Annotated in this window: 46 protein-coding genes and 2 riboswitches (2 of these 48 only partly in view); of the genes, 40 read left to right on the top strand and 6 right to left on the bottom strand. The window is 48.7% G+C overall.

Going from position 1 to position 57671, the window contains the following annotated elements; genetic code table 11:
• Positions 1-60: riboswitch (cyclic di-GMP riboswitch) on the bottom strand (it extends 28 nt beyond the left edge of the window).
• A gap of 103 nt (positions 61-163) precedes the next feature.
• A riboswitch (cyclic di-GMP riboswitch) is annotated at positions 164-250 on the bottom strand.
• Between the two features lie 340 nt (positions 251-590).
• The 5 genes from KJS65_RS18305 (at position 591) to vanT (ending at position 7173) form a co-directional block, all read left to right on the top strand.
• On the top strand, positions 591-3521 hold the full coding sequence (locus KJS65_RS18305) for a family 78 glycoside hydrolase catalytic domain (protein ID WP_244864618.1): 2931 nt from the start codon (positions 591-593) through the stop codon (positions 3519-3521).
• Between the two features lie 5 nt (positions 3522-3526).
• Positions 3527-3736, top strand: a complete 210-nt coding sequence (locus KJS65_RS18300) for a hypothetical protein (protein WP_213651295.1) — start codon at positions 3527-3529, stop codon at positions 3734-3736.
• Positions 3737-4049: 313 nt separating this feature from the next.
• Entirely contained in the window at positions 4050-5111 is a 1062-nt protein-coding gene (gene vanG, locus KJS65_RS18295; protein ID WP_213651385.1) for a D-alanine--D-serine ligase VanG, read from the top strand.
• Complete coding sequence (locus tag KJS65_RS18290) at positions 5108-5923, top strand: D-alanyl-D-alanine carboxypeptidase family protein (RefSeq protein ID WP_213651294.1); 816 nt, start codon at positions 5108-5110, stop codon at positions 5921-5923. Before vanG ends, KJS65_RS18290 begins: the two co-directional genes overlap by 4 nt.
• Complete coding sequence (gene vanT / locus KJS65_RS18285; protein ID WP_244864617.1) at positions 5920-7173, top strand: serine racemase VanT catalytic subunit; 1254 nt, start codon at positions 5920-5922, stop codon at positions 7171-7173. Before KJS65_RS18290 ends, vanT begins: the two co-directional genes overlap by 4 nt.
• Before the next feature lie 113 nt (positions 7174-7286).
• Here the strand turns inward: vanT and KJS65_RS18280 are convergent, their stop codons facing one another.
• Positions 7287-8048: a DeoR/GlpR family DNA-binding transcription regulator gene (locus KJS65_RS18280; protein ID WP_213651293.1), complete on the bottom strand. Its 762-nt coding sequence runs from the start codon at positions 8046-8048 to the stop codon at positions 7287-7289.
• Positions 8049-8299: 251 nt separating this feature from the next.
• Between KJS65_RS18280 and KJS65_RS18275 the strand changes: the two genes are divergently transcribed.
• From KJS65_RS18275 to phnX, 5 genes are all read left to right on the top strand, one after another.
• On the top strand, positions 8300-9052 hold the full coding sequence (locus KJS65_RS18275) for an ABC transporter ATP-binding protein (RefSeq protein WP_213651292.1): 753 nt from the start codon (positions 8300-8302) through the stop codon (positions 9050-9052).
• Positions 9045-10664, top strand: coding sequence for an ABC transporter permease subunit (locus KJS65_RS18270; protein WP_213651291.1), 1620 nt, complete (start codon positions 9045-9047; stop codon positions 10662-10664). The genes KJS65_RS18275 and KJS65_RS18270 overlap by 8 nt, the downstream gene beginning before the upstream one ends.
• A gap of 312 nt (positions 10665-10976) precedes the next feature.
• Positions 10977-11969 (top strand): extracellular solute-binding protein, encoded by a 993-nt coding sequence (locus tag KJS65_RS18265; RefSeq protein ID WP_213651290.1) that lies wholly within the window; start codon positions 10977-10979, stop codon positions 11967-11969.
• 22 nt (positions 11970-11991) lie between these two features.
• On the top strand, positions 11992-13086 hold the full coding sequence (gene phnW / locus KJS65_RS18260; RefSeq protein WP_213651289.1) for a 2-aminoethylphosphonate--pyruvate transaminase: 1095 nt from the start codon (positions 11992-11994) through the stop codon (positions 13084-13086).
• Positions 13083-13901, top strand: a complete 819-nt coding sequence (phnX, locus tag KJS65_RS18255; protein WP_213651288.1) for a phosphonoacetaldehyde hydrolase — start codon at positions 13083-13085, stop codon at positions 13899-13901. The genes phnW and phnX overlap by 4 nt, the downstream gene beginning before the upstream one ends.
• A gap of 85 nt (positions 13902-13986) precedes the next feature.
• On the opposite strand, the gene KJS65_RS18250 is transcribed toward phnX, so the two are convergent.
• On the bottom strand, positions 13987-15054 hold the full coding sequence (locus KJS65_RS18250; RefSeq protein ID WP_213651287.1) for an LCP family protein: 1068 nt from the start codon (positions 15052-15054) through the stop codon (positions 13987-13989).
• A gap of 302 nt (positions 15055-15356) precedes the next feature.
• On the opposite strand from KJS65_RS18250, the gene KJS65_RS18245 reads away from it, so the two are divergent.
• From KJS65_RS18245 to KJS65_RS18235, 3 genes are read left to right on the top strand one after another with little or no spacing between them, the layout of a single operon-like run.
• Entirely contained in the window at positions 15357-16781 is a 1425-nt protein-coding gene (locus tag KJS65_RS18245; RefSeq protein WP_244864616.1) for an MFS transporter, read from the top strand.
• Positions 16774-17628, top strand: a complete 855-nt coding sequence (locus KJS65_RS18240) for a MerR family DNA-binding transcriptional regulator (protein ID WP_213651285.1) — start codon at positions 16774-16776, stop codon at positions 17626-17628. The genes KJS65_RS18245 and KJS65_RS18240 overlap by 8 nt, the downstream gene beginning before the upstream one ends.
• Positions 17625-19106: a cellulase family glycosylhydrolase gene (locus KJS65_RS18235; protein WP_213651284.1), complete on the top strand. Its 1482-nt coding sequence runs from the start codon at positions 17625-17627 to the stop codon at positions 19104-19106. The genes KJS65_RS18240 and KJS65_RS18235 overlap by 4 nt, the downstream gene beginning before the upstream one ends.
• A gap of 154 nt (positions 19107-19260) precedes the next feature.
• Here KJS65_RS18235 and KJS65_RS18230 read toward each other — a convergent pair whose 3' ends face one another.
• Positions 19261-19659, bottom strand: a complete 399-nt coding sequence (locus KJS65_RS18230) for a VOC family protein (protein WP_213651283.1) — start codon at positions 19657-19659, stop codon at positions 19261-19263.
• A 393-nt stretch (positions 19660-20052) separates the two neighbouring features.
• On the opposite strand from KJS65_RS18230, the gene KJS65_RS18225 reads away from it, so the two are divergent.
• The 10 genes from KJS65_RS18225 (at position 20053) to KJS65_RS18180 (ending at position 30817) form a co-directional block, all read left to right on the top strand.
• Entirely contained in the window at positions 20053-20364 is a 312-nt protein-coding gene (locus tag KJS65_RS18225; RefSeq protein ID WP_213651282.1) for a PadR family transcriptional regulator, read from the top strand.
• A 24-nt stretch (positions 20365-20388) separates the two neighbouring features.
• A complete protein-coding gene (locus KJS65_RS18220) occupies positions 20389-21006 on the top strand; it encodes a DUF2812 domain-containing protein (RefSeq protein WP_213651281.1) in 618 nt (205 codons plus the stop codon).
• A gap of 249 nt (positions 21007-21255) precedes the next feature.
• Positions 21256-21771: a sigma-70 family RNA polymerase sigma factor gene (locus KJS65_RS18215; RefSeq protein ID WP_374706197.1), complete on the top strand. Its 516-nt coding sequence runs from the start codon at positions 21256-21258 to the stop codon at positions 21769-21771.
• A complete protein-coding gene (locus KJS65_RS18210) occupies positions 21768-22631 on the top strand; it encodes an SPOR domain-containing protein (protein ID WP_213651279.1) in 864 nt (287 codons plus the stop codon). Before KJS65_RS18215 ends, KJS65_RS18210 begins: the two co-directional genes overlap by 4 nt.
• Before the next feature lie 211 nt (positions 22632-22842).
• Positions 22843-23778: a carbohydrate ABC transporter permease gene (locus KJS65_RS18205; RefSeq protein ID WP_213651278.1), complete on the top strand. Its 936-nt coding sequence runs from the start codon at positions 22843-22845 to the stop codon at positions 23776-23778.
• Between the two features lie 14 nt (positions 23779-23792).
• Positions 23793-24626 (top strand): carbohydrate ABC transporter permease, encoded by an 834-nt coding sequence (locus KJS65_RS18200; protein ID WP_213651277.1) that lies wholly within the window; start codon positions 23793-23795, stop codon positions 24624-24626.
• 109 nt (positions 24627-24735) lie between these two features.
• Positions 24736-26091 carry an ABC transporter substrate-binding protein gene (locus tag KJS65_RS18195; protein ID WP_213651276.1) on the top strand — a complete coding sequence of 452 codons (1356 nt, stop codon included), beginning with the start codon at positions 24736-24738 and terminating at the stop codon, positions 26089-26091.
• A gap of 76 nt (positions 26092-26167) precedes the next feature.
• Positions 26168-27940, top strand: a complete 1773-nt coding sequence (locus KJS65_RS18190; RefSeq protein ID WP_213651275.1) for a cache domain-containing sensor histidine kinase — start codon at positions 26168-26170, stop codon at positions 27938-27940.
• A complete protein-coding gene (locus KJS65_RS18185; protein ID WP_213651274.1) occupies positions 27915-29501 on the top strand; it encodes a helix-turn-helix domain-containing protein in 1587 nt (528 codons plus the stop codon). The genes KJS65_RS18190 and KJS65_RS18185 overlap by 26 nt, the downstream gene beginning before the upstream one ends.
• A gap of 197 nt (positions 29502-29698) precedes the next feature.
• A complete protein-coding gene (locus tag KJS65_RS18180) occupies positions 29699-30817 on the top strand; it encodes a mechanosensitive ion channel family protein (RefSeq protein WP_213651273.1) in 1119 nt (372 codons plus the stop codon).
• A 102-nt stretch (positions 30818-30919) separates the two neighbouring features.
• On the opposite strand, the gene udk is transcribed toward KJS65_RS18180, so the two are convergent.
• Positions 30920-31555 carry a uridine kinase gene (gene udk / locus KJS65_RS18175; RefSeq protein ID WP_136607735.1) on the bottom strand — a complete coding sequence of 212 codons (636 nt, stop codon included), beginning with the start codon at positions 31553-31555 and terminating at the stop codon, positions 30920-30922.
• 432 nt (positions 31556-31987) lie between these two features.
• Here udk and KJS65_RS18170 point away from each other — a divergent pair, with 432 nt between their 5' ends.
• The 4 genes from KJS65_RS18170 to KJS65_RS18155 all read left to right on the top strand — a co-directional run bounded on the left by KJS65_RS18170 (position 31988) and on the right by KJS65_RS18155 (position 36736).
• Positions 31988-34960 (top strand): S-layer homology domain-containing protein, encoded by a 2973-nt coding sequence (locus tag KJS65_RS18170; protein ID WP_213651272.1) that lies wholly within the window; start codon positions 31988-31990, stop codon positions 34958-34960.
• A gap of 283 nt (positions 34961-35243) precedes the next feature.
• A complete protein-coding gene (locus KJS65_RS18165) occupies positions 35244-35570 on the top strand; it encodes a DMT family transporter (protein WP_213651271.1) in 327 nt (108 codons plus the stop codon).
• 282 nt (positions 35571-35852) lie between these two features.
• The gene (locus KJS65_RS18160) at positions 35853-36272 is read left to right on the top strand and encodes a hypothetical protein (RefSeq protein WP_136607738.1); all 420 of its coding nucleotides are present in this window, start codon (positions 35853-35855) and stop codon (positions 36270-36272) included.
• 125 nt (positions 36273-36397) lie between these two features.
• Positions 36398-36736, top strand: a complete 339-nt coding sequence (locus KJS65_RS18155; protein WP_136607739.1) for a transcriptional regulator — start codon at positions 36398-36400, stop codon at positions 36734-36736.
• 194 nt (positions 36737-36930) lie between these two features.
• On the opposite strand, the gene KJS65_RS18150 is transcribed toward KJS65_RS18155, so the two are convergent.
• The gene (locus KJS65_RS18150) at positions 36931-37251 is read right to left on the bottom strand and encodes a winged helix-turn-helix transcriptional regulator (RefSeq protein ID WP_213651270.1); all 321 of its coding nucleotides are present in this window, start codon (positions 37249-37251) and stop codon (positions 36931-36933) included.
• 290 nt (positions 37252-37541) lie between these two features.
• On the opposite strand from KJS65_RS18150, the gene zwf reads away from it, so the two are divergent.
• From zwf to KJS65_RS18085, 13 genes are all read left to right on the top strand, one after another.
• Complete coding sequence (gene zwf / locus KJS65_RS18145; RefSeq protein ID WP_213651269.1) at positions 37542-39044, top strand: glucose-6-phosphate dehydrogenase; 1503 nt, start codon at positions 37542-37544, stop codon at positions 39042-39044.
• Between the two features lie 69 nt (positions 39045-39113).
• Positions 39114-40007 carry a phosphogluconate dehydrogenase (NAD(+)-dependent, decarboxylating) gene (gene gnd / locus KJS65_RS18140; RefSeq protein WP_213651268.1) on the top strand — a complete coding sequence of 298 codons (894 nt, stop codon included), beginning with the start codon at positions 39114-39116 and terminating at the stop codon, positions 40005-40007.
• Between the two features lie 32 nt (positions 40008-40039).
• Entirely contained in the window at positions 40040-40705 is a 666-nt protein-coding gene (gene fsa, locus KJS65_RS18135) for a fructose-6-phosphate aldolase (protein ID WP_213651267.1), read from the top strand.
• Between the two features lie 197 nt (positions 40706-40902).
• On the top strand, positions 40903-41916 hold the full coding sequence (locus KJS65_RS18130) for a peptidylprolyl isomerase (RefSeq protein ID WP_213651266.1): 1014 nt from the start codon (positions 40903-40905) through the stop codon (positions 41914-41916).
• A gap of 32 nt (positions 41917-41948) precedes the next feature.
• The gene (locus KJS65_RS18125; RefSeq protein ID WP_213651265.1) at positions 41949-43886 is read left to right on the top strand and encodes a carbohydrate binding domain-containing protein; all 1938 of its coding nucleotides are present in this window, start codon (positions 41949-41951) and stop codon (positions 43884-43886) included.
• Between the two features lie 245 nt (positions 43887-44131).
• Positions 44132-45097 (top strand): ABC transporter permease, encoded by a 966-nt coding sequence (locus KJS65_RS18120; RefSeq protein WP_213651264.1) that lies wholly within the window; start codon positions 44132-44134, stop codon positions 45095-45097.
• Positions 45098-45973: a carbohydrate ABC transporter permease gene (locus KJS65_RS18115; protein WP_213651263.1), complete on the top strand. Its 876-nt coding sequence runs from the start codon at positions 45098-45100 to the stop codon at positions 45971-45973.
• Positions 45974-46026: 53 nt separating this feature from the next.
• The gene (locus KJS65_RS18110; RefSeq protein WP_213651262.1) at positions 46027-47682 is read left to right on the top strand and encodes an extracellular solute-binding protein; all 1656 of its coding nucleotides are present in this window, start codon (positions 46027-46029) and stop codon (positions 47680-47682) included.
• A 149-nt stretch (positions 47683-47831) separates the two neighbouring features.
• Positions 47832-49646 carry a sensor histidine kinase gene (locus KJS65_RS18105; protein ID WP_213651261.1) on the top strand — a complete coding sequence of 605 codons (1815 nt, stop codon included), beginning with the start codon at positions 47832-47834 and terminating at the stop codon, positions 49644-49646.
• Positions 49643-51073, top strand: coding sequence for a response regulator transcription factor (locus tag KJS65_RS18100; RefSeq protein WP_213651260.1), 1431 nt, complete (start codon positions 49643-49645; stop codon positions 51071-51073). Before KJS65_RS18105 ends, KJS65_RS18100 begins: the two co-directional genes overlap by 4 nt.
• Positions 51070-52728 carry a DUF4091 domain-containing protein gene (locus KJS65_RS18095; RefSeq protein WP_213651259.1) on the top strand — a complete coding sequence of 553 codons (1659 nt, stop codon included), beginning with the start codon at positions 51070-51072 and terminating at the stop codon, positions 52726-52728. The genes KJS65_RS18100 and KJS65_RS18095 overlap by 4 nt, the downstream gene beginning before the upstream one ends.
• Before the next feature lie 467 nt (positions 52729-53195).
• On the top strand, positions 53196-55352 hold the full coding sequence (locus KJS65_RS18090; RefSeq protein ID WP_213651258.1) for an ATP-dependent Clp protease ATP-binding subunit: 2157 nt from the start codon (positions 53196-53198) through the stop codon (positions 55350-55352).
• A gap of 379 nt (positions 55353-55731) precedes the next feature.
• Positions 55732-57093 (top strand): FAD-dependent oxidoreductase, encoded by a 1362-nt coding sequence (locus KJS65_RS18085; RefSeq protein WP_213651257.1) that lies wholly within the window; start codon positions 55732-55734, stop codon positions 57091-57093.
• A gap of 119 nt (positions 57094-57212) precedes the next feature.
• Here KJS65_RS18085 and KJS65_RS18080 read toward each other — a convergent pair whose 3' ends face one another.
• Positions 57213-57671: the 3' portion of a hypothetical protein gene (locus KJS65_RS18080; protein WP_213651256.1), read on the bottom strand. The gene runs 411 nt beyond the window's last position; only the last 459 of its 870 coding nucleotides appear in the window; its start codon lies off the right edge, out of view — the gene reads right to left on this strand; its stop codon occupies positions 57213-57215.

The raw sequence follows: 57671 nt of genomic DNA, 5'->3' as shown, positions 1-57671 counted from the left end.
ATCGCGGTAGCTCCTATAGCTTTGCGCCCCCATCTTTCAATGGGTTTGCCTTTGTCAATACGGAGTTGACATATGTAATTGTCGAACAATGATAAAAAGCACGAAAAACCCTTCTCACCGAAATAAGAAGGGTTGAATAACAACGAATAACGTTGCACCTTATGTCGGTAACTGGCTGGCATAGCGAAGACTCGCGTTAGCCCCTGTAGTTTTGCGTCCCCAATTTTCAATGGGTTTGCCTTTATCATTTTTTTGGGTTTTGGTAAATAAATCTATTATCTACCATTATATTAAATCTGCTAGATTTAATAGTCAAGAAAAAAATCATTACGTTAGAACTATGGATTGCTGCAGCGGAATAGCCCTTTTTTCCCATCTTAAACTTGACGGAAACTGTCATCACCGGGATCTGCAGAACATGGCATTTTTTCCGGGATGAATGAATATATAATTCTCGAAAAAAAGTTGAATTTTCTATTTTGAAAAATTCAGCATTATGGCAGGAAAGGTACGTGCGGCTGGTGAAACGTAACAGCAGAACAATCATGTATGCGATTACAATTATGCTTAAAAGGGAGCTGAAAAGCAGGATGAATGCGAGATCATGGACCGCGCAGTGGATTTGGGGAGGCACGGAGGAAAGCCCGCGCAATGAATGGCGCTGCTTTCGTAAGGTTTTTGAATTACCTGAGGAAGTACTTGGGGAGGCTCTGCTTCATATTGCTGCGGACTCCCGTTATGTTCTGTATGTGAATGGGGAGCAGGTGGGCCGCGGGCCGGTACGTTCATGGAAAGAGGAGCAGTTTTACGATTCCTATGAAGTAGGACATCTGCTGCATGCAGGAGAACGTAATGTGATTGCTGTCCATGTACTGCATTTTGGCGTAACGAACTTCTACTATATTCGCGGACGCGGCGGACTGTTGGCAGAGCTGGAATACGGAGTGAAATCAGCGGGAGGCACAGCTGCAGAATCGAATCGAATAATGCTGGTGTGCAGTGACGATACTTGGACGACCTCAAGGCTGCAGGCGCAGAAACCTAACTCTCCGCGTATGTCCTGCCAGCAGGGCTTTGCCGATATATACGATGCCCGGCAGTGGGATGAGCGCTGGGTAACGGTTAAATACCGGGAAGACGGACCGGATTCTATGTGGGAACCGTCGAAGGTGATCGGACCGACGGGTGTGGACCCTTGGAAGCGGCTTGTACCAAGAGACATTCCTTTTTTGACGGAAGAAAAGATCTATCCATCCCGCCTGATGTCACTGCGCCGGGTTCAGGCACCGGCATGGTCTGCCGTTCTGGATTTAAGGGCAGCGATGATGCCGGATAGTGTATTTCATGCCAATCCTGTGAGCTTTGTTGGTTATTTAGCGGGGGAGCTGGTATTGAAAGAAGCCGGTCAAGTCACCTTCGGATTCCCGGCTGGCTGGCGGACAGAGAACATGTGGGTGGATGGCAGGCTTTGTTCTGACTGGTACGGAGAATCACCGGAACGGTACTGCACCATGGAGCTTACGGCTGGAGAGCATTTTGTGCTGATAGACGTTACATCATGGGATCATGGGGGAGGCTTTCATCTGGCGGCGCATGCCGAGGTTCCATTGGAATGGAGATCGCCTGCTGGAGAAGGGACGCAGCCGGATGGGCCACCGCTTGTGATCATCGGCCCGTTTGATGCGACGGTTCATATCGACCACCAGGAACCACAACCGATGAAGCTGGACCATCCAGAATATTTGAAGGCTGCGGGTGCAGCAAATTTCAAGGAGCTTCGGGATCTGGCAGGCTGGATTCGTCCGCTGCCAGCTTCTCTTTACAGCGAGGAGGATGTGTTCGGTGCTAACGTTTGGACGGTAGAAGCGGATCCGTACAGCATACCTTCGCAGCTGGAGCATGCGATTTTGCCGACACCTGAGCCGGGAGTGCTGCCATTATTCGATAATGGCGCCAGCGATTGTGAAATTGTGGTCGACGTGGGCAGGGAAACATCCGGATTTATTGGTTTCGAGTTGGAAGCAGAAGCTGGTACGGTCATCGATGTCTATGGATTTGAATATATGCGTGATGATTACAGGCAGCATACCTACGGTTTGGACAATACAATCCGGTACGTGTGCAGACAGGGGCGGCAGCGGTATTTGTCCCCGGTTCGCCGGGGATTCCGGTATATGGTGCTGACGGTTCGAAAAGCGGCCGCACCTGTAAAGCTGCATGAGGTGTACGTTAACCAAAGCACATATCCGGTGACGAATACAGGCGCATTCCAATGCTCCGACCCGCTGTTAAATGAAATATGGAATATCAGCCGGCATACGACGAGGCTGTGCATGGAGGATACGTTTGTAGACTGCCCGTCGTATGAGCAGGTATTTTGGGTAGGGGACAGCCGGAACGAGGCTTTGGTTAATTATTATGTTTTTGGCTCCCTCGATATCGTCAAAAGATGCCTGAATCTCGTCCCCGGCTCAAAAGACATGTCGCCGCTGTATATCGATCAGGTACCGAGCGGCTGGAGCAGCGTGATTCCAAACTGGACGTTTTTCTGGTCCATCGCCTGCCTGGAGTACGTGGAGCATACGAACGATAAAGATTTTGCCGTGAAAATTTGGCCGGCGGTGCAATATACACTGGAGCATTACCTCCAGAAGTTGAATGGGGATGGCCTGCTGGATATGCGGGGGTGGAATCTGCTGGACTGGGCACCGATCGATCAGCCCAACGAAGGCATCGTTACACATCAGAATTTGCTGCTCGTGCTTGCGCTGAACAAGGCTGCGGAGCTTGCCCGAATCGCAGGCGAAGAAACTGAAGCTATCGAACGAATGCTTCGTGCAGGGGAAAACCTGTCATTGGCGATCAATGCCCACCTGTGGGAAGAACGGCAGCAGGCGTATCTGGACTGCATTCATGCGGATGGAAGACGGTCGGATATTTTCAGCATGCAGACACAGGTATTGGCTTACCTTACAGCGGTGGCAACTGGTGAACGCAAAGAAATCATTGGTGAATACCTGTTGAAGCCCAAAACAACCTTTGTCCAGATAGGCAGTCCGTTTATGTCGTTTTTCTATTATGAAGCTTTGGTGGATGCTGGGCGGTATGATCAAATGTTAAACGATATCCGCCACAATTACGGACAGATGGTGCGTTATGACGCCACCACCTGCTGGGAGATGTATCCGAATTTCTCGGAGAACAGGGCTAATCCTGACCAACTGACGCGCAGCCACTGCCACGCCTGGTCGGCCGCACCGGGTTACTTTCTGGGCCAAGGCATTCTTGGCGTGAAACGTGCCGATCCTGGCTGGACTCGAGTCTTCATCGAGCCGCAGCCTTGTGATCTGGCCTGGGCAAGAGGTAGCGTGCCATTGCCGCAAGGCGGCCGGATTGATGTGAGCTGGAGCGTGGAGGGCGATACCATGAATGTACGCGTGGCTGCGCCAAGCAGCATAGAAGTAGAGGTTCGAGTTCCGGATGGGATGCAGGAGCAGGTGACTTTGGTGGAAAACGGATAAAGGATTTGAAACGTAGGAATCAGGATCAATATGATCCCAATACCGTCAACACTTTGACGGTATTTTTTTATGAACCAAAGCGTCTATCACAACGTTCGGAAGCGGGCAATTCCGGGGCTCTGCACCTCATTTTCGATAATGGTTTGATTGCTTTTCTCATGATAGGTGATAACGGTATCGAAGCTGGCTCTAGAGCCTTGTTCGGTTATATCTAAACAGGGAATTTAGATGGAGTGAGCTACTTTGAAAAGGCGATTCGGGGCGATTATCGTCATTGTGTTATTGACCATCTGTTTAGAAGGATGCATATCACGTACAGAGAAAAAAGAGATGGTTGAGACACAGATATATTCTCCTCTGAGATGTATCCCCGTCTTTATCTTTTCTTTAACTTTCCTTTACCAACTTTTATTTTTAGTTTCAATTTGTTTAATTTTCCCTCTCTATAATGAAGTCATCTTGGTGCTGGTCTAAGCGTGAAACATACGGTCCAGCCCGCATGAACTGGGGAGATTATCGATGCAAAATATACAAAAGAAAACGGTCGCTGTACTGTTCGGCGGCTGCTCGACGGAATATGAAGTATCGCTGAAGTCTGCGGCTTCGGTGATTGATCATTTGGACATGTCAAAATACGATCTGGTTCTGATTGGCATTACGAGGGAAGGCATCTGGTTCAGATATGGCGGTAGTACGGAGGAAATCCGTGAAGACCGCTGGCAGACGCATCCCAGCTGCATTCCTGCATTCATTTCTCCGAGCCGGGAGCTGGCAGGAATTGTAGAGCTGGCGGGTACGGAATATCGTGTGACTCCGGTGGATGTCGTATTTCCGGTGCTGCATGGCAAGAACGGCGAGGATGGAACGATGCAGGGACTGCTGGAGCTGGCGGGAATTCCTTTTGTCGGCTGCGATACACTGTCTTCGGCGGTGTGTATGGACAAGGGGATCGCAAGCCAGCTCGTGAGGGCTGCAGGGATCGATGCAGCAAAGTCAATGACCGTATATGCCGGAGATGATCTGTATACAGCGGTAAAAGAGGCCGAACCGCTCGGGTTTCCCCTATTTATTAAGCCAGCTCGTTCCGGATCTTCATTTGGCATTACCAAAGCATATGACATGCTGGAGCTGATGGATGGCATCCGTTCTGCCTTCAAGCACGACAAAAAGGTTATTATTGAGCAAAATATTCCTGGTTTTGAGGTGGGCTGCGCCGTACTTGGCGATGCAGATCCGATGATCGCGGAAATCGATGAGATTGAGCTGAAAAGCGAGTTTTTTGATTATGATGAGAAATATTCCTTAATCTCTTCGAAAATCCACCTACCGGCCAGAATTTCCGAAGAAGTGGCTGCAAGGGTCAAGGAAACGGCGCTTTTGATATACCGCTCGCTAGGCTGTACAGGCCTGGCCAGAGTGGACATGTTCATCAGCGAGGATGGTCACATTGTGTTTAACGAGGTCAATACGATGCCGGGATTTACGGCGGCAAGCCGCTACCCGAATATGATGCGTGCAAGCCATATTTCATACCCTGGGCTGATGGATCAACTGATCCAACTAGCCATGGCAAGGGGGACGAACTCATGATGGGTACAACAACAGACCGCGTGATCCGTATCGATCCGAAAATGGTTCACCGCGGACATTTGATCCTGGTCAATTCGGAGCATCCACTGCAATATGTGATCCACCCCAAAAATTTAATGCAAGTCACAGACATTACGCATGCAAGCATGGAAGAAAAAAATATGCGCCTCGAGCGGACATGCTTGCAGCAGCTGGATGCATGGTTCACGGCATGTCAGGCCAAAAAGCATACGGGCATCGTAAGCGGCTACCGTACGCGTATGGAGCAGCAGCGTATTTACGACCAGTCTTACGCGGAAAATGGCCCGATCTTCACCGCGAGCTATGTGGCGCAGCCTGATGAAAGTGAGCATCAGACGGGTCTGGCTGTAGATATCGGCGAACTGAAAGCTGGAGTGGATTACCTCTGTCCGTCCTTCCCTGAACATGGCGTATATGCAGAATTTCGCCAGCAGGCAGCTGAGTACGGATTCATCCAGCGCTATCAGCAGGGGAAGGAGCATCTGACCCATATCGCCTGCGAGCCCTGGCATTTCCGTTATGTAGGTGTCCCGCATGCCATCATCATGGAGCAATACGGCATGTGCCTTGAAGAATATACGGAGTATATGAAGCAGTTCACGTTAAACGGTCCGCATTTATTCAAAAAATATAAGAATCATTTGTTCGAGATGTATGTTGTGGAAATGGGAGAAGAAGAGAAGGAAATCATCATCGGCATGAATCCGGGTACCCGGGTGGAGGTCTCCGGCAATAACATGAACGGTTGTATGATTACGATCTTTCATGAACAGGGGGAGACAAACCGATGATGCTAACGCATGGGTTGCTTTCCAGATATCATTCACTTCCAACGGTTGTGATGGCCCCAATCCGCTCAAATAATAAAAAGAAACAATACGTACCCGTCATGCCTTCAAACAGCAGCCAAAAGGAAGCTTCACGTGACAGGGCTTGGGCGGAAATAAATCTGGAGCATGTAAGACATAATGCAGCAGAGCTTCAGTGGCTTTTGCCCTCGAAATCCAAAATCATGGCAGTCGTCAAAGCCAATGCCTATGGGCATGGAAGCATTGAGGTAGCTAGATGTCTAAACCAGCAAGGAACCAACCATTTTGCCGTTGCGGAAATCGGGGAAGGGATCCGCTTGCGGAAGCAGGGGATCCTTGGAGAGATTTTAATATTGGGATATACCTCCCCTGAGCTTGCATCCGAGCTGGCAAAATACCGGCTGACGCAAACCCTGGTGAGCAGGGAATACGGCGAGGCGCTGGAGGCTTGCAACGTTCGTCTCAACGTTCATATCAAAATCGACACCGGCATGAACCGTCTGGGAGAGCCTTATCAGGAGCTGGAATCGATTATGAAGTGTTATCAATTTCCGCATCTGCATGTCACCGGTACATTCAGTCACTTATCCATGTCCGACAGCCTGTCACAGGCAGAAAGTGATTTTACACAGCTGCAGCTTCAGCATTTTGACGAGGTGATCAGCCACCTAAAAGCAGCAAAGTTCGATCCTGGGCAGGTTCATATCCAGAGCAGCTATGGCATTCTGAATTACCCTGAGGTTTGCTACGATCTGGTCCGCCCCGGTATTGCGCTGTACGGACTGCTGAGTCATGAGGGGAATGAAGTGCGATCCCATGCCGATCTGCGGCCAGTCCTCTCTCTAAAAGCAACCGTAACCCAGGTAAAAGAGGTAGGAGCACACCATCCGGTCGGATATGGCTACAACTTTCTACCTTCCCATGATATCCGGATCGCCACAGTTTCCATTGGCTACGCCGACGGTATTCCGAGATCGCTTTCCGATCATGGCGGGTATGTTCTTATCCGCGGGCAGCGGGCGAGCATTATTGGCAGTATTTGTATGGATCAATTAACAGTAGACGTTACCTCCATCGATGGCGTCCAGCAGGGTGACACGGTCACGATGATTGGGCAAGACGGTGGGGAAACCATTACTGCCAGCCAAATTGCAGGACGCTGCGGAACGGTGACCAATGAGATTTTGAGCCGCCTGGGCAGCCGGGTTGAGAGGGTTTATACGGGGCAATGATAGACAATGACAGCCGAACAAGCCGCAATAAAAGAATCTGCTTGTATATTAAAAAAAGGACCTTTTCCTAGAGCGCTTACCCTAGTGAAAGGTCCTTTTCGTTATTTCCAAAGTTAAGTGTCGGCAATAACTAAGCATGAGTTGGTTTTTTTGAACCTGGGAAGGAAGCTCTTGTCCACGTTGTTATCCGTCACAATCGTATCAATGCGATCCAGCGGCGCAATGGAGATCGTGACGTCCTTTCCGAATTTGGTGCTGTCGGCGGCGATGAACACCTCTTTGGAGAGTTCAATCATTTTTTTGCGCGTAATGGCTTCTTCCAGGTTGTAGTCAGAGATTCCTCTTTCGATCGTGATGCCGCTGCAGCAGATGAAGGCTTTCCGGACGTTCAGCTCGTGAAAATTGAAAATATAATCAAACGCCACGACGGACTGCTCATCCTGTCTGATTTTCCCCCCGATAATGATCAGCTCGACCTCACAGTGCATGAGCTCATTAATGACAGGGATGGAATTGGTGATGACGGTGAGCTTCTTTTTATGCTTAATATATTTGGCAATCTGATAGGTTGTCGATCCGCTGTCTATATAGATACAATCACCATCGCTGATATATTCGCTGCATTTGCGGGCGATCTGTTCCTTTTCCACTAAATGATTGACCATCCGCTCATCCATGGAGGACTCTCCGAACCTGTCCACAAGCTTGACCCCGCCATAAATTTTCTCGATTTTCCCTTGGCTTGTCAGCAGATTTAAATCCCTCCGGAGGGTATCGATAGATATATCCAGCTCTTCTGTCAGTTCTGTTATTTTGAGTACTTTTTTGACTGTTAATAGATCGAGAATTTTCTTTTGCCTCTCTAATGGCAGCATCGCTCTCACCCGCTAATATATGACGTTTAACTGCAATTTTTTTCAACATTGAAACAATTTCAGTGTACTGGTAACACCTGTGTTATTCAATAGGTTTACATAGATCATCATGTTTAACAGTCCAATTCATTATAAAGTTAGTCATGAGTTATGAAAGAGTTATGCATAATTTACGTAAAATTTACATAGAGAAGGATTTCGGATGACATATGATTTTTATACTGAGGTTGTGTTTAAGGGAGGTGAGCGGTTTGCTGAAGCTGCAACATATTAGCAAACAATTTGACGATAAAGTGGTTCTTGATGACATCAACCTCGAAATTGGCACGGGCGAGATTGTGTCGCTCCTCGGTCCAAGCGGCAGCGGGAAGACGACACTGCTCAACATTATTCTAGGCCTGACGGAAATGGATCTTGGAAGCATTGTATTTAATGAGGCGGACATAACCCATGTACCGATGAAAAGGCGCGGCTTTAACATTGTTTTTCAGGACTATGCCTTGTTCCCGAATCTAAACGCCTATGACAACATCGTCTATGGCTTGCGTAATAAAAAAGGCTCGGTGAGCGAGAAGGAGGTTCAGGAATATATCGATTTTCTGGAGTTAACACCGCATCTGAAAAAGAGAATCGGCGAGCTATCCGGCGGGCAGAAGCAGCGAGTGGCACTTGCAAGAACGCTGGTAACGAAACCGAAGATCCTTCTGCTCGACGAGCCGCTTAGTGCGCTGGACGGGGTGATCAAGGAGTCGATCAAGCAGCGGATTCAATCGATAGCGAGAGAATTCAAGCTGACGACGATCATTGTCACGCATGATCCCGAGGAGGCTCTGACGCTGTCTGACAAAATACTGATTATCAACCAGGGCAAAATCTCTCAATTCGGCACGCCTAAAGAGATTATTAACCAACCGGACAATGAATTCGTAGAGCAATTTATTATCAAGCAATTACAGATTAAACGGCAGAATATTTATAACTTGTTTGGTGAGATGTATGCATAGAGTCAAGCCTGAAATGCGTATTGTGTTCACCTTGCTTCTGCTGCTGTTCGCCGGATTTCTATTCCTGCCGCTTATTGTTCTGCTCAATCGTTCGTTCGAGACAGACCACGGCTTCGCGCTTGAGAACTATGTGTCGATCTGGAAGGATCGGGATTTGATCGGGGCTACACTGAACAGTGTAAAGGTATCCGCGGTTACCGCGGTCATCACAACGGTGTTCGGGTTTATCCTGGCCTACTCCATTCATTGCACGAAAATATACCGCCCGATCAAGGGCGTGCTGAAAACTGTCATTATCGTTCCGATGCTGCTGCCAACGATTACTTACGGCTTCGCCATCATGTATTCATTCGGTAATCAGGGATTGATCACGAAGATTATTGGACGGAACCTGTTCGAAATTTACGGATTTAACGGTCTGTTGATGGGATATGTTATTTACACGCTGCCGCCGGCATTTCTGCTGATCCATAATGCCTTCGGCTTTATCGATAAAAAATTCATCATTGTATCCAAGCTTATGGGCGACGGAACGGTACGGAGCTTCTCGAATACCATCCTGCGTCCGTTAGCGGGTGCTCTCGGCGGAGCGTTCGTCTTGTCCTTTATCTTGAGCTTCACGGACTTCGGGATTCCTGCCTCGGTGGGAGGCACGTATTCTGTGATTGCGGCTCAGCTGTATCAGGTGATGCTCGGCTCCATTCCGGACTTTAATCAAGGCGCAGTCATCGCGGTGCTGATGCTGGTTCCGGCGGTATTCGGAATCTGGCTGCTGCAGTATCTGGAGAAGCTTAATTTTCACTACGACAAGGTGACCGACACCGAGCTTCCAAGACATCGGGTGCGTGATACGGGCTTCGGAATGGTCTCTTCCGTAATCGTTCTAGGTATGCTGTCCGTCTTTGCGGTTATGTTCATTGCACCTCTTCTGAACAGTTTTCCATACGATCTTACCTTTACGTTCAAGCATGTCATTAACGTATTTCAATCCAGTGATTTGACGGGAGTCTATAAAAATTCACTGTGGGTAGCGCTATTAACCTCCCTATTCGGCACACTGATCGCGTATGGATCGGCGCTGCTGAATGTGCGAACATCGCTCAGGGCGAGATCAACGACGGATATCATCTCGATGATGACCAACACCGTGCCAGGCATGGTGCTGGGGATATCGTACCTGCTCCTGTTTAACGCTAGCAGCTTGAAAAGTACGTTTACCATCATTATCCTGTGCAACATCGTGCATCTGTTTACGACACCGTATCTCATGGCCAAAAATTCCCTCTCCAAGATGAATCCATCCTGGGAGACCACGGGAGAGCTGCTCGGTGATAGTTGGTTTAAGACGATCTGCCGGGTGATCCTGCCGAACTCAGCGTCCACGGTGATCGAGATGTTTAGCTATTATTTCATCAATTCCATGGTGACGATCAGCGGGATCATTTTCCTGGTATCGGCGCAGACATCCGTCGTGGCCAGCAAAATCAAAGAGCTCCAGCATTTCGCCAAATTTAACGAGATCTTTGTGCTGTCCCTGCTGATTTTCTTCACCAATTTACTGATAAAGGCAGTATGCGATTTTCTTCAGAGAAGAAGAGCGGTGCGGCGTTGAGGCAAGCAAGATCTCAATATTTGTATCACTTTGAGAGCGAATGATTCTTACGATGGATCGCCCGTAGGTCAAGAGTAAGCCGACGCTGCTGAAACTGATGTCGATTTCATTTACTCGATATGAAGCGAAGTAGCGGAAAGGACGGAATCGTGCTGAAGAAGCGATAGCGTTCGCCTAAAAGCTTTCCAAAGGAAAGCTACTTCGGAAGCATAGGTTGTCATCGGAAGCACGATCCGTACTCGTAGCGGCCTTCCGCGCACCCCAACTTATTTTTCACAAACCATAAAAATATAAAGTGAGGGATTTACGATCATGTCCAAAACGATTAAAGGAATGCTGCTCACATTATTCGCGATCAGTCTGGTTATTGCAATGACAGGATGCAGCAGCAGCAAGGCGGAGGAAGCGAAGAAGGTTGTCATTTACACGAATGGCGATGAAGAAGCAGTCGCTTCCATGGAGACAGCACTGAAAAACGCCGGCTATGATGGCAAATACGTGCTTCAATCACAGGGTACCTCCGAGCTGGGCGGCAAGCTCATGGCAGAGGGCGGCAAAATCGAAGCGGAACTGATCACCATGAGCTCCTATTTTATCGAAAGCTCGCAAAGCAAGTACCCCATGTATAAAGACCTTACGTTTACAACAGATGCACTGGATTCTTATCCATCCTACTATACGCCGATTTTGGCCAATACAGGTTCGATCTTCGTCAATACGGAAGTGCTGAAGCAAAAAGGACTACCTATGCCGACATCGATCAAAGACCTGACGAAACCGGAATTTAAAGGCCTGGTATCGATTCCGAACATTATGGACTCTTCTACAGGCTGGCTGCTCGTACAAGCAATTATCAGTCATTACGGCAAAGAAGAAGGAAAAACCGTTCTACATGACCTGATTGCTAACGTCGGTCCGCATCTGGAGAGCTCCGGTTCCGGTCCAATCAAGAAAGTAGAGGCGGGAGAAGTCGCTGCCGGTTTCGGATTGCGTCACCAGGCGGTTAAGGCAAAAGCTTCCGGAGCACCAATTGACTATGTCGACCCAGCCGAAGGGAACTTTTCGCTGACGGAATCCGTGGCTGTGGTGGACAAAAAGAATGCCACGACCGATCTTGCGATGAAAATGGCAGAGACCATCATCAAGGATGCGAGAAAAGATTTGATTACCAACTATCCGGTTGCCCTGTATAAAGGCGAGACCGTCGAAGATGTCAACAAGCCGGCTAAATCCATGAAATTTGCAGAGCCATTGACCGTTGAGCTGCTCAAAGAACATCAGGATTTCTTCAATGCGGCTAAATAATTCAGCAGGGAGCGAAGCAAAGATGAAAACATACAAGCTATTAACACCAGGACCGCTGACCACGACAAGCACCGTGAAGGAAGTTATGCTGTTTGACCGCTGCACATGGGATGATGAATATAAATCCGTTACGCAAAAGATCAGATCCGAGCTGCTGACGTTTGCAGGTGCCAACCCGGATGAGTATACGGCCGTGCTGATGCAGGGCAGTGGAACGTTCGCGGTGGAATCGGTCATGACCTCTGCCATCTCTGACAATGATAAGGTATTGATTATCACCAATGGCGCATACGGTGAGCGGATCATCCAGATGGCGGAATATATCGGCCTGAACTATACGGAATACCGTGTAAACTATGACGAACATCCGGAGGAAGCGAAACTTAGAGCCCTGCTGGCAGCAGATCCGGAGCTTACGCATATTGCGATGGTTCATTGCGAGACGACGACAGGCATTTTGAATCCGCTGGATATGGTTGCGAGACTGTCCAAGGAATATGGAAAAACACTGATTATTGATGCAATGAGCAGCTTTGGCGGCATCGAGATTGATGTGGCGGGACTTGGAATCGACTATCTGATCAGCAGTGCGAATAAATGCATTCAAGGCGTTCCAGGATTCGGATTTGTAATTGCCAAGCTCGACAAGCTAACCGCCTGCCAAGGGATCTCACGCAGCCTGTCCCTGGATTTGTACGACCAGTGGAAGGGCATGGACAAGGACGGAAAATGGCGTTTTACCTCTCCGACCCATGTCGTCGCCGCATTTGCCAAGGCGATTGATGAGCTGGTGGAGGAAGGCGGCGTTCCCGCAAGATTTGCCCGCTATCAGCAGAACAATCGGCTGCTCCGGGAGAAGCTGGCGAGTATCGGCATTCATGCCTATATTTCAGAAGAAAAGCAGTCTCCGATCATTACAACCTTCCTGTTCCCGAGTGAAAGCTTCAGCTTCGGAGATTTCTACGCTTACGTGAAGGAAAGGGGCTACGTGATCTATCCGGGTAAACTGACGGACGTGGATACCTTCCGCATCGGCAATATCGGGGAAATCTATGTGGAAGACATCGAGCAATTATGTGATATCATCGGAGAATACTTGGGGGGAATTGGACAATGAACAAAATCGAAGGCGTTATTCTGGACTGGGCTGGCACAGCGGTAGATTTTGGATGTTTTGCACCGGTCAATGTATTCGTGGATATATTCAACCATGCCGGCATTGAAGTGACTATGGAAGAAGCAAGAGGTCCGATGGGCATGCTGAAGATCGACCATATCCGTGCGATGCTGTCCATGCCGAGAGTGTCCGCGCTATGGGAAGACAAGTACGGCAGATCCTTCAATGAACAAGATGTTGAACGGCTGTATGCCGAATTCGAGCCTGCGCTGATGGCATCCTTATCCGAATATACAGATCCGATTCCTGGCGTGATCCAGACGGTTGAAGCACTCCGGGCGAAGGGTCTGAAGTTTGGCTCAACGACGGGCTATACCAGCTCCATGATGGAGGTGGTTGTATCGAACGCCCGGGAAAAGGGCTACAGTCCGGATTATTTGGTAACACCGGATGATACGCACTCACTTGGCAGACCCTATCCTTATATGATCTACCGCAATATGGAGCAGCTGAAGCTGTCCGCATCCTGGAAGGTCGTCAAGGTTGGCGATACCACTTCGGATGTAAAAGAGGGCGTGCAGGCAGGCGTATGGTCGGTTGGCGTCGTGATCGGGAGCTCGGAAATGGGGCTGAGCCAAGAGGGGTACGATAGCCTATCCGATTCCGAAAAAGAAGCGGCAATCACGAAAACAAAACAGACTTTTATGCAGCACGGGGCTGATTTTACGATCAATACCATGAACGAGCTTCCACAGTTAATTGAGAGCATTAACGGGATGCTGGCTGAAGGCAAGAGACCTGGCTGTGTGAAATAAGCTGCTTCAGCGCATTTCCTATGCTGTATAATTAGATAGAACGCGAAAATCCACAACCAGGAACGGCTGTGGATTTTTTTGCGCGTCATCGCTTATTTTGACCGGAGTTTGTATAAAGCCCCAAGTGTTCGCCATAGTCGATCTTGCCGTTTGGCTTCAGCTCCACATTCGAATACAGGGTTTCCATCGCCTTCGTCAAATCATCCTTGTTCCAATAAACAAACGGGCTTTTCCAATCCCCCTCTACTGTTAGCAGGTTGGTGGTGTCAGGCTTCATCTTTTTGAAGTTCAACAGCCACCGCGTCAGACTTTTCTCGGGGATATCTGTTTTTACGTTATCGCCGATAATGTCCAGAATGCTGCCCCATTGACTAATGCCGTTCAGGGAGGTCAGCTTGTCCAGCATCTGGCTCAGCACTTGCTGTTGGCGTTTGTTACGGTCGAAATCCGAGGAAGGCGAGGTTCCGTCATTGGACTTACGATATCTGACAAAATCCAGTGTTTCTTTCCCGTCGAGATGCTGCAAGCCTTTGGTCAGATTGATATTCGTCCCATCGGCGGTATCCATATAATGCATATCCATGTCCACATCGACGTCAAAGCCGCCTACGGCATCCACCGCTTGACGGAATCCGTCAAAATTAATCAGAACCATGTAATCAATCGGAAGGTGGAACAAATCGCCAATGAGCTGCTTGGTCTCGGTCATGGCCGTTGACTTATCTTTAATATAGTTATGAGCATAAAAATAGTTCGCTTTATGGCTTGATTGTCCGGCTGGCGTTATTTTCAGATCCCGCGGAATCGATAACAGACTTGCAGATTTAGTCTCCGGGTTCAGCGTCACCAGCATCATGACGTCAGTATTCATCGTTCCGCCGCTGCCCTCACGGTTATCGACTCCGGCAAGCAGGATCGTCATGGGCTTCATGTCATCTTCAGTCACGTTTTCAGTTACGGGTATTGTATTTTTTGTTTCCTCATGCTGCGGCGACTGATACTCGGCAGCGGAAATTTTATGTACGGCAGACATAGCTTTATGATGTAGAAATCCCGCATAGGATCCGGCGATCAGAATAAAGAGCCCAATGACACTGACAAAGCTCCATATTACAGTACGATATATATTCTTTTTCTTTTTAGGACGGGCCATATAATCCTCCAATTTCTTGATGGTCAATCAGCTTCGGAACCCGAAGCAGGTCTAACTGAACGCTCCTTTCTGATGTTAATCGCTTTACATATGTATACTATAAAATATACAATCGATCAAATTTATGCGTTTAAAACTAAACAATAGGAGTGTGGTGATGGATAAGGGACTTACCTCTCACGAATAAAAATATTTTTCTGAACCCCCTTTAATCTGGAGTTACTCCATCCTTTATAATAAGGGCAAATTGAGATATTCAGATGAATAGAGCAGGATTCCAGAGCGAGAGAGGAGAAAAAAATTTGATCATCTTGAGGAAGATGGCAGGCTCCGTTCGTGGAGCTTTTCGCTTTACCGGCCCGGGGTTGACCCTGAAGCAAAAATGGCAGCTGGCTTTGCCCGGGCCCGTCCTGTCCGTCGGCGGTGTGCTCATCCACAACGTATTCATTAAATACTATACCGATATGATTGGGCTGAGTCCAACCTACGTAGGCTGGGTGTACATTATTTATAACATTTGGAATGCCGTAAACGATCCGATGATCGGGGTCTGGATCGACAAAATGAGGAACCGTCCGAACCGCGGCAAATATGTCTATCTGATGCGTGTCACGGTTCCCTTCATGATCATTTCCTCCTTCCTCATGATGCTCTCAAGCCCAGAATGGAGTCAATGGCTTATCTTCCTGCTCTATACCGTTGAACTCTTCATCTACGACACAGCCGCAACCGCTTACAGCGTGGCTTATCAATCCTATACACTGATTGCAGCCCCCACCAAAGAGGAACGCGTTGATGTTAACATCATGCAGAATTACGTTTCTCAGGCCATGTCTTTTCTGATCACGCTGATTCCCACCCTGCTGCTGGTCGGTGATGGGAAGCGCGAGATCATTATTCCGATTTTTACGGCGGTTATCGCGGTGGAGACGATATTCTTCGTACTGGCGCTGCGCGGACTTCCGGATGATGCCAAAATGCATGAAACGCTTCAGTCCCAGCCGCTCGGATCCGGAGAGCTGTGGAGGGAAGCGTGGCAAATCGTCAAATCCCGTCCCTTTCTCACCTATGTGTTCTATTCCATCATTACGCTCGGGCCGATTGGTTTTTACTTCACACCATACCTGTATTACATGGATGACGTGCTCAATACGGATGGCGTGACGGCAACCATTGTGGATGTCAGCACGCATGTGATTGCGCTTATGTTCCTGCCGGTCATAGGCTATATCGTAAAAACCTGCGGTACGAAGAAAAGCATCTACCTCGGTACAGGTTTCGCGGTTCTCGGCTATGGCGGCATCTTCCTTGCGGACAATATCTGGGCAGCAGCTGCCTCCTATGTACTGATCGTATTCACCGTCAATTACTTCCGGACGGCGACATCGCAGGTAGGCGCGCTTCTGATTGATGAGAACGAACGTGTAACCGGCGTACGGAAGACGGGGCTGTTCAACGGCCTGTTCTCAATCTTTATCATCGCCTTTTCCAGTCTGCAGACGGTCATCTTCATGAGCGTGATCGGGGCGTTCGGCTATGACGGGCTGGCAACCGTACAAACGGATTCCGCCGTGCTTGGCATCCGGGTAGCAACCGGTTTGATCCCGTTAGTCACGGTATTCATTGGCCTTATTCCGATGGCCTTGTATCCATTTGACAGGCAAAAAGAGGAGGAAATATCCGCATTCAGCAATTATGCCAGAAGAGGAGGACCACAAGATGAATAGTCCGCTGCTTAAGCTGAAGTTTACGATTGGCGAGGTTTCAAAGATTTTGGATATCCCCATGGATACCTTGCGCTACTATGACAAAATCAACCTGCTCCCTTCAAACGACAGGGATGGAAACGGGTACCGTTACTATGATCTGGAGCAGTTTGATTCTTTGATAACGATCCGGATGCTGCGGGCGATGGATGTTCCGATTGAGCGGATTCAAAATCTACTGACCAGCGACAGTCTGGATGAAATTCGTGAGCTGATTGAAGGCAAAAAGCGGGATGTCATCCGGCAGCTGACGTTTTTGAAGCAGCTGTCCCAGAAGCTGGATGCAATGGATGAGCAGTTCCGCCGGTTTGAGGATACGGACACGATTGAGCTGGTGAAAAGTAATCCATTCTGGGTGCTGCTCACCGACTCTGTCATGGAAAGCGGGGACAAGAAGCTCGGAAGCCGGGTTCAGCAGCAGGTACGCAGCATGAACGTTCACCAGGAATGGCTGGCATTTTGCCATATCATTTCGGTTGTTTCCAAGGAAAATCTGGAGTCAGGACAATATCACAGCTATCTGCACAACGGTATTCTATCCACTTTTCCTATGGAGGAGAACACGGGAATCTTTCAGAGACTTACACCCTGCTACTGCGCGAGGAAATGCGTCGTGATCGGGAGGGAGGGCTACGCCGAACTGGATGAACACTACGACCAGATGAAGGCGTTTATCCGTCGCAGAGGCTTGCAAATCGACGGTAATTCTCTGGAAGTCAATCTGTATAACCAGTACAACAAGCACTATATTGAAATGTACATTCCTGTAGCGGAAGCCGGGAATATCAAAGGGGGAGATCAAATATGAATAAACTGATCGTTGACGGGCAGCGGATCGTGAATGATAACGGGCAGCAGGTGATTTTGAGCGGGGTGAACCTGGTCTGCAAGGATAAGAAAAAAGGTTATGTTACCCCCTGTACTGAAGAGTTGTTCGCCTGGTTTAAGGACCAGGGCTTTAATGTGATCCGTCTCGGACTCATTTGGGATGGCGTGGAGCCTGCCCCCGGCGTATATGATGATGATTATTTAGGCAGGATCAAACAGCAGATCCGCTGGGCGGAGCAGCATGGCATCTATGTTTTCCTGGATATGCATCAGGATTTGTACAGCTCATTATATGGTGACGGGGCACCGGCGTGGGCAACATTACCGGATGATCTTCCCCATGTGACAGGCAGCTTGTGGAGCGATGCTTACCTGGAAAGCCCGGCAGTGAACCGGTCACTGGATCATTTTTGGGCAAACGCATCCGCTGCGGACGGAATCGGTCTGCAGGATCACTACGCGGAGATGTGGAAGCATGCGGCGGCATTTTTTGCGGATTGTCCCAATATCATCGGCTATGACATGATGAATGAGCCTTATCCCGGCACCCAGGGGCAGGAGGTGTTCGGCATGATGATTGCTGCTTATGCCCAAGAAGTCATGGGGCATGATGATGCAGATATGGAGGATCTGGCTGCGCTTTGGTTTGATGAGGAGAAGAAGCAAGAGGTGCTGGCAGGCATGGCCGACATGAAGACGTACGGGATGCTGGTGGACCAAGCGAGGGAGGCGTCGCAGCGGTTTGAAAGGGATGTATTGACGCCCTTTTTCAGCAAAACAGCAGCAGCGATTCGAAAGGCGGCACCGGATGGTTTTTTGATGCTGGAGACCAGTTATTTTGCCAATATGGGCGTGGAATCGGGGCTTGAGCTTGCAGATGAGAACGGATCGATCTTCCCGGGGCAGGTATTTGCTCCACATGGTTATGATCTGGTGGTCGATACGGAACATTATGAGATCTATAACCAGGAGCGGGTGGATTTGATCTTTGCCACACATCACAAAGTGCAGGAACGCCTGAATATCCCCGTCCTGATCGGTGAATGGGGGGCTTTTACGAATCATCCGGCGACGCTCGGGCTGGCCTTGCAACTGATCGCTATTTTCGAAAAGTACTTATGGAGCAACACATATTGGTGCTGGTGTGACGGTTTCCGGGAGTCTCCATACAGTCAGGCGCTGCAGCGTGCTTATCCGCAGACCACTGGCGGCGTTCTTGAAGGCTATCATTATGACTATGATAAGGACATGTTTACTATGGAATTCATTCCATCCGGCGGTACAACGATTATTTATCATCCTCATACTGCACGTCTCAATCGAGAAAATATCAGCACTAAGGGTGCGGATGACAGCATGATTGATATTGAGCCTTTTTCAGACTCGGAGAGCGGATTTGTGACCATCAAGGTTCCTGCTGGAGACCATCGCGTATCCATCAAGATAGAATTTAAGTAGCCTTATAATTCCTGGTATTACCCTGATCGGGGAAGCTGCCGCCCATGCTGGGCTCACTAAAAAGGATCCGCTGTTTATAGCGGATCCTTTGAATTTTCGAATTGTTGCCACTCCCCCAATGGAGGCCTCACTCACTTCAACGGTCCGTCAACGCCTACCGCTGAAACCGTTTGATGGCTTCCTCGGTCACCGGCGTGAAGAGGTTAACCAGGTTGCCGTCGGGATCGCGAAACAGCACAGCACGGTTCCCCCACGGCATCGTGGTCGGTTCCTTTACCCACTCGTCGACAAACGGCTTCAAGCGCTCGTATTCGGCATCGACATCATGGACGCGGAATTCGATGATGACAGTGTGATTGTCGGCCGCCACTGCGGAACCAGCGCCGAATAGTTGCACCGTCTGGGAGTGGCCGATCGCCAGGGTGCACGATGGCATAACAAGTTCGGCAAAAACAGGCGCGGGGCGTTCCGCCGAAACACCCGTGACTTTCTCATAGAACTCGACGAGACGATCCACATCGTCGGTAATGATGCGTACAGAAGCAAAATTCACAAGATATCATCCTTCCTATAATAAATGACACAATCTCATTTCATTTTAGGCCAGAGCCAGCGAAGTGGTGTCCCCCAACTCATGCAAGACATACTTCGCATTGATCTCCCAGTCCTTTACGTTTACTTACTCCGATTATAAAAAACCGCTACTGACAACGGTATGTCAGTAGCGGTTTAACGTTTTTTGAGCTTCAGTTCACCTGATCGTCCAAGGATGAAATCGCCACGGCGACCTCTCGTTTTACCCGATTATCAATTTGGCCGGCAAGATTAGCCACTGCATTGAAGTTTTTGGCCATTTGTCTATTGCATTATACAGTCAGACTATATATAGTATAACTATACAGTATGGCGATATAAAGTGGCGCTGAACAAAAAGGGGGAATTTCCAATGAACAGAGACAAAAATCTGCCGCTGACAGAAACGGTTTATTATATACTGCTTGCTTTGCTTGAACCTGCACATGGATATTTGATTATGCAAAAGGTGGAGGAGCTGAGCGCGGGCCAGGTACGTATGGCTGCAGGAACCCTTTACGGAGCGGTGGAAAATCTTTTGAAGCAAAAATTCATCCAGCCGGTTCACAGTGAGGACAGCCGCCGCAAGGTGTACGTCATTACAGATGGGGGCCGGGAGATATTGCGCCACGATTATGAACGGATGCGCCACATGCTAGAAATGACGAATACGATAATGGGATAAGAAACGGAGAAACGGGGGATCGTCATGAAAAAGGTTAAATTTTTTACGAACTTCGACCATGAGGAGCAGTGGCTGAACGAGATGGCCATGCAGGGATATGCGTTGGTGGGGAAATCATTTGCCTACGAGTTTGCACAGGTGCAGCCGGAAAATTCGAATTATCGGATGGATTACCGCATCTTTAAAACTCGTCAGGATTTTGAGGACTACAAAGCGCTGTTCGAAGATAGCGGCTGGACCCATATTGCCGGAACCAAAAGTTCAGGTTCTCAATACTTTAAGCAAACAGGAGAGCAGGAAGTTGAGGATATCTTCTCCGATGTGGATTCCAAGGCTGCGCGATACAAGCGGATTTCCGATATGTGGTTGTCGCTGGCTTGCTGCTTTATACCGCTCTTTGCGGTGTTGATTTCAACCGATGCGATTGACGTGACGGCGTTTATCAAGCCCAAGCTGCTCTATTACACGCCGGGGCTGTGGGACATGAGCGGAGGACAGTTTTGGCGGGCATTTCTTTTCGAAACGCCGTTTGCCTTCTTCAGGGGCTTTACCTGGCTGATCATCCCGGCCATGATTCTGGTTTATGCTATTTTCGCCTATAAGGCCAAGAAGCAGTATCAAAACACGCAGCAGGGGCGGTAGCTGCCGCTTTTGCACCAATCAAAAAAAGCTTCCCGGGAACCGACAGGCAGTTCCGCGAGGAAGCTTTTTCAGTTATATATGGAATCGTTATTATCCTAGCTTTCCTTGGCTTGTTCCACAATCATGAAAAAAGTTCATTGAAACTTTCTTGCACTCTCCTCAGTCTAACGGGCATAACAGCATATAATGACTCTTTTTCAGGATTAGGCGGTATAAGTTGAATGCTTTAGCCGCAAGGGGGTGAACAAACTGAACCAAGAAAACAAAAAATTAACAGAACAGCAGTTCAGTGAGCAAATAGAGGCCTGCAAAGAAAAGCTCTACCGGTTTGCTTACTGTTATGTGAAAAATGAACAGGAGGCTTTGGAAATCGTATCGGAAGCAACGTACAAAGCCTATCTATCCTTTGGAAAAATGAAAAACCCGGAGTACTTCGAGACCTGGATCAGCCGGATTGTGATCAACTGTGCTTTGGATCATATGAGGAAAAATAAGAAATACACCTATATTGAGGACAGTGCGGTAGAGTTACCAGCCAAGGAGGATCCGGTTTTACTGGAGGAAAAGTGGGATCTATATCAGGCGCTGGATCGGCTGCAGCCGGAGGACAAAGCCTTTATTATTCTGAAATATTTTGAGGACCAGCGTTTTAAGGACATGGCTGATGTGTTATCTATGCCGGAAAACACCGTCAAAACAAAGGTTTACCGTATTCTTGCCAAACTAAAGAAACATTTAATAAAGGAAGAGGTGGATATCACATGACAGGAAAAGAAAGCTACGAAAATATCGAGATTCCATCCCGCCTCTCCGGGGTTATTCATGAAGCCACGCAGCGGGGGCGCATCCATAAACGGAAAATGAGATGGCTTCGCGGCTCGTCCACCCTCGTGGCTGCTTGTGCGGCTCTCATGATTACCGTTAACGTGCCGAGCGTGGCCATGGCTTTATCCGATATACCCGTTATTGGCTCCATTGTAAAGGTGCTTCAGGTTGGCAGCGGGGGCGAGCGCACGGATGGCGTGTCCGTCACAACGACGGTTCAGGAAAATACGCTGAATATTCACTTCAATATCGATGGTGAGCAGATCTCGAATGCTCCGGCATACACGGTCGATCGCAAGGAAGCACCGAATCGTCTGATCTTTACGTTTAATGGGGTCCGTAATCTTGATTTTGAGAAGCTGAAGCAGGATATCGGCGCTCTGTCGAATGTGAAGGATGTCTACAGCAATGTCATTCTGGATGATTCGGCGGTGCGCTTTGTGGTTGAACTCAAGGATAACATCGACTATTCCGTGTCCGAGTACCAGAAGCCCGGGTTCATTCAGCTGAAGTTGTTTGGCGCCGCAGAGAAGGAGAAAACGCATGAAGTCTTCTATGTTCGAAGCCAGGAAATGGAGCTTGGTGAGATGCTGGGGATGCTCGATGAGCAGTATGCGGAGGATGGCAGCAATGTCATTAAAACAAAGAACGGTAAGTATGTCGTAGCGATGGGCGGTTTTGCGTCGCGCAGTGATGCAGAGGACCTTCTTCGTGAATTATCTGCCCGGGAGGATTACAGCGAGCCGCTCCATGTTGACAGCTGGATGAGCAATGATAATCCTCAAGTAATCAGACAATGAGGTCTATTCAATCATAAAATGAGGGGTGTCCCACAAGCCATGTCAGTGGCTAGGGACACTCTTTTCTGTTGGAGTGTAATAAGATTTCGTGCTCTGGTTCTTTGTTAGAAAAAGTAAATATATTTTCAAATCGGTCATTTTCATTTCTTATTCGTGACTCCGACTTTCGTTATGATTTGTTTATGAACTCTACGTGAATGAGGTGCATTCTATGAACAAGGCATTAGCGGAGACGGAAAAGGGAACGCAGACCACGGCCGTGCGTCCGAGACGGAAACGGGGAGACAACCTGTCAGGCTATCTTTTTATCGGGCCCATGCTGATTGGGCTGACTGTTCTCACGATCATCCCGACCATTATTTCGCTCATTCTCAGTTTTTCGGACTGGAGCTTTATCGCTGGGCTCGGCAAAATTAAATTTACGGGAATCAAGAATTACACGCTGCTTTTTCATGATCGGGTATTTCTCATTTCATTAAAAAATAATTTGGTTTTGCTGCTTGTCGTGCCCATTCAGCTCATCATTTCACTGGTGCTGGCAGTCGTCATTGATAAGTTAGTTTACCTGAAAAACTTTTTCAAGGTCATTTTTTTTCTGCCTTATATCTCTAGTATCGTTGCGGTGGCCATCGTCTTTCAACTGCTCTTCCACCCTTCATATGGACCAATTAATCAATTTCTTAAGACTCTCGGGGTGAAGAATCCTCCGATCTGGTTGGCCGATGTCCATTATGCACTGCCCTCCGTAATGATCATTATGGTCTGGGTTGGCATCGGGTTTAGCCTTATCGTGTATATGGCGGCTTTACAATCGATACCCAAGGATCTCTATGAATCGGCGGATATCGACGGGGCGGGGACATGGACAAGGTTCTCGAAGATCACCTTTCCGCTTGTTTCGCCTACGACCTTCTTTCTCCTTGTCACGGGCTTTATCAGCACATTTAAATCGTTTGACATTATCAAAGTACTGACGGAAGGAAGGCCAGCCTACTCTACGTCCGTCATTACCTATTACCTGTATACAACGGCTTTCGAGAATTTAAAGACAGGGTACGCGTCTTCCATGGCCTGGGTGCTTTTCGGATTCGTGATGCTTATCACTCTCTTTCAATTGTATGGACAAAAAAGATGGGTCAACTACTAGAAGCGGGGTGACTTATGCGTAAACAGAACATGATTGGCAGGACGATTGCCACGATCCTCATGCTGATAGCCGGAATTGCCTTTGTTATGCCCTTTCTGTGGATGATCTCGGCATCCTTCAAGCCGGAGATCGACGTTTTTAAATATCCGATAGAGTGGATTCCGAAGCACTGGAATATAGTTGCCAATTATCATGAGGTTTGGTTTGGGGAGCACCCCTTTTACATCTATTATTGGAATACAATTAAGGTGAGCGTGTTAACCACTCTAATCTCTCTGCTCTTTTCCAGCATGGCAGCCTTCGGGTTTTCCAATTTGGAATTCAAGGGAAGGAACGCCTTGTTCGTCGTGGTGCTGATGACGTTTATGATTCCCAGCTATTCGATCATCGTGCCTCAATTCATGATTTTCAAGTGGCTGCATCTGTTTGATAGTCATCTGGGATTGATCCTCATTGGTTCATTCAGTGCACTCGGAACATTTATGCTGCGCCAGTTTTTTCTCGGTCTTCATAAGGATTATCTGGATGCCGCCAAAATGGATGGAGCCGGAAATGCCAGGATTTTCATCCGTATTGCCGTACCCCTGGTTCGACCGGCGCTCGCAACTTATGCCATTCTCCGGTTTATATGGACCTGGAATGATTACGCCAATCCGCTGATTTTCCTGCGCAGCGATAATCTCGCGACGATCCAGATCGGCATTCAGAAGTTTGCTTCGGAGAGCGGAGCTTATTATTCCCTCATTATGGCGGGCACCGTTTCCGCGATCCTTCCGCTCATCGCCATTTTTGTTCTCGGACAAAAGCAGGTCATTGAAGGCATTGCGCTTGGCGGCGTAAAAGGGTAAAAATAATTCTTAATAAGTAAAAATAGAGACTCTGAGTTCCTTGAGAAACACGGTAAATTTAGGGTGCTATATAAACAAAAGGATCGTTTACAATGGGAGGTTAAAAGAAATGGGGAAAAAATGGTTGTCGGTCCTGACGGCTGCGCTGGTTGCATCGAGTTTACTGGCTGGCTGTTCCGGCGGATCCGGGGAAACATCATCGTCGGAAAATGCTGATCCGAAAAGCAGCACGCCTTCAAGCACCACAGAGCCTGTGAAGATCAAGTTTCTCGGTTGGGAAAAATCATCGGTTTATCAACCTGCTATTGATGCTTTTGAGCAGAAAAACCCTGATATTAAGGTAGATTACGTTCCGCTTGTGGAGAATGACTCCAATGAATCTATCAAAAAAATCGATCTGATGTATGCTTCCGGAGACGACTTTGACGTCTTCACCCTGAATTCCGCACCAGCGTTCAGCCAAAGGGCTTCCAATGGCATGCTCGAACCGCTGGATGACTATCTCTCCAAAGAAGGCGTTAAATACGAGGAGGAGTATAAAGCGGAGCAGCAGAAGGTGAACGATAAGAGATATTCATTGCCGGGCAAATTCGGGCCGTGGTTTATCATTCTGAACAAATCCAAATTAGATGAGGCTGGCTTGCCGGTTCCGACTAGCTGGACCTGGGACGAATTCAGAGATTACGCCAAGAAGCTGACGAAGGGCGAAGGAGCTAATAAGACATACGGCGCCCATTTTCATTCCTGGAAAGACTACTTCCTTCTGAAGCTCTACAGTGCTCCCGAGAACCAGGGAATCATGCAGGATGACGGCATTCATCTGAACGCTGATAATCCGTTAATGAAACAATCTCTTGAGCTCCGCTATGAAATGGAGAAGACGGATAAATCCTCAACTCCGTATCAGGATGTGATTACACAGAAAATTCCTTACCGTGACCAGTACTTCCAGCAAAAAGGTGTTATGATGCCAATTGGACCATGGATGATCTCGGAGGCGGGTGGAACGGATAAAATCCCGGCTACCTTCGTTTCTGCATTTGCGCCTTGGCCGACAAACAATAAAGGCGATGATATTTATTCCTACGGGGGAGCGGATCCGCTTGTCGTTTCTTCCAAATCAAAGCACAAGGAAGAATCCTACAAGTTCCTGCGTTATCTCTCTACGGAGGGCATGGTTTTGACGAAGCAGTTATCCGCATGGAAAAAGGCCGATCTGGATAAGGAAGTAGGCGAAATTATTGCTTCTACTTTATCGCCGGATATGATTGACAAAGCTTCATTGGTCAACACGCTTAGTGTTACTAAACTGCCCGTACCGCCTATCACTGTTTCCTATGCAGCTGATTTGGAAAACGCATACATTGCCGAAGCCGATAACTACATTCTGGGCGTCACCGACATTGATAAAACGATGGACAACATCAAGACGAATCTTCAGAAAATTATTGATGCGAATAAATAGCTTGAATCCTATAATGAAAAGGGGATAAACCATCCCCTTTTTTTATTGTTTTACGGAGGGGAGGCATCTGCCGGCGATGCGGTTTCCAAAATGGAGCTGGAGACAGAAACTTATTATCACATCACTTTTATGTCTTGTTCTCCCTTCGGTCATTACCTTGGTATTGACGGGATTCTATACGAAAAATGAGCTTAGGAACAAGGCCGTCGACAAAGCCGAGCAGTCACTTGAAGTGGCGGATCTCTATGAGTCCAACATTATGAAAGACATGGTCAACGCCTTTAATTCCATCCAGTATGATAGCGCAATGATCACGGACCTGCGCGTGGCCTGGAATAAATACAAACAAGACAACACGGGTACTGTCGATTTTTTCTCTTTTAAGCAAATTACCGAGAAATTGGAGCGTATCACGTTTTTCGGGGGCAAAACCTACGTGACGATTCTGCTCCCTGGCGGCCTCTATTTCAGCAACTATTCTACTTATAAAAATGACTTGAAATATATGTATGGTGAGCCGTGGCTGCAGGAACTGTCCAAGGAGCCGATGAATACGACATCCTGGCTTGGTACTCAACAGAACTACGTCCGGGCAGATGCGGAGATGGCGCCGAATCTGGTCACCATTGTGCGCACATTTCAGCTCTATAATAACGGCGTCAATGCGTACATCATTTTGAGTAAACCTGAAGAACAATTCAGCCAAATCTTCGCCAAGTATGCTTCCGACCAGGTTATGATGGTGCTCGACGCAAAAGGCAGAATCATTTCCCATACCGATCCGGAGCAGATCGGGCAATCTTTTCGGGCCCAGAGCTCCTCCACTGGAGCTTTTGATATCGTTAAATGGAACGGGCTTGAGTATATTTCGGTCAAACATCCACTTCCGTTTGCCGGCTGGAGCATGCAAAGCTTAACTCCTTATGAAAGCGTTACAAGTAAGATTGGCAATATCTTTAGTTACGTATTTGTTTTGCAAATTATATTCTTCATGCTGTTCGCCATAGTTCTTTTCTATTTCTTGAATCAATGGACCAAGCCGATTATGAGACTGGCCCGAACGGCCGCGAAAGTGGAAAAAGGACTGCTGCAGGAACGCTCCAAGGTGAAGGGACAGGACGAGGTAGGCCATTTGGGTCTGGCTTTTGACAGCATGCTCGATCGGGTTGGAGAGATGATTCACCAAATTGAATGGGAGCAGTCCCGCAAACGGATGGCTGAACTGGAGCTGCTGCAGGCTCAGATTAACCCGCATTTTCTGTTCAATACCCTTAATTCTATCCGCTTGCAGGCGATACTTGGCGGAAAGCATGACATTGCGGATAATATAGGTTCGCTGTCTACGCTGCTTCGGATGACGATCAACCGGAACAATGAATTTGTTCCGCTGCATGAGGAAGTCGGAACGATCGAGCATTACATGCGGCTTATGAATTTCAGGCATAGTGAAGGCATCGAGCTGCACACCAACCTGGCCTCGGATACGCTTTTGGAATCGATTCCCCGGTTTACACTGCAGCCGCTTGTCGAGAATGCTTATATACATGGGCTGCAGCAAAAGCAAGGCGAGATTTCAATATCTGCGTGGAAGCAGTCAGGCTTTCTCTTTATACAAATCAAGGATTCCGGAATCGGTCTAACGGAAGAGAAAATGCTCGAAATCCAGAGCGGTTCTCCGGTTTCAGGTATCGGACTCAAGAACGTTAAAGAAAGACTGCAGATTATATATGGAGATTTATTCGCCATGGAAATGTACAGCACGCTTGAATCGGGCTTAACCATTACATTAAGGATTCCATTAACGATTAGAGAGGAGAACAGGGATGTATCAAGTCATGCTGGTCGATGATGATGTGATGGTGCTTAATTTTCTGGAAAAATTGGTTCCGTGGAATGAATTGGGCTTCGAGCTGGCAGGTGCATACACCAATGCGCATGATGCCATTCGTAAGTGCGGCGAGATGGTTCCTGATCTTATCATAACGGACATAGGGATGCCTGTTTTGGATGGTCTTTCTTTTATAAAACAGCTTCAGGCAGGGGCTGCTAAAACCCGCTTCGTGATCTTGTCATGTCATGACGAGTTTCATTTTGCGCAGCAGGCCGTCCAGCTGGGAGTTCAGGATTACATTCTGAAAGAATCGCTCAGCTTGGAGCGCATGAAGGATATTCTCGAAAGAGTGAGAGGCAAAATGGATGACGACCGTCACCTGAAGCTTCATGTGGATCGTTTAAATTACCAGGCCAATCGCAGCCGGGAGGCATTAAAAGAAAAATGGCTTCGGAATCTACTGTCTAGTCCTGTTTTGGAGGACACAACGCTCTATGAACAGCTTCAGGAATATGGTCTGGATATTACGCTGGGACATTTTATTCCCGTATGCTGCAGGATTCACCGTTTTCAGGATGCCATTGTCCGGTATAACAGCGGGGATATGGTGAAATTCATTGTGGAGAATACAGTGGAGGAGCTGCTTCGCGAAGAGCAGAACGTCATCTTTTTCAGCTATTCCGCCCAAGAGTTTTTTTTGCTGTGTGCTTGCCGGAAGGAGCTAATATCGAACCCTTACGATAAGATGGTCCAGATTTCAAATCATCTTCAGAAGGCTTTTACGAAATACCTGAAAATTGAGGTATCCATGCTGATCGGCGAAATGATTAGCAGTGGAGAGGGCATTAAACGGCAGCTGCCGAAGCTGCTTTCATCAGCGGATGATTTTTTCTACTCCAGCGGGCCTGTTATTGTGAAGTCCTTTGATATAGCTCCTAAGGTTCATCAAGAGGATATCTTCATCCATTATTCCGAATACAGCGAAAGACTGAACCACCTGCTAATTGAAGAGAATGGAGACATCGAGTCGGTCATCAAATCATTTTTTGAATTTATTGAAAGCCGAAGATTCCAGCCCTCAAACGTCAAGCAATTTGTCTGGAAGCTGGCGCTTGATCTGCAGCTCAAATTGAAATTCAGTATATATTTTGACACAGAAAAGGTTCAGCATGATATCGCTCAAATGTTGAACGTGAGCGAACTGAGGGATTGGCTGCTGAAGTTCATGAATGAGGCCGTTATTCATGCCGAGCAGATTTCCAAGAAGAGCAAGAAATCGGAAATCATCGATGCCCAGAAATATGTCCAGCTTAATCTGCACCGGAAAATCACCTTGGAGGAAGTAGCGGACCGATTGCATCTGAATCTGAGCTACTTCAGCAGATTATATAAGAAAGAGACCGGTGAGAATTTCATTGAGCATGTCACCCGGATGAAAATGGAGAAGGCGAAGCTGCTGCTGCTTCATCCTGATCATACCGTGGAAAAGGTCGCGCTCATGCTTGGCTACGACAATAAAAGCTACTTTGTGAAGCTGTTTAAGCAGCATTTTGGGTTATCACCAAGCCAGTACATGTAGTTCACGTCAATCTTGAGATAGAGGCACCACAGGCGTAGGCAGCTATAGAATAGAATCTTTCACATCAGGACATCCTTTTCGATGTTCTTTTTTTTCATTGTTTTGCATAGTCTGGTTTGTTGGGTTGTCCTCGTTGCTTAGACAATAGGGTGAAAGAAATGATACAATGATGACTTCAATTTTTTGGGGGTGTCACCATGAAAATTTGGGAATGGGCAGGGGATGTTTACCACCAGATCCGGTGGATGGACATGTTGATCGCCTTCGGTATTATGTTCGTTTTTTTCATCATAAACCGGCTGTTGGTTACATATGTTTTCGCGTTTATTAACAAAAAGTTTAAAGCGGGCGAGCAGACGCTGATGTGGAGGCAGGCTTTTGAGAAGCCGCTGCGGCTGTTTATTGTGCTGCTTGGCGTGTATCTGGGCTTGAACTATCTTTTGCCGCCGCTCTGGCTCACTGCAATCATGCTGGACCGGTGGTTCCGGAGTGCGGTGATTATCCTGGTTGGATGGGGTCTGTTGGTTTTATCCAATCAATCCTCCTTTTTGCTGGAGGAAATCAGCAAGAAGATCCGGCTCGATGATTCCAGCATGCTGATTCCGTTCTTATCCAAGGTGCTGCGGTTTGTTGTATTTGTACTGATCATCACTTTGGTCGCATCCGAGTGGGGGTTCAGCATCAACGGTGTGGTTGCAGGTATGGGGCTGGGCAGTTTGGCGCTCGCGCTGGCGGCCAAGGACACGCTCGGCAATATCATTGGGGGGATCGTCATCATCCTGGAAAAGCCATTTTCCAAAGGAGACTGGATACTCACGCCGAGCGTAGAAGGATTCGTGGATGATATCACCTTCCGGAGCACAAAAATCCGCACCTTTGCGGACGCCTTGGTCACGGTGCCTAATGCCACACTTTCAGGTCAGCCGATTACGAACTGGAGCCGGATGGGCAAGCGCAGGATCAATTTCACTCTGAACGTGGCGCTCGATTCAGACCGTCTGCGGCTGGCAGCAGCTACGGAGCGTCTGGAACGGATGCTAAGTGAAGATGAAAAAATTGATCCGGTAACGATTATGGTCAAGTTTACGGAGTTTCAGGAGAGCAGTCTCGGCATCATGTTCTACTTTTTTACCAAAACGACCGTGTGGGCGGAGTACCTGAAGACGCGGCAGGAAGTGAATTTGATGGTGCTTGAGGTGCTGGAGGAAGAGGGAATCCGGCTGGCATACCCGTCGCAGCGTGTGCTGCTCGAAAAGATGGGGGAAGAGGACGGTGAATACAAGGCTCTTCAATCCTATTCCAATGCGGAATATTGAATAAAGTCAGATCGTATTTAAAAAAAAGCCCCCGGCGCATGAATGCACCGGGGGCTGCTGTATGCCTATACGTATCCGCTGGCTGCGTGATGCAAACAGGGCTTAGTAATCAGACCAATCCCGGTCACCTGACAGGAATTTCTCCGTCAAGATGGACAGGAGCTGAATACCGACTTCGTTCTCCCCGCCTTCGGGTATGATCAGGTCGGCGTATTTTTTCGAAGGCTCAATAAAGGCCTCATGCATCGGCTTTACCGTGGTCAGATACTGCTGGTTTACCGATTGAATGGAACGGCCGCGTTCCTCGATATCTCGCACGACACGGCGTAAAATGCGAACATCGGGGTCTGTGTCGACAAACACCTTGATATCCAGCATTCCGCGAAGATTCTCGTCAGACAGGACATGCAGTCCCTCGATAATAATAATATTGTTGGGTCTCAGTTCCAGCGTTTCAGTTGTGGAACGGGCATGGACCGTGAAGTCATATACCGGTGCGTATGCTGCTTCTCCTGCCCGAAGCTGGGCAAGATGCTCGATCAGCAGCTCATTATCGAAGGCGAAGGGATGATCGTAATTAATCAGTGCCCGTTCCTCCAGCGTGAGATGTTTGTGATCTTTATAGTAGTTGTCCTGGGATATAAAAGTAACTTTACCCGTACCAAGACGGTCAATGACGGAGCGGGCTACTGTCGTTTTGCCGGAGCCTGTCCCGCCGGCGATACCAATAATGAGCATGGCTTGTATATAAACCTCCCTGATCTATTTGCCGGTGCAATTCCAGTATTGTAGCACAGCATGCGCATTTTTTCACCATGGATCCGCACAGGCATGGCACAAAGTGAAAAAATGGCTGATGAAGCTTTTGTACCCGGTTCAATCACCAGCAATCAGTATACCATTTGTTCCGCCCCGTAATCTTCATTTCTGTACAGCCTTTTCTTTCCTGAAACCCATTTTTGACGAAATGAAGGCAGCGGATTCTTTTCTTAATCTGTTCATGCGGAAAATTGCGGATGAAAATTGTCGAAAATTAACTTTTGTTAATTGTTCATGCCATTTTGCATCGATATGATAAGGGTGCCCGGAATCGCCGGGGAAGCTCAGATTGCTGTCAAAAGAAAATACAGCTGCGGCTTTATTTCATTGTGGTAAGGGAGAGATCAAGGAATGAGACGTTTCAAAAAAGCGGCTTTGGCCGCCTCGCTGCTTCTCGGTGTTCAGCAGGCGTTTCCGCTGTTGGCGATGGCGGAAATTTCCGTGAAGCCGTTGGAGGGTAATCCTTACGTTTTTGCTGTCATGGACTCAGAATACGGAAATGAAGAATATGAACTGAAAGTAGAGTCGTATTACGGGGAAGATCAGATGCATGAGGAAGTCAGTCCTGATAACCCAAGCGAGCCTTTTTTGCTTGCTATTGATCCAGCAACATGGGTTCCTTATTTCGACCTGGATAACCCCCATCCCGTAACCTTCCGCGTATCGACCCTCCGAAAGGATGACCAATCAACCGTCGATACAGTGGATTATGAGTGGAGCATGGTATCAACCGTCAAGGGGAGTGTTCCAGTCTCACCTGAGCTGGCATCCCGCATGAGTCTTACGTTGACACCTGATGCCGGGGAGGAAACAACGGTCAGCTTCGGAAATGATGAATTATCCTACGACAGCTCCGATCAGTCTCTGCATTTTGCCATGAATACGATGGGGTCCGGCCCATATACCATCTCTGCTGAAGTGGAAGGACAGCCGTTCGGCAGCTTGGTGGTCAAGCCTGATGACAGTAACCGAACACCAAGAGAGACCCAAGTGGTCGAAGAGGGTGGAGAAAATAAGGTCCATACCTATTTTGATGTCCAGGCAGGGACGCTGTATCCATACACATACAATGATCAAGTAGAATATGAAGATTGGGATGCTGCTTCTGATGGAACGGCTGCTCAAATCACGAGAACAAGCAGCGGAGAGAGAGACGTAGCTAACGTTGAACTGCCTTTTAACTTCCGTTTCTACAACAACATTTATCATCAAATCACCGTTAGTCCCATGGGTGCCTTGTATTTTGGCGACCGTGACTATGACACGATGTACATGGACGAATATCCGGACTTTGAATCCCCTCCGGCGCTTTATCCTTATTTGGGGAATATGGAGATCAAAAGCGGGGACGAAAGATCGGGTATTTATACCCAAATAGTAGGTCAACCGGGTGATCGGAAATTTATCATCCAATGGAACCATATGTATTATGTGGGCGTGGATGCGCCCGTCACGTTCCAAGCTATTTTGTATGAGAAAAGCGGTAATATCCACTTTCAGTATCCACAGATCGAAATGGACGGAGTCGGTGGGGGCCGCTACGATAATGGAGCATCGGCAACAATCGGTATCCAGGATCAGGGAGATCATCATTCAGCCAACTATGTGCTTTATTCGCAGAACGAATCCAGTGTCATGACGGGGCAGGCAATTTGCTTCGGATCACGTCCGCTATGCAGTGGAACCGAGCCGGTGCAGAAATTTAGCGTAACCTATGACAGTAACGGCAGCCTTCAGGGAAGCGTGCCGGTCGATCCATTAACCTATGAAGCGGACGCTGAAGTCATTGTATTGGGTAACCGGGGTGAGCTTAGCATGGAGGGATATTCCTTTGCGGGCTGGAATACCCAGGCGGATGGCAAAGGTACGAACTATCTTGAAGGTAACAAATTCCAGATGAAAGACGGTAACGTCAAGCTTTATGCACACTGGATTAAAAAAGACACCGGTAATCCGGGCGGCGGAGGCTCAGGAGGGAGTGGCGGCACTGCCGGAAATGGCGAGGGATCATCCAGCGGTAGTGGAGGCGGAACCGGAACTGTAGGTACCCCTTCCTCCGGAGGTAATGGTACGACTGTACCTGTTCGAGTAACGGTAGGAGACAAGACATATGATCAGGTGGTTACAACCGGCACCAAGACGGAAAACGGTCAGGCCGTGGTAACGGCCCATATCGATACCGCTGCGATCCAGTCTTTACTAGCCTCTGCCGGGAATCAACCGACAGTTTCGATTCCGGTTACGCAAAATGCCGATCGCTTTGTCATGGAACTAAATGGTGAGGCTCTCCAGGCATTGCAGGATAAGCATGCGATTCTCGAATTTGTTACGCCTAGAGGAATTATTCGATTGCCCGCAGATGCGATTTCTAAAACTCAGCTGACGGAAGGATATGGAGCGGGACTAAATCTGTCCGAGCTTGTGATCCGTCTTGGTGTTTCCAAAGCGGACAAGGCACAGGAAGAGCCTTTGGACATGAAAGCCAAGGAGCAGGGGTTTGATGTTGTTTTGCCGGCCGGGGAGTTTACGGTGAATGCGGTCTATAAGGGTAAGCCGCTTGCGCTTAAATCATTCGGCTCTTATGTACAGCAGATTATCGATATTCCGGACAAGGTGGATGCTGGCAGGATTACAACCGGGGTCATGGTGGAAGAGGATGGTTCTATTCATCCGGTACCAACCTACATCACGGAACGCAGCGGACAAAAAGCGGCTGTGATCAGCAGCTTAACCAGCGGCTGGGTTGCTTTAATCAGCCATCCGAAGACCTTTGCCGATCTGGAAGGAAGCTGGGCCCAGAACATCGTGAACGATATGGCTTCGAGGCTGATTATACAGGGTACAGACGATACGCATTTTATACCGGCGAAGGCCATTACCCGCGGAGAGTTTGCGTCAGCTATGGTTAGGGCACTTGGCATTGCCGACAATGGAAAGAACAGTTCTTATACGGATATGAGTCCTGCTAATCCGTATACAGGAGCAGTGACTCAGGCGAAGGAATTCGGATTGATTACGGGGTATGAAGACGGCACGTTCCGTCCGGATAACACGATTACCCGAGAGGAAGCGATGGTTCTTCTAAACAGGGCAATGAAGCTTACGGGGTTGAACACCCATGTCAGCAACGCTAATGATGTTCTCGCCGGATTTGCTGATAAGGGTTCCATCCACAGCTGGGCCATGGATGCCATTGCCAATGCGGTACAAAGCAAGCTTATGCAGGGCGCTAACGCTGAGCTGCAGCCACAAAGCAGCATTACAAAGGCCGAGACAGCGGCCGTGTTGCAGCGGCTTTTGCTGCAGGCAGGTCTTATCCGATAATCAAATAATGGAAGTTTAAAAAAACGGACACGGGCTCGTGTCCGTTTTTTTATGTGCGAAACTTCTGATATATACGTATTGTCACGGCCCCAGCTCCGGTTTGGGCATCAGCATAATCCAGCAATGCCATCTCGGTTGTTGATTGGGCAGAGGAGGCATGGGTAAGAACATTAGAACTTGCAACGCTATGGAAGCGGCAATGGACAGATGAGAAAGGACTGATCGATATGAAAAAGATGAATAAGCGAAATATTGCATACGCTGGCAAAGAGGTGAGTGGGGGATGAAGGCTTATCTGTTTTTGGCTGTTGCCATTGCTTCTGAACTGTTTGGCACTTCGATGCTTAAAGCGTCGGAGGGATTTTCCAAATGGCTGCCAAGTCTGGCGACCGTGCTGGGTTTTGGCATCGCCTTTTATGCGCTTTCGATCACACTTCAGCATATTCCGATTGGCACAGCCTACGCAATCTGGTCAGGTGTCGGAACGGCGGTGACCGCCATTATCGGTATTGTTGTTTGGAAGGAGGCGGCCAGCATGACGACCGCGGCAGGACTTGTGCTTATTATGCTGGGTGTCGTAATCATCAATCTGAAGGGGGCCGCCCATTGAATATTAGATATTAAAAAGCCGCTGCCCGTGACGAAACCTTTGGGACAGCGGCTTCTTTATTTTAGAGGGTTTCTAAAGCTCCTCATGCAGCCGAGCGGAAAACATACTATTTTCGTACAACGGTTGCTGAACAATTAGCTTATCTGACTATTGGTTCATAATTCTTGAGTTTCATATCGATTTATAATTTATTGAAGGATTACCTAAACATTACATATATAATAACAATTAAACATATTGGACAAATAAGGAACCACCCAATTAAAGAGAGGGGGGAATTACATGAAAAAAATTCAAAACAGCTTTATGGGTAATTTAATTTATTTGGTATTAATTATCGCACTGCTCACTACTGGATCAAAGTTAATCGCCAATCATTATGCCCAGGCAAGAGAGAGCTTCAATTTTAGTCCGATATATATAACGGTCGTAATCATTGTTTGTTACGGGGGTATTGGAGCTCTGCTGGGTTTAAATGGCCTAATTAAAGCTAAAGGGAGTTCACGTATTGATATATCTAGACTTTTGTTACTTACTCTACCATCCTTCATCGTTTCTATGAGTTATATTTGGGCATATTCAGGATTATTTCATTTCAATGAGCCGATTTTTTCATACATTCTCGTAAATGACCATATTCCTATGATTTCAAGTGTTATATTTGGATTTTCTATTACATCCAGTATTAATATAAAAAAATAATAAAACAACTATAACTATGAGCCGGATGATCATGGGAGCGCCGGCCCTGTGGTTGCTCTTTAGCCGGACGTGGGCTATCGTTGGAAGTGATTATGAGATTATAAGGACGGAAAGGATGGATTGGAATGCAAAATAAAGTTATTTTTCTGACCACCGACAGTATGGGAAACGGTGATCCGGGGCTGGGTGCGCAGATTTTGGAAACGTTTTTCACACTGCTGAAGCAGCGCGAGCAGCTGCCTGCGGCCATCTTTTGCGCGAATCGGGGCGTGCTTGCACTGACGGAATTGTCTCTGGCTTCCGTGCATCTGAAGGAGCTGGAGGGCAAAGGTGTGCCCGTGCTGGCCTGTGCCACTTGCGTGGACTATTACGATGTTCGCGAGAAGCTGACAGCCGGTGAAATTTCAAGTATGGGACATTTTATGGAGCTGGCAGACAAATATGAAGTGATGACACTGGCTTAAGAGGGCTGGCAGAGATGAATTTTCGACTCGTTCATTGAAAAAACAGCATACGGCGATTGCTACAGATTCTGCATCTTTAGATGCAGAATCTTTTTATGAAAAAACAGAAGAAAACAAGTGAATTTTATATGACTAAAGTTACATAATTTGGTTTGTAAACGCTAACAAAACGGCGTAGCAAGAACACATAACAGCTAGTACCATTTCTCAGCCCATTCCTCCACTGCCCGCAGGGCTCTTCCGAGTTCCGTCCCTTTTCTGGTCAAGGAATACTCGATACGAACGGGGCGTTCTGTAATGACGTTACGGATAATAATTCCGCTATCCTCTAATTCCTTGATCCGCTCATTAAGCATGCGCTTACTAAGATCGGGAATATAGGCCTGAATCTCACTGAAACGTTTGGGTTCGTCCATCAAGGTATGGATAATGAGATTGACCCATTTTTTACCTGTAATCTGATAGGCGATTTCTATTTTTTCACATAATGGATTTTCGTGTTTTTCATCATTCATTTTTACTCACTCCTTCCTCCCACGGTTACTAAATATGATCAAGTTACTATGCAGTCCATATCATGCATTTATGATGGCATTTAAGCAATTATACAACATAATATCACGGAAACGCTATCATTTAAGGGGGAAAAGGGTTGTTCATAATTTGGACAAAAAATGTTTGACAGGGCGGAAAAATGGGTTTAATATTGCCCATGTTAAGTAATCGGGTTATTTTTAGTAACCATATATGCAGTGAAAACTGCTGCCGGCAGCTTATGTTTTATGGTGGAATGGAGGAGTTAACGGTGGACAATATGTCATTTGTCTTATTTGGAGGGACAGGGGATTTAGCGAAGAGAAAAATATACCCTGCCTTATTCAATCTGTATATAGATAACAAAATGCCTGAAGCATTCTCGATCATTGCTCTGGGAAGAAAAGAGCAGTCACATACAGAGTTTCAACAGGTTGTAGCGAAGTCGCTGCAGACTTTTTCAAGAAGAGCGGCAAACGATCCCGCTGTCGTAGAGGCTTTCCTGCAATCGATTCGTTATTCTGCGCTGGATGCGACTCATGTGGAGGATTATCAGAAGCTGCGGAGTCTTGTAGAGTCACGTGAGCAGGAGCTAGGCATTCCGGAAAACCGCATGTTTTACCTCTCGGTCGGACCGGAATTTTTTGATGTCATCGCTTTGAACATTAAGGAGAGCGGTCTTGGCTCAACTAATGGCTGGAAGCGGCTGATTATCGAGAAACCGTTCGGACGTGATTTGAAATCGGCACGGCATCTCAATGAACAGCTCAGCAAAGCTTTTGATGAAAGCGAAATTTACCGGATTGACCATTACCTTGGCAAATCGATGGTGCAGAATCTCGAAATCCTCGAATCCTCGAATCCTATTTTGAAGGCCCTATGGTCCAATCATCATATCGCCAACGTTCAAATTACGGCGAGTGAGACGGTTGGTGTTGAAGAAAGAGCAGGATATTACGATAAATCCGGAGCCATCCGTGATATGGTGCAGAACCATATGCTCCAGCTTCTCATGATGATCAGCATGCGACTTCCCCGGAAGAGTGATGCGAGCGAAGTCCGGATGAAGAAGAAAAATGTCATGGAATCCCTGCGTCCGCTGCAAATGGAGGACATCGCGAAGAATGTTATCCGCGGTCAATACACAGCGGGAGAATTGCAAGGAAAGTCAGTACAAGGCTATACCGATGAACCGAACGTTCCAAAAGACTCAAAAAATGATACCTTCATCGCTCTCCGTTTATGGATTGATAATTACTTCTGGAGTGAAGTTCCTTTCTATATTCGTACAGGAAAAAGAATGGCGGAAAAATCTACGCGGATCGTTATTGAATTTAAAGAGCCTTTAAAAGGACAAACTACCACAAGCGACCCTAATCTTCTGGTCATCGAAATTAACCCGAATGAAGGTATCTTTATTCAGTTGAATAAAAAGGATCCACTCAACACCGAGAAGCTTGAGCCAATGCGCATTAACTTCTTCTCCAATGAAAAGGAATTGCCGGAAGCCTACGAAAACCTGATTTTTGATGCTGTCCGCGGCGATTCCACCTTCTTCGCCCACTGGGATGAAGTTGAGCTTTCCTGGGAATATGTGCAGCCAATCCTCGATGCATTTGAGCAGGATTTGATCCCTATGTCGTATTATCCGGCAGGATCGAATGGACCTGAGGCTTCTGATCAATTGGTTAAAGCGGATGGATTCGAGTGGTGGCTTGATAAAGCACCAGCTGCCCAAAAGGCTGATAAGAAGGAATTGGTTACTCAATCCTGACGGGTTTATGATCATACTGGTTAAGTAATATAAAAATAGATAAAAACAGCATGGTGTGGAGGTAATAAAATGAAAGTCGGATTAGTTGGATTAGGAAAAATGGGTTTGAATCTGGGACAAAATCTTTTGGATCATAACCATAACGTTGTTGCTTTTGATTTGAATACCGCTGCGGTTGCAGACATGAAAAGCAAAGGTGCCGAAGGCGCTGCAAGCTTGAAAGAGCTCGTTGCCGCTTTGGAATCCCCAAGAATCGTTTGGATCATGGTTCCGCATTCGGTTGTTGATTCTGTTATCGACGAAGTGTCGCCGCTTCTCGAGCAAGGCGATATTGTAATTGAAGCAGGAAACTCACATTATAAAGAATCCATTGCCAGATATAACAAGCTCAAGGAAATCGGCGTGAGCTTCCTCGATGTGGGTACTTCCGGCGGTATGGAAGGCGCACGTAATGGTGCATGCTATATGATCGGTGGAGATCAAGAAGCCTGGAATATTGTGGAGCCGATCTTTAAAGATACATCGGTTGAAAATGGTTACCTCTACGCAGGTAAAGCCGGCAGCGGACATTTCCTGAAAATGGTCCATAACGGCGTGGAATACGGCATGATGGCTGCCATCGGCGAGGGCTTCGAGCTGCTTGAAAAAAGCGACTTTGATTATGATTATGAGAAAGTCGCTCGCGTATGGAATAACGGTTCCGTTATCCGTTCGTGGCTCATGGAGCTGACTGAGCAGGCCTTCTCCAAGGATGCGAAGCTGGATGACATCAAGGGTATCATGCAGTCTTCCGGTGAGGGCAAATGGACCGTGGAGACCGCGCTCGATCTGCAGACCGCTACTCCGGTTATTGCATTGTCCCTGCTGATGCGTTATCGTTCTCTTGAAAACGATTCGTTCACTGGTAAAGTGGTTGCGGCGCTCCGCAACGAGTTTGGCGGTCATGCTGTAATTAAGAACTAATCACAAAATACAAAATATGGAGGTAGAGAATCATGAAATTTTTTATCGATACTGCGAATCTTGATGATATTAAAAAGGCATACAAAGTCGGTGTACTTTCCGGTGTAACAACCAACCCTTCACTGGTTGCCAAAGAAGGCGTGAAATTTGAAGACCGTATTGCTGAAATTTTGCAAGCCGTTCCTGAGGTTGAATCGGTATCTGCTGAAGTAACCCCGGATGCTGAAACAGCAGAAGAGATGATCGCGCAAGCGAATGAGCTGATCAAGATCAACGGCGGAGACAAAAATATCACGATCAAGCTTCCAATGACTTTAGAGGGTCTTGAAGCATGCCGCTACCTGACTAAAAAAGGCGTTAAAACAAACGTTACCCTGATCTTTACGGTGAACCAAGCCTTGCTGGCTGCACGTGCAGGAGCAACTTATGTTTCCCCATTCCTGGGCCGCTTGGATGATATTTCGGAAGATGGCGTATTGCTGGTAGCTAAAATTGCCGAGCTGTTCCGTATTCATAACCTGGATTCGCAAATCATTGCTGCATCCGTTCGCCATCCGGATCATGTTACCCGCGTAGCTATGGCAGGTGCGCATATTGCGACTGTACCATTCAGTGTTATCGCACAGCTTGCAAAACATCCTTTGACGGATCAAGGTATGGACAAATTCGCAGCTGACTGGAAAAACGCTACAAAATAAGATACCCTTAAATATCTTCTTTAATAATAAAGCCCGTAAGAAGAGTGCTTGTTGCTCTCCTTGCGGGCTTTTGAGCGTTGAATGTGCCAAAAACTAAAGATCCGATATATGGCAACTAAAAAATGATCATACGAAGCAAAGATAGGGGTCATTATAATCTATTTTGAAAGCGCTACCAAAAGGAGGGCGGTGATCACTTGAAGGGAAAAGTTGCTGGATCGGCCATTTTTATCGCTGTATGTGTAGCCTTGGTGCTATCCGTCATGTTCATCCGGAATGATGATGCCGCAAATCCTCGTACGGGCATTGTGGCCTATATTAATATGGAACCCGTAGACAAGGAAGAGTTCTTACTGTTGGCCATGCAGACGCGTGGCTATCGGGAGGAGAAGGGCGGGAAGTTGTCCGAGTCATTGAAGGAGCAGGTGATGGAATCGCTCATCCAGGTGAAGACCGCCGAGCAGGAGGCCATCCGGCAGGGAATATCGGAAAAAGGCGCATATGCTTCGCTTTCCGCGGAGCTGGAGCAGGAAAACAAGCGCAGAGACGAAGCTGTGCGGAGCAAGCAGGTCATTTACGGGCCGCGGCAGTTTACCTTGCAGTCATATTATGATTACAAGCATGCAAGGACGTTGAATCAACTGAAGATGGTTTGGAAGAAGAAGCAGCCGAACGTCGAAGACAAAGCTCTTCGTGCCTATTATGAGGAGAACCGTAATCAGCTTGCCAAAAAACACGATATCATCCGGATCTATAAATTAACGGAGCTCTCTATGAACAAAAACGGGGGTTCGGGGGAACGGGAGCGAAACGAGGCCAACGGGCGCATAGAGGCTCTGCTGGAGCAGATGCAGGGCGGAGGAATTCCGTTCATGAAGCTTTATGAGTCGCGAAAATACAAGCCCGGCTTGACTGGAGTCGAGGTCATCAAAGAGGATAATTATCGCGATATGGCCAAGTACCGGAGCGGATTCTATGAACTCGCGGCCCGCTTGCAGCCGGGAGAAAGCGGGATGGTGGAAGAGAACGGAATCAAGGCCATTCTCTACTGCGATGCAAGAACCGAAGGGGGATATCTGTCCTTTGACGAAGTCCGGGAGGAGGTGATGCTGCGGTATGAGGATAAGAGCTTCGGGGATTATCTCGAAGGGCTTGCTTCCGGGGCGAAGATTCGGCTGACGGAACTGTACGGCACGCTTCAGGCGGAGTGACACGTGAATTTAAAAAGGATGGAGGAATCAAAATGAAGACGATCATGCGCGGATTGATGTTGGCTGCTTTTTCAATGATATGCGGGGCAGCATTCTTTGCCGTATCAGCCTCGGCTGCAATGTACTACGTGGATTCCCAAGGCGGCAGCGATAGCAACACGGGAACCGCGCAAACCGCTGCGTGGAAAACGCTGAACAAGGTGAACGCAACGACGTTTCAGCCTGGCGACAGCATCGTATTCAAACGCGGAGGCTCTTGGACCGGAAAATTGTGGCCGAAAGGGAGCGGGACCGCACAGGCGCCGATTGTCGTCGATGCCTACAGCACCGGAAACCCGCCGCTTCTGAACGGAAACGGCGAGGAGGCCGCCGTTTATCTGTATAACCAGCAGTACTGGGAAATCAAAAACCTGGAGATTACAAACGATAACGGAGCGAGTTCGCGCCGGATGGGCATTTATGTCGTAAACGAAGGCGCAGGTCTGCTGAATCACATTTATGTGATCGGCAATAACGTTCACGATGTTTACGGCAACAACGTAAAAGACGGCAATGGCAGTGGAGGCATCAAGATCCGCACGAAAACGGGTAGCGTCAAATCGAATTATAACGATGTGCGTATCGACGGAAATACGGTGGGGCCGCGCGTGGACCGGACAGGCATTGACGTCAATTCCGATTATTGGTGCCGGACCGACAGCGGCTGTACCGGGACGAATAACTGGTATCCAAGCACGAACGTAGTCATTGAGAACAACTACGTAACCGATGTCGGCGGCGATGGTATCGTGCCGATGGCTACGCAGGGAGCTGTGCTGCAGTACAACACCGTGAACGGATTTAACATGCGGTCGGGAACGGCGAATGCAGGCATATGGGCCTGGAACGCGGATGACACCGTCATTCAGTACAACGAAGCGTTTAACGGTAACACGACCCAGGACGGGCAGGGCTTCGACATCGACTACGGCCAGTCGCGGACGATCGTCCAGTACAATTACAGTCATGACAATGACGGAGGATTCATGCTGATCTGCCAGCCGGGAGGCGCCAAGAATGACGGCGGCATCGTGCGCTATAATATCAGCCAAAACGATTATGCGCGTACCTTTCATTTAGCCGGACCGACAACCAACACGCTGGTTTACAACAATACCATCTATCTGCCGACTGGAAGCACGACCTCGCCGATCGTGGCGGGCTCCTGGGACGGGTATACGAAGTCCGTTTCCTTCTACAACAACATCTGGCATCTTGATGGGGGAGGCATATGGGACGGCTTGTCCAACATTGCCAGCTTTACCTTCAAATACAATACGATTTACGGCGTTCATACAGCGGGAGAACCTGCCGACGCGAACAAGTCGACGGCCAATCCACTCCTTGCTGCGCCAGGAACAGGCGTAAACCGGAGCACGGCGGACGGGTACAAGTTGCTCAAGGGATCACCGGCGCTGGGTTCGGGCATGGCGGTCAGCAGTAACGGCGGCAAGGATTACTGGGGCAATGCGGTCTCGCAGACGAGTGCGCCGAACCGGGGGGCCTATAACGGAGTGGGCGTACAAGGAACGCCAGTGAATCCAGTGAAGAACGGAGGATTCGAAACAGGCGCATTGTCTCCATGGACCAATTGGAACACAGCAAGCGTGGTCGGTGGTAATGCAAGAAGCGGCAGCTATGCCCTGCGTTTGAACGGGGGACCGGGATCGGCTGAGCAGATTATTACGCTGCAGCCGAGCACCACGTATACGCTGAAGGGCTATGCCAAGACAGATAACAGCAGCCAGCCGGTACGGATCGGCGTGAAGAATTATGGGGGAGCAGAGCAGTACGCCGTCATCACCAGTACCTCCTACGCGCTCGGTACTATCACCTTTACGACGGGGGCATCCAACACGGCAGCCACGATTTATGTGTACAAGCCTTCAGGCACGGGATATGCTTATGGGGACGATGTTACCGTGGAGTAACTAGCCTTCAAGGGTGGAGTTCGGTCATACCTGAGAATTCAATCAGGCTAAACCGTCCTTCCCCTTTTTTTATTGGAAACGGTCGTTCCCTGTTTTAGAGTTCCCATCCAGCACAATCTAAAAATCGGACATAGAACACCTAAAAAAGCGCTATACGAAGATTACATATTATTTTCTATAATTTATGTTGTAAGCGCTAACAAGAATGAGGAATAAGAGTAGTAGAAAGAGATAGGAGGGGCTCTATGTTAGACAGCAAACTGAACGGAGCGAAAGGGTCGCCGCCCGGCACCAAGCGTACCACAAATATTGTGGCCAAGCATGTGTGGGAGGCCAGGTATCTGTATATCCTGCTTTTACCGCTGGTGGCTTATTATGTCGTCTTTCATTATTACCCGATGTATGGGATTATCATTGCTTTTAAGGAATACAGCTTCTCCAAAGGTATTCTGGGCAGTCCCTGGGTTGGTCTCAAGCAATTTGAGTCGATGTTCAGTCTTCCCCAGTTTATCGACGTGCTCAAGAATACCCTTATTCTCGCCGCAGGGCGGATCGTTATTGAGTTTCCCATTCCAATTATTTTTGCTCTCCTGCTCAATGAAGTCCGCCGAACGCTCACCAAACGATTTTATCAGACGGTATTTACCTTTCCGCATTTTCTGTCTTGGGTCATCGTTTCGGGTATTCTGATCAACTTTCTGAGCGACTCCGGCGTACTTAATCAGCTGCTGCAATATGTCGGACTGCCGAAAATGAATTTGCTCATGGAGTCCTCCACCTTTCGCGGTTTGCTGTTCGGAACGAGCATCTGGAAGGAGATGGGCTGGGGTACGATCATTTATCTGGCTGCGATTGCAGGGATTGACCCTGCACTCTATGAAGCGGCAAGCATTGACGGGGCGAACCGTTTTCAACGCATGCTGAAAATTACGTGGCCCTCCATCCGGGGAACGGCAGCTGTACTCTTTATTTTACAGGTCGGTAACATCATGAATGGAGCCGGATTCGACCAGATCTTCAACATGTATCATCCGGGGGTTTATGAGGTTTCCGATATCCTCGATACCTTCATCTACCGGACCACGTTCTATGAAGGCGGAAGCTTCAGCTTCTCAACGGCAGTCGGCGTGTTCAAATCCGCAATCAACTGCATTCTACTTATTGTCGCCAACCAGGCGGTGAAACGTATGGGTCAAGGAGGGCTAATGTAAATGGTTGAAAAAAGAGGCTGGCCGAACGTCATCATCCACCTTATTCTTATCATCGTAGCCGTGCTGATACTGGTTCCCATGTACAATGTGGTGTTAATCTCATTTGCTAACCCGGGAGCCATCGCCAAGCAAGCTATCTATTTAATCCCGACATCCTTTGACCTGAGCTCGTACAAGTATATTTTTTCGGGAGCAACTGTATTTAGGGCGCTGGGCATATCGGGATTCGTCACCATTGTCGGTACGCTGATCAATATTGCGCTGACTACCGTCGGTGCCTATGCTCTGTCTAAAAAGCATCTGCCAGGCAAGAATGCCTTCCTTGTTGGCATTCTGATCACGATGTTGTTTAATGGGGGATTGATCCCGATCTATCTGACAGTTAAACAGCTGGGCCTGATCAATAACGTCATGTCCATGATTTTGCCGCTCGCGATCAATACCTTCTATCTAATTATTATGCTGAGCTATTTCCGGACGGTACCCGAGGCACTGGAGGAATCGGCCAAAATAGATGGAGCGAACGACATACAGGTCCTGCTCCGGATCGTGCTCCCCATTTCTATGCCGACGATTGCTGCCATTACCCTGTTCTATGCGGTGGATCGCTGGAATGAATGGTGGAGTGCACTCCTGTATATATCCGAAACGAACAAGTTTCCGATGCAGCTATACTTGAGAGAGATGCTGGTCGATGTCAATAAAATGCTGAACAACGCCTACGCGGCTTCTGTTGCATCCGAAATGCGAAATACCTATCCAGAAGGGCTCAAAATGGCGACGGTTGTTGTTACAATGCTGCCAGTCATGTGTATTTATCCGTTCCTTCAGCGCTTTTTCTCAGCTGGGGTCATGATCGGATCATTAAAAGAGTGATTGCGGCCTGCTGGCCATAATCCATAAATCAAATAAAAAAGGGAGGTCCGGTTATGGAGACAAAAAAATTCGGCAAGCTTGCAACAAGCGCCGTCTCGCTGCTGATGGTTTTTTCGCTGGCAGCGTGCGGCGGCGGTAAGACGGAGGAAGCAGGCACAACCAATGACGGAACGAAGGAATCAGGTGGAACGAAGGCGGAAACACCAGCCGACGACAGCAAAAAGCTGGATATCAGCATTGGCATGTGGGATGCCGACAAAGCTTTTACGAACCGGGACAGCGATGAACTTCTGAAGAAGGTGGAGGGTGACTTCAATATCACGCTCAAGCCCAAAAACGTGAGCTGGTCTGACTACCAGGAGAAGTTCCGGCTGTGGGCCGCTGCGGATGAATTACCGGATATTATTGCCAACGACATGTTCAATACGGCTACATACAACCAGTGGATCGAACAGGGCATTATCCGCCCGCTGCCGGATGATCTGAGCAAGTACCCGAACGTGAAAAAGGTGATGGACCAACCGGATGTTCAGCCTCTGAAGGTAAACGGCAAGTTCTATATGATTCCGAGACTGACCTTCGATTCCACGGATGAATGGGTGATGGAGCGCGGACTCGTCGTTCGCAAGGATTGGATGAAGAAGCTGAACATCGACACGCCTAAGACGTACGAGGATTACAAAAACATGCTGAAGAAGTTCGTGGAGGGCGATCCGGACGGAAACGGGAAGAAGGATACCGTCGGTGCCACGCTTCGCCTGCCCTCGTTCCTCGATACCGTGCTGATGCCGGAAATTCCGCAGTACAGCAATGAAGGCTGGGTATATGAGGATGGGAAGTGGATGCCGAGCGTCGCTTCCGCCAAGATGGTCAAGGGCTTGACGCAGGTTCGCGATTTGTATGCGAGCGGAGCGCTGGACCCGGATTTCCCGCTGCTTAAAAACGATGACGGGCTTGAGAAGTTCGCTCAAAATAAAGCGGGTGCCTTGTTCAGTCAAATCTCCATCGCCAAGCTGCAAAATATGCAGACGATCTGGGCCAAATACGATCATGACGTAAAATTTGAGGACGCGGTGGAAATTTTGCCGGTATGGCCGGATGAGGATGGAAATACGTACCGGTTCGTGCAGACCTCCTTCTGGTCGGAAAGTTATTTCAGTGCCAAAGTCGACGATGCAAAGATGGATCGTATCTTGAAAATGTATGATTTCCTGCTGTCACCGGAAGGCGACATGCTCGTGCGGTACGGCTTTGAAGGCAAGGATTACAAGAAGGAGGGCGACAAAATCGTCGTTACCCGTCCGGTTGACGCCAAGACGGGCTCGATGAAGGCGCTGAAGGATGTATACCCTTCCCAGCAGGTGATCGCCATGGTGGCAAGATGGCGCGAGGACACCTACCTGGAGGACAGCGTGAAACGGATGCAGTTCGGCGATGCGCTCGTGGATAAGGTGGATGAGGCGTATAAAAAGCTCACAAGCGAAGCCAAGCCGATCCCGACGGCTTTCGATATCAAGCTGATGTCGACGCCGGCAAAGGATAAAGTCATGGGCATCAAATTTGTCGATGATATTACGAAGGTCGTTATCGGTAAAGAAGACCCGGCCAAAATGTGGGGAACGGTCCTGAAGGGTTATGAAGCGAAGGGATTGAACGAAGCCATTAAAGAAGTGAATGACAAAGCGGCGGAAATGGGCATCAAGCCATAGTCCGTACTGCTCCGTGAGTCGCTTCCTCTGCAGGCTATGCCTGCAGAGGAAGTTTATTGCATATTCAGGGGCGAATGTATGCGATAATGGGAGGAAATATCAGGAACTTAAACTTGTCCTGGAACATCACACGGAGGGGGAGCCGCCTCTTGTTGCACTACATCAAAGCACTGCCGATCCGGCGGCAGCTGTTTCTTATTATTCTGGCCTTTATGCTGCTGCTCTTTGCGGTGATGGCCACAGCCTATATGTTTACATCGAGGTGGCTGTATCACCAGAACAGCGATTATTCTTACCTGCTTCTGAACAAGATCAGGCAGCATATTTCCGCGCAGAATACGGCAACCAACCGCTTGATCCAAGGGATGGCTTATAACGAATCGGTACAGCAGTATCTGCTGGAGACCGAGGACCAGTCCCCGTGGAGATACGAGCTGTACAAGCAGACGGATACCCTAGTAGCCCGGTATAGCTCACTCCGCGAAGGGATCACGGACGTGACGATTATGGGGACGGGCGGCAGTAATTTTAACCTGATGTTCGATCGGCAGAAGCGGGAAGCCGTTCTGAAGACCATTGAAGAGATGAAATCGAAGGGATACAGCGGCTCGAATCCTTATTATAAGGGGCTCATCGATAACGGGGACAAGGATAATCAATATTTTCTTGTGGGGCTTCCCATTAACAATGCCATGCCGACCTCGACGGTGGGCAGACGACTGGGGTACATGGTTGTATTCATGCAGCCCTCCTCCTTCATCTCCAATATGGAAGAGGTATATAAGAATGCCTTCGGCAAAATTTACGTCCTCGACCGGAACAACGTCATCGTCGCGGCCAGCGGCGGCGGACATATCGGAGAGATCTATGCGCTGGATCAGCTGGAAGAGGCCGGCAGCGGAAACTACGTATTCTACGATCAACAGCATACCCGCCATATCGTGCGGATGGTCGATTTGCCGGATATCGAAGGGAAGATTATCAACGTCATTTCCGAAAAGGAACTGCTGCGCGGAATGACGGACATTCGGAAGGTCTACATGTTCATTCTTGCTTTAACCGTTCCGGCTTTGATCTTCATGGCGATCGTGTTCGGAAGAAATATCGTGTCCCCCATCCGCATGTTCATCCGGGCCATCAACGCCTTGAAGATGGGACAGTTTCAGAAAGAAAGAACCGAGATCAAGCTGGACGGTTATCTGGAAATTAAAATCATGGCGGGCAAATTCAATGAAATGATCGAAGCGATTGACGACCTGACGGAAGAAGCGGTGGACTCGCGCATGCGGATCTACGAGCTGGAGTTGTCCAAGCAGACGGCGGAGCTTTCCTATCTCAAGCATCAGGTTAATCCGCATTTTTTGTACAATACCCTCGCATCCATGAAAGGGTTGGCCGCCGAGCTTGGCATACCGCAATTCGTGGAAATTACCGGCGCCCTCAGCCAGATTTACAAATACAGCATCAAGGGCGCGGAGCGGGTAACGCTGCGCGAGGAGCTGGAAATCGTGAAATCTTACGTCAAAATCCAGCAGTTCCGTTTCGAGGATCGCTTTGACGTCTATTATGACGTGGATCCGCAGTTGTACGACCGCAGGATCATCAAGATGATTTTGCAGCCCATCGTCGAGAATGCTTTATCCCACGGTTTGGAACGGAAAATGGATAAGGGCACTCTCCGGATCGGCGGATGCGACAACGGGCAGGGGGCTACCGTGCTCTGGGTCAAGGATGACGGCGAGGGCATTCCGCCGGATAAACTTGCGCAGCTTCAGCAGGCGCTATCGGGACACGCGGAGCGGGAACCCGGAACGACCGAGAATCACAGCCTGGGGCTGATGAACGTCCACAGAAGGCTGCAATTGACTTATGGAAGCGGTTCCGGATTGGTGCTCAGGAGCTCGCCTTCTGCGGGCACGGAGGTATACCTGACTATATTGGCAAATCGGGGTGATGATGCATGAAGTATAAGATTGTCATGGTCGATGATGAAAAATGGGTCTTGAAAGATATCCGCCGTTCTGTAGACTGGGATTCATACGGATATGAAGTGGTTGGAGAAGCCATGAACGGGATCCTGGGCCTGAAGGCGATTCAGGAGCTCCGGCCCCATCTGGTGATCACGGATGTCCGTATGCCGGGCATGGATGGTCTGGAGCTGATCCGCGAGGTAAACCGCTTGGGCTTGGATACCCGGTTCATCGTATCCAGCGGTCACGCCGAATTCCAATATGCCCAGCAGGCACTCAATGCAGGCGCGATCGGGTATTGTCTGAAGCCGTTCGAGGAGGAGGAGATGGCGAGTCTGCTCATCCGGTTCAGAGCGATGCAGCAGGAGAAGGAGCTTCTTCTGCAAATGGAGCTGCTGTATTTGATGTCGGATCGGCTGGAGCATGAGGGATACGCTGATGAACTGCTTGTGCGTATGGGTCTTTCCTGGAACAGGGAACAAGGGATGATCGTAGTTGCTGTCATGGGCGAGGATCAGGAGCTGCGGAGTATCTCCGTTCCGCATATCCGCGTACGCACGGGTAAGCAGGAAACGATGTATTTGCTGGAAGCTGGGCTAGAAGGCAGCATGGATCACGATCTTACAGTAGGATTATCCATACTCCCGGATATTAAGGGCTTCGGCTGTTCCAGGCGTATTACGGATATTGGCCAGCTCCGCTGCGCCTATCAGGAAGCGGAGATTGCATCATACCAGTGTTTTATTACGGGACGGAAGGGACCGTTTATGCCTGTTACTGAACGCCTGTGGCCGGAGATTAAGGAGCTATTCCAGCAAATGGGGAATCAGTTCAATCTGGAGCAGGCATCCAGAGCCTGCGATATGTTTATGCAGCATGCTGAACAGGGCACGGTAGATATTCAGGATGCACTGCGCTTTTATAATACGTTCTTCCTCATGTACAGCGGTCAAGTCGAGCAGGATGAATATATTCACAGCTTTGAGCAATTGGTAGAAAAGTATGGGACCCTCGCGAATATGATGAACGAGATCAGGAATTTATCCTCGCATCGTAGCGAGCTGGCTGGAGAGTTAGGGCAGGTAAAGAATGAAACACTGCAGGATATTCTGCGTTATCTGGATGGCCACTTCACAGATGATGTATCGCTCAAAAGCATTTCAGAGCAGTTCTACGTGAATCCCAGCTATTTAAGCCAGCTGTTCCGAAAAATGGTGAATACCACCTTTCTGCAATATGTGACGGATAAGAGGATTGCCTATGCGTGCCAGCTGTTAAGTCGTTCCCGGCTCTCCATTTACGAGATTTCGGAGCAGTCCGGGTACCCGAACTATTTTTACTTTGCGAAGATTTTCAAAAAGATCATTGGCAAGACCCCCACGCAGTACCGGGAGGATATGAAGGGAGGATGTAATGTATGACGCAGAAATTCGAAACCCGTATTGTCCATTCTTTAGTGAAGGTATTTCCTGATGAGGAGCTGCAGGAGACGGAAGTCGTCAAGGGAGCGGCACTCCAGAATGAGGTCTTCTCGTACCAGGTGGCCTATCGGTCGCAGCATTGGATTCCGTCGATTCATGTGAAGGTCGAGTCCGAAATCGGGGATTACATCACGCTGCGCAGCGTCGGTCTGTCGCCATCGGAGTACCCTGTGCAGGGCGATCATGACGACAACATGCTGCGGACCACGCCTGGCCTGTATCCGGATCCGCTGCTGCCGCTGAATGAAGACGGCGTGCGTGCATATCCGGCGCAATGGCGTTCGATTTGGATCACGGTAAATCCGAAGAACGAGCTTGAACCTGGCCTGTACCCGATCGTGGTGCGTTTCGTGACGGAATCGGGAGAGGAGCTGGCAAAGGAACGCTTTGAACTGGAGATCATCGGGGCACAGCTGCCGAAGCAGCAGCTTCTGCATACGCAGTGGTTTCACACGGATTGCCTGACGACGCACTATCATACGGATGCGTTCAGCGAAAGACACTGGGAGCTCCTGAAACAGTACATACAAACCGCGGTGGATCACGGCATCAATATGCTGCTGACGCCACTCTTCACGCCTCCGCTCGATACGGAAGTCGGAGGGGAACGGCCGACCGTGCAATTGGTCGATGTCGAGGTGACGGGGGAGAATCAGTTCCGTTTCGGGTTTGACCGCCTGAAAAGATGGGTGGAGCTGTGTAACGAATGCGGCATCGAGTATTTCGAATTCTCGCATCTGTTCACGCAGTGGGGGGCGAAGCACGCGCCGAAAATCATGGCAACCGCAGATGGCGAAGCGAAGCGCATCTTCGGCTGGGAGACCGACGCGTCGGGCGACGCCTATCGTGCATTCCTGAATCAGTTCCTGCCGCAGCTGGTTGACTGGATTCGGGAGAACGGGCTGGAAAGCCGCAGCTATTTCCATATTTCCGATGAGCCGACGCTGGATCACCTGGAGTCTTACGAAAGCGCCCGTAATATCGTCAAGGATCTGCTCGAGGGATTTCCCATCATCGACGCGCTGTCGGATTACGACTTCTATGAAAAGGGTTTGGTGGAGAACCCGATCCCGGCCAACAATCACATCGAGCCTTTCCTGGAGCACGGGGTCACGCCGCTGTGGACGTATTACTGCGTATCACAGTACAGGGATGTATCCAACCGCTTCTTCAGCATGCCGTCTGCACGCAACCGGATACTCGGTTACCAATTGTACAAATACGATGCGGCCGGATTCCTGCACTGGGGGTATAACTTCTGGTATACGCAGTATTCCAAGCAGGTTATCGACCCGTTCCGCGTGACGGATGCAGGGGGTGCCTTCCCTTCCGGCGACGCCTACCTGGTGTATCCGGGCGAGGACGGCCCGATCGAATCGATCCGGATGGAGGTTATGTACGAGGCGCTGCAGGATTTGCGCGCGCTGCGCCTGCTGGAGGAACTGATGGGACGGGATGAGGTACTCGCGGCGCTGGATGAGGGCTTGGATGAGCCGATCACATTCAGCTGCTATCCGAGGAATGCGGATTGGATTCTGTCGAAGCGGGATTGGATCAACGGTAAGATTAAAGAGCATATGCTGATGAAGAAATAGCTTTTACGAAAAGGGGCATCTGTCGATGTCCCTTTTTTTGGTGCAAGTTACTCGTACGGAATTTCGAGGGAATGGCTTCATGAGCAATAAGAAGGGCTGCCGGGGGTTACTTCCCACTGGGCAGCTCTTTTGGTCTGCGTGTTCTGCAAGACAGGTATGAATGTACACCTTCAGATCATCCGTGACGGCATCCGCATCGATGACAGCTTTGACCTGGTGAGTTTGCCTCCACGCGGCTTCCGGAAAACAAAATGAAAATTTTCAATATATCGTTTTCAAACATCTTGACTTTGCGTCTGAATGCGGTATAATAGTCAAAGAAAGTCAAAGTCAAAAGAAATTGATCAAACGTCAAACTTAGACCGAATACCGTTACGGCGGTGTTCATTTTCACAACTCAGTTAAAGACTAATAACTTAGCTTCATCCAACCCAATTAGCAACATACCAAGAAAGGGGCCATGTACAATGCGTTGTCAAAAATGTAATCATAACGAAGCAACGGTAGGACTTAGCCTAACAATCAATCAAAAATCCGAAAAACTTTATATATGTCAGGAATGCTATGCAAAAATGAACAGCGGAATCCCGTTCCATGCCGGTTTCGGCTCATCGGGCATGCCGCCGATCGATGAATTCTTCAAAGGCTTCATGCAGCCGCAGCAAGCTCAACATGATGCTTCTGGCACCCATGCTGCAGCTAACCGAGCTTCCGGCAACGGCAGCCAAAGAGGCGGAATGCTGGATCAGCTGGGACGCAATCTGAATGACGCCGCGAATGCTGGCCAGATTGATACGGTGATTGGCCGTGATGAGGAGATCGAACGTGTCATTGAAATTTTGAACCGCCGCAGTAAGAACAACCCGGTGCTGATCGGTGAACCAGGGGTTGGTAAAACAGCCATCGCCGAAGGTCTTGCCCTCCGTATTATCGAAGGCAAAGTACCGGCCAAGCTGCTGAATAAAGAGGTATATTCACTGGATGTTGCCTCTCTTGTTGCAGGTACAGGGATCCGGGGTCAGTTCGAAGAGAAAGTCAAACAATTGATTGCCGAGCTGCAGCAGCGCGAGAATGTTCTGTTATTCATTGACGAGATCCATCTGCTGGTCGGTGCTGGTTCCGCTGAAGGTTCGATGGATGCCGGTAATATCCTGAAGCCCGTGTTGGCACGCGGTGAATTGCAGGTGATCGGTGCTACTACACTGAAGGAATATCGTCAGATCGAAAAAGATGCTGCCCTGGAACGCCGGTTCCAACCAGTCATGGTCGATGAACCAACGGTACAGGAAACCATTGAGATTCTGAAAGGACTGCGTCCGAAATACGAGGAATTCCATGGGGTCCGCTATTCGGATGACACCATTGTAGCTTGTGTACAGTTATCTCACCGTTATATTCAGGACCGCTTCCTGCCGGATAAAGCCATCGATCTGCTTGATGAATCGGGCGCCAAACTGAATCTGCGTGCTTCCGAGAGCGGTCATGGGCAGATTCAAGCACGTCTTGAGAAAATTAGCGGCGAGAAGGATCAGGCAACCCAAGCTGAAAATTACGAACTTGCTGCTAAACTGCGCGATGAAGAAGCCAGTCTGTTGAACCAGCTCAATCATGCCGGAACGGATCACGGCAGCCAGACAGAGGTGCGTGTAGAGGATATACAGCAGATCATTGAACGCAAAACAGGCATTCCGGTCGGTAAACTGCAGCAGGATGAGCAGAACAAGATGAAGAACCTTGCAGCCCGTCTGGAAACGAAAGTGATCGGTCAGACCGAAGCGGTGGAGAAGGTAGCTAAAGCGGTACGCCGCAGCCGTGCAGGACTCAAGCCGAAAAATAAACCAATCGCTTCCTTCCTGTTCGTCGGACCAACCGGTGTTGGTAAGACAGAACTGTCCAAGTCGCTGGCAGAGGAACTGTTTGGTCAGGCAGACGCTATGATTCGGCTGAATATGAGCGAATATATGGAGAAACATTCCGTCTCCAAGCTGATCGGTTCGCCTCCAGGCTATGTCGGTCATGATGAAGCGGGTCAATTGACGGAGCGTGTACGCCGCAATCCGTACAGTATTATCCTGCTGGATGAAATTGAGAAGGCGCATCCCGATGTGCAGAATATGTTCCTGCAGGTATTGGATGACGGCCGCCTGACGGACAGCCAGGGCCGTACCGTAAGCTTTAAGGAAACGGTGATCATTATGACCTCCAATGCAGGCATTACGGAGAAAAAGATCACAGTAGGCTTCTCGGCTGCTGAATCCGTACAGACCAGTTCGATTTTGGACTCGCTGGGCTCGTACTTCCGGCCTGAATTCCTGAACCGCTTTGATGCGATTATTCCGTTTGCTTCACTGAAGGAAGATGATCTCGTTCAGATTGTCGATAATATGCTCGGCGAAATTGAGATCACGCTTGGCGAGCAGGGTATTTCCCTTAACGTCTCTGATGATGCCAAGAAGAAACTGTCAGAGCTGGGTTACAATCCGGCATTTGGAGCCCGTCCGCTGCGCCGTGTCATCCAGCAGTACGTAGAAGACGGCATCACCGATCTGGTGCTGGACGATGAGGATGTGCAGCATGTTGAAGTCGATGTTCAAGATGACGTGATTCAGGTAACGAAGGCCTGATTCTCTGCTTCACATCAACAATAACTTTTAGACGAAGTGCGCCTTTCAGAATGGTAGGGGTAGAACCTTCAGGTTCAACCTATGAATCATTCCTGAAGGGCGTATTTTTTTGTTTTTTAACGGCTCGGCCTATGGCGAGGAGGGTAGAATATTTTGTTGTGATGAATGTGAAAATATGAACAATATTTGAAATTAGACGTCTAACCCCTTGCAATGTGAAAAAAATCACAGTATACTGTAAATGTGAAATAAATCACAAAAACATCTATTTCATCAAGTTTCTATTCTCCAATCCAACAACGCCGCATGAATACATGCTTTATAGCACCATAGATCAAATTTTATTAAAAAACTAACCATTCCCAAGGAGGAACTTATCATGAAAATTGCAGTCATCGGTTGTACACATGCAGGAACGGCAGCGGTAGTTAACGCCGCAAAGCTTTACCCTGAAGCACAAATTACCGTTTATGAACGTAACGATAACATATCCTTTCTATCCTGCGGTATCGCCCTGTATGTAGGTGGAATCGTAAAAGATCCGGAAGGGCTTTTCTACTCGTCGCCGCAGCAGCTGGCTGATTTGGGTGTCGTGACCCATATGCGTCACGAGGTTCTGGCGGTTGATGCAGACGCCAAGAAGCTACAGGTTCGCAACATGCAGACTGGAGAGGCATTCGAGGATTCTTTTGATAAACTTATTGTCACGACAGGTTCTTGGCCCATTGTTCCGAAGCTGGCGGGGATGGAGCTTGGTAATATTCTGCTCTGCAAAAACTATGATCATTCCAACACCATTATTGATAAAGCAAAGAACGTGAATCATATCACGGTTGTCGGCGCAGGCTATATTGGAGTGGAACTGGTGGAAGCATTCCAGCAGAGCGGCAAGCAGGTCACGCTCATTGATAGTGCAGACCGGATATTGAACCGGTATCTGGATGCCGAATTCAGCAGCCGGATCGAGGAGTCGTTCAGCAGCAAAGGCATCGAGCTGGCGCTGGGGCAGACGGTGCAAGCTTTTGAAGGCAAGGATGGCATGGTGAGCCATGTCGTTACAAGCAAAGGCAAAATAGAGACCGACCTGGTCATTCTCTGCATCGGATTCCGTCCCAATACGGAGCTGCTCAAAGGTCAGGTAGATATGCTGCCTAACGGCGCGATCATCGTTGATGAGTATATGCAGACCAGTAAGGAGGATGTTTTCGCCGCGGGTGACAGCTGCGCGGTCAGATACAATCCGACAGGCAAGGCAGCATATATCCCGCTGGCAACGAACGCAGTACGCATGGGCATGCTGGTGGCCCGCAATCTGATGCGTAAAACGACGAAGTACCTGGGCACACAGGGAACATCGGGATTGAAAATATACGATCTGAACTTAGCTTCGACCGGACTTACCGAAGGTGCATGTAAGGACGAGAAGCTGAATGCAGATACGGTTACGATTGAAGATGCTTACCGGCCGGAGTTCATGCCTACAGCAGAGACCGTGAACGTGAAGGTTGTTTATGAAAAAGAAAGCCGCCGTCTTCTGGGCGCGCAGATTATGTCCAAAGTCGACTTAACGCAAGCGATGAACACGCTGTCGGTATGTATTCAAAACGGGATGACCGTCGACGAGCTGGCTTTCGTGGACTTCTTCTTCCAGCCTCACTATAATAAGCCATGGAATTTCCTGAATTCGGCCGGCATCGCGGCGCTGCCTGAGATCAAGACGGAACAGCTGCAGCAGGCCTGAGCATGGAATGATTGTAATAGGCCATCTTTAATACCAAAAAGGTCATCTTCACAGATGACCTTTTTTTGCTGCCAATCTTGGGTGGATCCAGCCTGCTTCTAAGTGATGCACCTTAACGCCTACTCAGCCTGCTTCTTTTCCTTGCCGCCCAGATTGATGCCCACCTGTCCGTCATGGCTGCCGACATTACCGCCGAGCTTGAGGCTCACACCCTGACCGCCACCCACTTGAGCGCCGGCATGAGCACCAAGACCATGGTCTCCGCCGATTTGGGCACCCGTGCTGAATTCAGCCCCCTGACCGCCGCCCAGCTGGCTCTTCACATGGGCACCAAGTCCATGCTCACCGCCGATTTGGGCTTCGGTGTTCAGGCCAATTCCCTGCTGCATGCCTGCGTGGCCTTCCACATGAGCCTGGATGCCGTATTTGCCTCCCAATTGGCTGCCGGTCTCGAACTGAAAGCCCTTGGCCGTGTTATTCAGATTGGCTTCACCCTGCATATTCAGGCCATACGCCTCCGAGCCCACATGGCTGCTGACTTGATTGCTGACGCCATGTTTGTCTAGCTGGGTTGCTGC

The sequence above is a fragment of the Paenibacillus sp. J23TS9 genome, from assembly GCF_018403225.1.
GTDB lineage: Bacteria > Bacillota > Bacilli > Paenibacillales > Paenibacillaceae > Paenibacillus_AQ.
The sequence above is the reverse complement of the archived record's forward strand: the minus strand, read 5'-3'. Positions and strand labels throughout refer to the sequence as shown.

Bases quoted from the DNA above. Each gene is read 5' to 3' on its own strand.
- KJS65_RS18170 (WP_213651272.1), top strand. From the start codon at position 31,988: ATGAGACGTTTCAAAAAAGCGGCTTTGGCCGCCTCGCTGCTTCTCGGT.
- KJS65_RS18240 (WP_213651285.1), top strand. From the start codon at position 16,774: ATGAATAGTCCGCTGCTTAAGCTGAAGTTTACGATTGGCGAGGTTTCA.
- KJS65_RS18210 (WP_213651279.1), top strand. From the start codon at position 21,768: ATGACAGGAAAAGAAAGCTACGAAAATATCGAGATTCCATCCCGCCTC.
- KJS65_RS18290 (WP_213651294.1), top strand. From the start codon at position 5,108: ATGATGGGTACAACAACAGACCGCGTGATCCGTATCGATCCGAAAATG.
- KJS65_RS18200 (WP_213651277.1), top strand. From the start codon at position 23,793: ATGCGTAAACAGAACATGATTGGCAGGACGATTGCCACGATCCTCATG.
- vanT (WP_244864617.1), top strand. From the start codon at position 5,920: ATGATGCTAACGCATGGGTTGCTTTCCAGATATCATTCACTTCCAACG.
- udk (WP_136607735.1), bottom strand. From the start codon at position 31,555: ATGCTCATTATTGGTATCGCCGGCGGGACAGGCTCCGGCAAAACGACA.
- KJS65_RS18165 (WP_213651271.1), top strand. From the start codon at position 35,244: ATGAAGGCTTATCTGTTTTTGGCTGTTGCCATTGCTTCTGAACTGTTT.
- KJS65_RS18100 (WP_213651260.1), top strand. From the start codon at position 49,643: ATGAAGTATAAGATTGTCATGGTCGATGATGAAAAATGGGTCTTGAAA.
- KJS65_RS18120 (WP_213651264.1), top strand. From the start codon at position 44,132: ATGTTAGACAGCAAACTGAACGGAGCGAAAGGGTCGCCGCCCGGCACC.
- KJS65_RS18125 (WP_213651265.1), top strand. From the start codon at position 41,949: ATGAAGACGATCATGCGCGGATTGATGTTGGCTGCTTTTTCAATGATA.
- KJS65_RS18265 (WP_213651290.1), top strand. From the start codon at position 10,977: ATGTCCAAAACGATTAAAGGAATGCTGCTCACATTATTCGCGATCAGT.
- KJS65_RS18110 (WP_213651262.1), top strand. From the start codon at position 46,027: ATGGAGACAAAAAAATTCGGCAAGCTTGCAACAAGCGCCGTCTCGCTG.
- KJS65_RS18235 (WP_213651284.1), top strand. From the start codon at position 17,625: ATGAATAAACTGATCGTTGACGGGCAGCGGATCGTGAATGATAACGGG.
- KJS65_RS18180 (WP_213651273.1), top strand. From the start codon at position 29,699: ATGAAAATTTGGGAATGGGCAGGGGATGTTTACCACCAGATCCGGTGG.
- KJS65_RS18115 (WP_213651263.1), top strand. From the start codon at position 45,098: ATGGTTGAAAAAAGAGGCTGGCCGAACGTCATCATCCACCTTATTCTT.
- KJS65_RS18155 (WP_136607739.1), top strand. From the start codon at position 36,398: ATGCAAAATAAAGTTATTTTTCTGACCACCGACAGTATGGGAAACGGT.
- KJS65_RS18150 (WP_213651270.1), bottom strand. From the start codon at position 37,251: ATGAATGATGAAAAACACGAAAATCCATTATGTGAAAAAATAGAAATC.
- KJS65_RS18225 (WP_213651282.1), top strand. From the start codon at position 20,053: ATGAACAGAGACAAAAATCTGCCGCTGACAGAAACGGTTTATTATATA.
- phnX (WP_213651288.1), top strand. From the start codon at position 13,083: ATGAACAAAATCGAAGGCGTTATTCTGGACTGGGCTGGCACAGCGGTA.
- KJS65_RS18305 (WP_244864618.1), top strand. From the start codon at position 591: ATGAATGCGAGATCATGGACCGCGCAGTGGATTTGGGGAGGCACGGAG.
- KJS65_RS18190 (WP_213651275.1), top strand. From the start codon at position 26,168: ATGCGGTTTCCAAAATGGAGCTGGAGACAGAAACTTATTATCACATCA.
- fsa (WP_213651267.1), top strand. From the start codon at position 40,040: ATGAAATTTTTTATCGATACTGCGAATCTTGATGATATTAAAAAGGCA.
- KJS65_RS18250 (WP_213651287.1), bottom strand. From the start codon at position 15,054: ATGGCCCGTCCTAAAAAGAAAAAGAATATATATCGTACTGTAATATGG.
- KJS65_RS18205 (WP_213651278.1), top strand. From the start codon at position 22,843: ATGAACAAGGCATTAGCGGAGACGGAAAAGGGAACGCAGACCACGGCC.
- KJS65_RS18185 (WP_213651274.1), top strand. From the start codon at position 27,915: ATGTATCAAGTCATGCTGGTCGATGATGATGTGATGGTGCTTAATTTT.
- KJS65_RS18280 (WP_213651293.1), bottom strand. From the start codon at position 8,048: ATGCTGCCATTAGAGAGGCAAAAGAAAATTCTCGATCTATTAACAGTC.
- gnd (WP_213651268.1), top strand. From the start codon at position 39,114: ATGAAAGTCGGATTAGTTGGATTAGGAAAAATGGGTTTGAATCTGGGA.
- KJS65_RS18090 (WP_213651258.1), top strand. From the start codon at position 53,196: ATGCGTTGTCAAAAATGTAATCATAACGAAGCAACGGTAGGACTTAGC.
- KJS65_RS18270 (WP_213651291.1), top strand. From the start codon at position 9,045: ATGCATAGAGTCAAGCCTGAAATGCGTATTGTGTTCACCTTGCTTCTG.
- KJS65_RS18085 (WP_213651257.1), top strand. From the start codon at position 55,732: ATGAAAATTGCAGTCATCGGTTGTACACATGCAGGAACGGCAGCGGTA.
- KJS65_RS18220 (WP_213651281.1), top strand. From the start codon at position 20,389: ATGAAAAAGGTTAAATTTTTTACGAACTTCGACCATGAGGAGCAGTGG.
- KJS65_RS18160 (WP_136607738.1), top strand. From the start codon at position 35,853: ATGAAAAAAATTCAAAACAGCTTTATGGGTAATTTAATTTATTTGGTA.
- KJS65_RS18195 (WP_213651276.1), top strand. From the start codon at position 24,736: ATGGGGAAAAAATGGTTGTCGGTCCTGACGGCTGCGCTGGTTGCATCG.
- phnW (WP_213651289.1), top strand. From the start codon at position 11,992: ATGAAAACATACAAGCTATTAACACCAGGACCGCTGACCACGACAAGC.
- KJS65_RS18095 (WP_213651259.1), top strand. From the start codon at position 51,070: ATGACGCAGAAATTCGAAACCCGTATTGTCCATTCTTTAGTGAAGGTA.